A 57,671-nucleotide genomic window follows, 5' to 3' on the forward strand; every position below is an offset into this window, starting at 1 on the left:
GCTCCTTGCCGAGCCGCTCCCGCAGCCGGACCACCGAGCCGTCCGGGGCGGTCACCGGCACATCGGCGACCGGCGCCCCGAGCGCCGTGCCCACCGTGATCGAGCCCTCTGGCGGCGCCGCCGGGGCCAGCGGCGAACGGTCGTAGACCGGCGGCGCGCCCAGCGGACCGCGTCCGAGGTGACCGTCGGTGAGCAGCGCGTCGTGCCCGCGCGCCCCGCCGGGCCGCACGGTGCGTCGTACCGCGCGCCAGCCGCCGGCCGCCCGTACCAGGGGCAGCGCCTGGTCCGCCGCCCGCAGCCGGGCCCCGATGGCCCCGCGCCGCTCCGCCTGATAGCTGTCCAGCAGAGCCTCCGAGGCCCCGTGATGCCAGGCGAGGGACAGCTTCCAGGCGAGGTTGTCGACGTCCCGCAGCCCCTCCTCGAACCCCTGGGTGCCGAGCGCGCCCAGCAGATGGGCGGCGTCCCCGGCCAGGAAGGCGCGTCCGACGCGCCAGCGCAGCGCGAGCCGGTGGTGCACGGTGTGCACGCCGGTGTCCAGCAGCTCATAGCGGGGCTCGGGATCCTCGCACCACCCCGCGAGGGTGTCGCGCACCCGCACCAGCAGGGCATCGGGGGTGACGAGATCGCGGCCGGGCGGCAGCAGCCAGTCGATCCGCCACAGGCCGTGGGCCAGCGGCCGGGCGGTCACCTCCGCGTCGATGCTGCGCCATGGCGGGGAACGGTGCAGCACGGCCTCCCCGGGCCAGGGGAGTTCGGCGCGCAGCGCCGCCACGGCGTGCCGCTCGACCGCCGTACGGCCCGGGAAGCGCACGCCGAGGAGCTTGCGGACGGTGGACCGCGGTCCGTCGCAGCCCACCAGATAGCTGCCCCGCCACCAGGTGGCCTGGGCGCCCCGGGTGCGCACACCGACCCCGTGGTCGTCCTGCTCCAGGCTGTCGAGCCGGGTTCCGGAGACGATGCGGACGAGGTCCTCGTCGCCGATCGCGGCCAGCGAGCCCCGCAGCGCCCGGGTGAGCTCATGCTGGGGCAGATGCAGGGGTGAGGGCGTCGGCGCCGGTGCCGACTCGCCCTCCGGCCCGTCTCCCCCGGGGAGGTCCGTGGCCTCCGTAAGGCCGCCGCCCCAGCCGCCGCCGGTGCCGCGCTCGTCGCCGAAGAGGCTGCCGGGCGTGAGGGGCAGCTGCCGTACCAGTTGCCGACGCCGCATCGTGCGCCATCCGGTCCACGGCCGCGCACGGGCGGTGACCCGGCAGCCCAGCCGCTCCAGCAGGGCGGCGGTGTCCGGCCGCAGCACGACGGTGCGGGCGAGACGGCTCTCCTCGTCGCCCGTGGACTCGTCCAGCAGGATCACGGGCACCTCGAGGCGCGCGAGGGCGAGGGCCAGGGTGAGGCCGACCGGGCCCGCCCCGGCGACGATCACCGGGTCCACGGTGCGGTTCCGGTAGCCCTGTGGGTCGTACGTGACGTACGGAAACTGGCAGTTGAAACCCGGTGAGCGATCACAGAAAGCATGCAACCCACTGCCGCTGCCCGCGTCAAGCGACGAAGGGCGGTGGCGCGCACGCCACCGCCCTGGTAAGGGTCCCGTTCTTCCGCCCGGCTCCCGGGACGGCCCCTCAGTTCGCCTTGCCGGCGGACGCGTCGTCCGGCACGGAAGCCGCGGGCTGGTCGACGACGTCGAGCGCGTCGGCGGCCGCGAGCGGCTGGCCGGCGTCCGCCACCCGGATGCCGGTCTTGGCGCGCCGGCCGCGCCGCTCGATCCAGGTGGCGAGGGCGGAGAGGGCCAGGCACATCGCGATGTAGATGGCGCCGCCGACGATGATCACCGGAACGTAGGGGTTGTCGTCGTTGACGACGATGTTGCCGGCCAGCTGCTGGAGCTGGAACAGCAGTTCCTGGTAGGTGATCACATAGCCGAGCGAGGTGTCCTTCAGGGTGACCACCAACTGGCTGATGATGGTCGGCAGCATCGCCCGTACGGCCTGCGGCACCAGAACCGTCGTCATGACCTGGGTCTTGCGCATGCCCAGGGCGTACGCGGCCTCGCGCTGGCCCTTGGGCACCGCGTTGATGCCCGCCCGCAACACCTCGGCCTGGACCGAGCCGTTGTAGACGGTCAGCCCGATGACCAGGGCCCAGAAGCCGGTGTTGTCACCGCTGAGGCCCAGGTCCGACCGGTAGGTCAGGAAGAGCACCCACAGTACGTAGATGGTGATCAGCAGCGGGACGGCCCGGAACAGCTCGATGAAACCGGTCGCGAACCAGCGCACGGCCTTGTGGTCGGAGAGCCGGCCGACCGCGAGCAGCACCCCGAGGAGCAGCGAGAGGACCGCCGCGACCGCGAACACCTTCAGGGTGGTGAGCACACCGTCGCGGATGCTGGTCCGCACCCCCGCGTAGTTGAAGATGTCCCACATCTCGGGCGCGAACTGCCCCTTGGCGTTCAGCCGCACCACGGCGAAGACGATCAGCCCGAGGACGGCCAGGGCGCCGACGACGGAGAAGATGCGGTTGCGGACGCGGGCCTTGGGGCCGGGCGCGTCGTACAGGACGCTCGAGCTCATCGGGCCACCTCCAGGCGGCTCTCCAGCAGCCGGAAGAGACCGCTGATGGCGAAGGTGATGACCAGGTAGCACAGCGCGATCCACAGGAAGATCCAGCCGATCGCGAAGCCCTTGTCACTCAGCAGCTTCGAGACATTGAACAGTTCGGTGTTGCTGAACGCCCCGGCAATGGCCGAGTTCTTGGTGAGCGCGATGAAGATGCTGCTCATGGGCGGGATGACGGTCCGGGTGGCCTGGGGGAGGACGATCATCCGCAGGGTCTGGAAGAAGGTCATCCCCAGGCTGCGGGCGGCCTCCGCCTGGCCGAGCGGCACGGTGTTGATACCGGACCGCACGGCCTCGCAGACGAAGGACGACGTGTAGCAGCCCAGCGCTCCCGCCGCGAGAACGAAGGGGCTCGTTCCCGGGAAGAAGATCTGCGGGATCACGAAGAACGCGATCAGGAACAGCAGGGTCAGCGGAGTGTTGCGCAGCAGGGTGACCCAGGCCGTGCCGAATGCCCGCAGCGGCGGTATGGGGGACACCCGGAAGCCGGCTATGACAATGCCCAGGACGAGAGCGAGCGCCGCACTGGCCGCCGTGATGGAGAGGGTTCCCAGGAACCCCTCACGGAACTGGGGCAAATGATCGAGGAGTACGTTCATCGATTCTCCGCGGTAGCGGTCAGGTCAGCGGCGTGCGGAGCGCACCGGCTTCGAGGCGAACAGGCGAAACGGGCGAGCGGGGAGCCCTGCTCAGTAGCGGGGCAGGGGGGTCTTCGGCGCGACGTAGGAGGAGCCGGACTTGCCGAGCGTGCCTTCGTACGCCTTCTTGTAGTCGCCGTTCTTGATGTGCTTCTCGAGCGAGTCGGTGATCGCGTCGCGCAGCGCCTTGTCGTTCTTGTTCATGCCGATGCCGTAGGGCTCCTCGGTGAACGGCTTGCCGACCACGTGCAGCTTGCTCGGGCGCTGGGCGGCGTATCCCTTGAGGATCGCGTCGTCGGTGGTGACCGCGTCGACCTGACCGTCGAGCAGTTGCTTGACGCAGAGCGAGTACTTGCTCAGCTCGGTGGTCTCGGCGCCGTACTTCGACTTCTTGATCTCCTGGAGCGGGGTGGAGCCGACGATCGAGCAGACCTTCTTGCCCTTGACGCCATCAGGACCAGTGATCTTGTCCTTGTCCTCCTCGCGGACCAGCAGGTCGGCGCCTGCCTGGTAGTACGGGCCCGCGAAGCCGACCTGCTTCTTGCGCTCGTCGTTGATGGTGTAGGTACCGACGTAGTAGTCGACCTGGCCCTTGGAGATGGAGGTCTCGCGGACGTTGGAGTCCACCGTCTTGAAGCTGATCTGGTCCGCGGAGAAGCCGAGGTCGGCGGCGACCATCTTGGCGATCTCGATGTCGAAGCCGGAGCGCTTGCCCTCGGTGTCCTGGAATCCGAGGTAGGGCTGGTCGGCCTTGGCGCCGATGACGATCTTGCCGCGCTTCTGCGCCGCCTTCAGGGTCGGCGAGTCGATCTTCACGTCCTTCGCGACCGTGTAGTCGCCGCTGAAGACCTCGCCGCCCTTCGGCTTGTCCCCGGCGGTGCCCTTCTCGCCGCCACAGGCGGTCGCCGTCGCGGCCAGCGCGAGAACCACCGTGGCCGCCGCGGCCGTCTTACGAATCCTCATGGTGCCCATCCCTCTGTGTTCAGTACGTGGTTCACATACGCAGTGGCGTTCAGATACGCAGTGGCGAACGTGCCGGCGGTCTGCCGAGCCGGCGGGGCTCAGCGGGTTCAACGGACTCAGTGGTGAAGGATCTTCGACAGGAAGTCCTTGGCCCGGTCGCTGCGGGGGTTGTTGAAGAACTGCTCCGGCTCGGCCTCCTCGACGATCCGGCCGTCGGCCATGAAGACCACCCGGTTCGCGGCGGAGCGGGCGAAGCCCATCTCATGGGTGACGACGATCATCGTCATGCCGTCCCGGGCGAGCTGCTGCATGACCTCCAGCACCTCGTTGATCATCTCCGGGTCCAGCGCCGAGGTCGGCTCGTCGAAGAGCATCACCTTCGGGTCCATGGCCAGGGCGCGGGCGATCGCCACACGCTGCTGCTGGCCACCGGACAGCTGGGCGGGGTACTTGTCCGCCTGGGCGCCGACGCCCACCCGGTCGAGCAGCGTGCGGGCCTTCTCCTCGGCGGCCTTCTTGTCCGCCTTACGGACCTTGACCTGGCCCAGCATCACGTTCTCGAGCACCGTCTTGTGCGCGAAGAGGTTGAAGGACTGGAAGACCATGCCGACGTCGGCGCGCAGCCGGGCGAGCTCCTTGCCCTCCTGGGGCAGCGGCTTGCCGTCGATCGTGATGGACCCGGCGTCGATCGTCTCCAGCCGGTTGATCGTGCGGCACAACGTCGACTTCCCGGAACCGGACGGCCCGATGACGACGACCACTTCGCCCCGGCTGATGGTCAGGTCGATGTCCTGGAGCACATGCAGCGCGCCGAAGTGCTTGTTGACTCCTGACAACGCAACCAACGCGTTCGCCACCGGTGCGGCGTCCTTGGTCACCGATACTTCGCTCATCGGCGTCTCGCTCCGTCCTCCTCGGTTGGGAGGACATTAATGAGCGCCCAGGACCAGCGTCATTACATCTGAGCTGAAATTGAGGATAACGATATGGCTGCGGAGCGACACTCTACGTGAAGGGATCGACGCGCACCGTACCGGCTACATAACGGAAACCTGTGTGTGACTGAATGCGTCTTGACGGGTGCCCGCCGATCGGCGTGGATGCCGTGTGGCCATGTTCGTGGCCGCATTCGAAGCCATGGTGACGGGGGCGCGTACGGGGCGCGTCCTCCTCGGTACGGGAAGGTGGCGGAGGCGCCGGTGAGACTGCTGCTCGTCGAGGACGACAACCACGTCGCCGCGGCCCTGTCCGCCGTGCTCTCCCGGCATGGTTTCGAGGTCACCCACGCCCGCAGCGGTGAGGAGGCGCTCCAGGCGCTGCTGCCCGACTGCGGCGCCCCCTTCGGCGTCGTGCTCCTCGACCTCGGCCTGCCCGACCAGGACGGTTTCGAGGTGTGCGGCAAGATCCGCAAGCGCACCGCCACGCCCGTGATCATGGTGACGGCGCGGGCGGATGTGCGCTCCCGCATACACGGGCTCAACCTCGGCGCCGACGACTACGTGGTCAAGCCGTACGACACCATGGAACTGCTCGCCCGTATCCACGCCGTCAGCCGCCGCACCGCCGCCCACGACCCGGGCCACGGCGCCGACGAGGACCCGGACGTCCCCCATCCGCCGCTGCGGCTCGGTCCGGTGACCATCGAGCTGCCCACCCGTCAGGTCTCGGTCGACGGCACGACCGTCTCGCTCACCCGTAAGGAGTTCGATCTGCTCGCGCTGCTCGCCCAGCGCCCCGGGGTCGTCTTCCGCCGGGAACAGATCATCAGCGAGGTCTGGCGCACCAGTTGGGAGGGGACCGGGCGCACCCTGGAGGTCCACATCGCCTCCCTGCGCTCCAAACTGCGGATGCCCGCCCTGATCGAGACGGTGCGCGGGGTGGGCTACCGCCTCGTCGCGCCGGCCGGCTGAGCGACCGGGGCCCACTCGGTGCGCACCCGGCTCCTCCCGCTCCTCATCGTCCTCATGGCGGGCGTGCTGCTCGCGCTCGGCTTCCCGCTCGCCGGGAGCCTGGCCGCCCGGGAACAGCAGCGCGTGGTCGTCGACCGGATCGACGACACCGCGCGCTTCGCCGCCCTCGCCCAGTTCGTGACCGCCGGGCCGTCGGAGACGACCGGCGCCGAGGGACATAAGGGGGATGAAGGGGGCGAGGGAGACGAGGGGGACGAGCGGCTGGACACCCTGCGCGCCGAGCTCAAGCGCTACCACGACCTGTACGGCATCCGGGCCGGCGTCTTCTACCGGGACCGGCACGCACCGCCCATGGCGGAGGCGCCCGAGGGGTGGCGGGTGCCCGGCACGGGCGAGGGCGACCAGGCGTTCGACGAGGCCCTCGCCGGGCGCCGTAGCCACGATCCGCCCCAGGTGTGGCCCTGGGAGCAGGGCAGGCTCACCGTCGCCTCCCCCGTCGTCCGGGACGGGGACGTGGTGGCCGTCGTCGTCACCGACTCGCCCACCGGCCAGATGCGGTCGCGGACCCTGCACGGCTGGCTGGTCATCGGCGCGGGCGAATGCGCCGCGATGCTGCTGGCCGTGGGGGCCGCCTTCCGGCTCACCGGCTGGGTGCTGCGGCCCGTACGGGTCCTGGACTCCGCCACCCACGACATCGCGACCGGGCGGATGCAATCCCGTGTCGCGGCCGCCTCGGGCCCCCCGGAGCTGCGCCGGCTGGCGCGCTCGTTCAACGAGATGGCCGACAATGTCGAACAAGTCCTGGAACAGCAGCGGGCGTTCGTCGCCGACGCCTCCCACCAGCTGCGCAATCCGCTCTCCGCGCTGCTGCTGCGCATCGAACTGCTGGCGCTGGAACTGCCGGACGGCCATGAGGAGATCGCCTCGGTGCGCGCGGAGGGCAAACGCCTGGCCAGCGTCCTGGACGACCTGCTCGACCTCGCCCTGGCCGAGCACTCCGCCGCGGATCTGCGGCTCACCGACATCGCGGAGCTGGCTGCCGACCGGGTGGACGCCTGGCTTCCGGTGGCCGAACGGGAGGAGGTCGGGCTCGCCTACACCGGCCCCGCGGCCATCACCGGCTGGGCCGACCCGGTGGCCCTGTCCAGCGCGCTGGACGCCGTCGTCGACAACGCCCTGAAGTTCACGCCCGAGGGGGCGCATGTGGAGGTCTCGGCGCGGGTGGACGGCGACACCGTCGCGATCGTCGTCGCCGACGGAGGCCCCGGGCTCACCGAGGACGAACTTGCCCGGATCGGCGACCGCTTCTGGCGCAGCAGCCGCCACCAGAACGTCTCGGGCTCGGGCCTGGGCCTGTCCATCACCCGTGCGCTGCTCGCGGCGGGCGGCGGCGCGATCGACTACGCGCCCAACGAACCCCGCGGTCTGCGCGTGACCATCACCCTCCCGCGCACCGGACCCGGTGAGGACGCGAAGACCGTAAGGACGTGACGCCGGGGCCGCGAAGACCGTAAGGACGTAACCGGGTTATCGCTCGACCGTGGCCGGGTTACGGCTTGACCGAGCGGTAATAGCGCGCCGCGCCCTTGTGGAGGGCGAGCGGATCGGTGAAGACGGCCGTCCGCAGGTCCACCTTCTGTGCGGCGTGCACCTTCGCCCCGATGCGGTCCCGGTTCTCTATCACCGTGCGGGTGACACCCTCCGCCAGGTCGGGGTCCACCCGGTCCGTGGTGACCAGGATGTTCGGTACCGCGATCGTCTTGACGGCCTCCGGCTCGCGTATCTCCTCGTACGCGTCGGCGGGCACGGTGGCCGCCCGGTAGTAGCGCGTCACCCCGCCCTGCCGGTACAGCGGCCCGGTGAGATCGCCGAGCTGGACGAGCCGGATCGGATAGGCGCGGGCCAGGGTGCGCACCGCGCTGGTCGGCAGCCCGCCCGACCAGAAGAAGGCGTCGAGCTTCCCCTGCCGCAGCATCTTCGGCATGGTGTCGATACCGACCCGTTCCGCCCGGATGTCCCGGTCGAAGTCGAGCCCGGCGGCCTTGATCAGCGCCCGGGTGATCAGCTGTACGCCCGAGCCGTCGTCGCCCACACCCACCCGCAGATGCTTCAGATCGCGGGCCGACCGCACGGACGAGCCTCTCGGCACGACCAGCTGCATGTAGTCGTCGTACAGCCGCGCGCAGGCGCGCAGCCGCCCCGCCCCCTTGCCCTGGTAGGCGGCGACGGCGTCGGTGGCGGCGATGGCGAAGGTGGCCTCGCCCCGGGCCAGCCGCTCGACGTTGTCGGGGGAGCCTCTGGTCTGCTCCAGGCGTACGTCGACATCGGGGAGGTCGCGGGCGAGGTCCCGCTTGAGCATCCGGCCGTAGGTGTCGTAGACGCCGGTGGAGACCCCCGTCGCGAAGGTCACCCGGCCGCTGGGCGAGGGCCCTCCGCCCGTCGCCAGCAGCCACCACAGCAGCAGCCCGAGGGCGACGAGGCCCGCGGCGGCGGACTGTAGGGCACGGCGCCGGTCCAGGCGCGGAAGGGTGACGGCCATGGCGAGGATCCTGCCAGCCCCGCTTCCGGGAGGGGAGGGGCGATCGGCGGATCCCGGGGATGCGCGGTCCGCGGGCCGTCTCCGGCCGTTCTCCCGCCGTCTCCGGCTGTTCTCTCGCCGTCTCTCGCCGGAACGGAGGGGCAGGGCGGGGAGTCGAGCACGTACCCTGGTCGATTGAGATGAGTGCGAAGACTTACGAGGTGCGCACCTACGGGTGCCAGATGAACGTCCACGACTCCGAGCGGCTCTCGGGTCTTCTGGAAGACGCGGGCTATGTCCGCGCGCCCGAGGGATCCGGCGAGGGCGAGGCCGACATCGTCGTCTTCAACACCTGCGCGGTGCGGGAGAACGCCGACAACCGCCTGTACGGCAATCTCGGCCGGCTCGCACCGATCAAGGCGCGGCGGCCGGGCATGCAGATCGCCGTCGGCGGCTGCCTGGCCCAGAAGGACCGCGACACCATCGTCAAGAAGGCCCCCTGGGTCGACGTGGTCTTCGGTACTCACAACATCGGCAGCCTGCCGGTGCTGCTGGAGCGCGCCCGGGTCCAGGAGGAAGCCCAGGTCGAGATCGCCGAGTCCCTGGAAGCCTTCCCCTCAACCCTTCCGACGCGGCGCGAGTCCGCGTACGCCGCGTGGGTCTCCATCTCCGTCGGCTGCAACAACACCTGCACCTTCTGCATCGTCCCGGCGCTGCGCGGCAAGGAGAAGGACCGCCGTCCGGGCGACATCCTCGCCGAGGTGGAGGCCCTGGTCGCCGAGGGCGTCACCGAGATCACCCTGCTCGGCCAGAACGTGAACGCGTACGGCTCCGACATCGGTGACCGCGAGGCGTTCAGCAAGCTGCTGCGCGCCTGCGGGACCGTGGAGGGCCTGGAGCGGGTCCGGTTCACCTCGCCGCATCCGCGCGACTTCACCGACGACGTCATCGCCGCCATGGCGGAGACAAAGAACGTGATGCCGCAGCTCCACATGCCGCTGCAGTCCGGCTCGGACGCCGTGCTCAAGGCGATGCGCCGCTCGTACCGGCAGGAGCGCTACCTCGGCATCATCGAGAAGGTGCGCGCCGCGCTGCCGGACGCCGCCATCTCGACCGACATCATCGTCGGCTTCCCCGGTGAGACGGAGGAGGACTTCGAGCAGACGCTGCACGTGGTGCGCGAGGCGCGGTTCGCCCAGGCGTTCACCTTCCAGTACTCCAAGCGGCCCGGGACGCCCGCCGCCGAGATGGCCGGGCAGGTGCCCAAGGCGGTCGTCCAGCAGCGCTATGAGCGGCTGGTCGCCCTCCAGGAGGAGATCTCCTGGGAGGAGAACAAGAAGCAGGTCGGCCGGACGCTGGAGGTGCTGGTCGCCGAGGGCGAGGGCCGTAAGGACGACGCCACGCGGCGGCTGTCCGGCCGCGCCCCCGACAACCGCCTGGTGCACTTCGCACGGCCCGAGGAGCCGGTGCGCCCCGGTGATGTCGTCACCGTCGACATCACCTACGCCGCACCGCACCATCTGCTGGCCGAGGGGCCGGTCCGGGGCGTGCGGCGCACCCGTGCCGGTGACGCCTGGGAGCGGCGGAACGCACCGCAGGAGCAGAAGCCCGCGGGTGTGATGCTGGGCCTGCCCACGGTCGGCGCCCCGCCGCCGCTGCCGGCCGCACCCGCCGCGGGCTGTGGCTGCGACTGAGGGCTCACGGTCGGCGCCGGCGGGGACGGTACGGTCGGCGCCGGCGGCCGCGGCACCGGTCGGACGCTGACGGCCGCGGTACCGGTCGGCGCCGACGCGCGGCGGATCGTATTCCGATGAGGGACGACGGGGGGCGGGGGACGGCGTGATCACATGGTGGGGCCTGCTCATGGAGGACTACCTACAGATCATGGGGCCCGGGGCCAGGAACCACGCGGTCACTCCGCTGGGGCACTTCCGGGGCACCCGTGAGGAGGCGATGGAGGCGCTGCGGGAGCGGGTGCTGCGGTACCAGCCGAGGCATCCGAGCAGTCCGCAGCGCACGCTGGTGTACCGGGACGGCGATGTCTTCCTGATGGTCGTGGAGGGCGCGACGGGCAACTTCTGCTACCGCTTCCGGGTCGCCGAGCTGCTGTGGGACTCGGCGCCCCGGCCCGAACCCGCCGGTTAGGCTGGCGTTCATGCTGATCGCCGCCGCCGTGTGCCCGTGTCCGCCACTGCTGGTGCCCGAGGTCGCCGCCGGAGCCGCTCCCGAGCTGGACGGGCTGCGTGCCGCATGCGCCGGGGCCATCCGCGCCCTCGCGGCGGCGCGCCCGGAGCGCCTGATCGTGGTGGGGCCCGCCGAGCCCGCCCGGCGCGGTCCTCACGTCCAGGGCGCGGCCGGGTCGTTCCGTGGCTTCGGCGTGGAGCTGGATGTGCGGCTCGGCGCGCCGGTGACGGACGAGGCGTCCGGCGACGATGCCGCCGAGCGCGGGCCGTCGCCCTCGCTGCCGTCTTCGCTGGCGGTCGGCGCCTGGCTGCTGGAGCACGCGGGGTGGGACCCGGCGGTGGCCGTCGAGGGGCTGGGCGTGGGGGAACCTCTCGCGGGCGAGCGGTGTATTGAAGTCGGAAGGGAGCTCGCCGGACGGGCGGAGCGGGTCGCGCTGCTGGTGATGGGCGACGGCAGCGCATGCCGCACGCTGAAGGCGCCGGGCTATCTCGACGAGCGGGCGGCCGCGTTCGACGCCGAGGTGGCGCGGGCGCTGGCGGCCGCCGACACCGGGGCGCTGGCCGCGCTCGACGAGGAGTTGGCGTACGAGCTCAAGGCGGCGGGCCGCGCGCCGCTACAGGTGCTCGCGGGGGCGGGCGAGGGGGCGCGCCTGAAGGGGGAGTTGCGGTATGACCAAGCGCCATACGGCGTGGGGTATTTCGTGGCGAGCTGGTTGTCGTAGCCCGCTCGCGGCCGTGGAGCGTGCGCTCCACGGCCGCGTATGGGAAGGGCCGATGGGTCCGGGCCCGGCCTCGCCCGCCCCCGTCTTCTGCGTCTGTTTATGTGCCTGCCTATGCGTCGTCTCGGCCTGGTCGGCCTTATGTGTCGCGCTTGCTCGTCGGCTTGTGCTCGTCGTCCATGCGCGAGAGGCGGTTGAGGGCGTCCTTCGCCTTGCCCGTGCCAGTTTCGATCTTGGCGCTGTACTTGCCCTTGGTCCTGGTGTCGACCGTCTTGGCCGCCTTCTCCAGGCCCCGCTCGATCCTGGCCTCGTGCTGCTGCGCGAAGCCGCCGGCCTTGCCCTTCATCTGACCGGCCTTGGCCTTGAGATTGTCCATCAGCCCCATGTGCCACCTTCCCTCGTCGAATGCCTCTGCGCGGGCGCTGTCACCGGTCTCGCCGTCGGCCGCCTCGGTCGCGGACCGCTGCCCGGGGATTCCGGCGTCTTCTCCCGCCGGATTCCCCTTCCCGCTCCGCGCGGCCTCAGTCCCGTCGACGGTCCCGGACGAGGGGTCCGCCGGCACGGCGTCGGCCGTGGTCCGGGCGTCCCGCACGGGCGGCGCTTCCTTGGACGGATGGCGCGTCTCCTCCGACACGTGATGAAACCGGAAGGAAACGCCCACATCCACTCCATACCCTACTCGTGTGGGCGATATCCCGTGCTGCTAGGAGCGTCTCCTCGCGCCGCGCGTGAAGGCCGACTCCCCGAGCCGGTCCTCGGAGCCTCGCAACAGGCGGCGAACCCGGCGTTCGGTGTCCCGTCACCTCGCCCATTCGAGGAGGCCCCCGGGGGTTTGCAAGACTGGCCCGGTGAATACTGCAGGCCACCCGCCGCGAGTCATCGCCGTCGTCGGACCCACTGCGGCCGGAAAGTCCGATCTGGGCGTCGCGCTCGCCCGGCATCTCGACGGCGAGGTCGTCAACGCCGATTCCATGCAGCTGTACCGGGGCATGGACATCGGCACCGCCAAGCTGACGGAGGACGAGCGGCAGGGGGTGCCGCACCGGCTGCTGGACATCTGGGACGTCACCCAGACCGCGAGCGTCGCCGAATACCAGCGGCTGGCCCGTGCGGAGATGGACCGGCTGCTCGCCGAGGACCGCACCCCGGTCCTGGTCGGCGGTTCGGGCCTGTACATCCGCGGGGCCATCGACGCCCTCGAATTCCCGGGCACCGACCCCGCCGTCCGGGCCCGGCTCGAGGCCGAACTGGAGGCGCAGGGCTCCGGGGCCCTGCACGCCCGGCTCGCGGCCGCCGACCCCGAGGCGGCGCGCGCCATCCTGCCCAGCAATGGCCGCAGGGTGGTCCGGGCGCTGGAGGTCATCGAGATCACGGGCCGTCCCTTCACCGCCAATCTGCCGGGGCATGAGGCGGTCTACGACACGCTCCAGATCGGCGTCGACGTCGAGCGGCCCGAGTTGGACGAGCGGATCGCCCTGCGGGTGGACCGGATGTGGGATGCCGGGCTGGTCGAGGAGGTCCGCCGGCTGGAGGACGCCGGGCTGCGCTCCGGTCGCACCGCCTCCCGGGCGCTCGGCTATCAGCAAGTGCTCGCCGCGCTCGAGGGGAAGTGCACCGAGGCGGAGGCGAAGGCCGAGACCGTGCGCGCCACCAAGCGGTTCGCGCGCCGCCAGGACTCCTGGTTCCGCCGCGATCCCAGGGTCCACTGGCTCAGCGGAGCCGCCGACCGCCGAGAGGAACTCCTGGCGAGCGCTCTGGCGTTGGTTGAACGGACGGTCACAGCCTGATCACGTCATGGCATCGGGACGCTCCGCACGTCATGCGGGCGCCCGCGGGCATGCCATCATCAAGCTCCGATCGTGCCGTGGTGTCTGGAGTTGGGAGGGCGTGTGGCGATGGAGGCCGGCCCTCGCGACGCATCGCAGCAATCGCCGCACGGAGACGCGCGGCCCCTGCCCCTGACCCCGGACGGCCCCGATGAGACCGGAGCGCTGCACGAGCCCGGTGCACCGGTCCTCGAGGACGGCTCCGACGGTGCGGACGGCGCGGGATCCGTCTCCGGGGAGTCCTTCCGTGAGCTGCGCCCGCCGCGCAGGCTGCGGATCTGGCAGATCGCGCCGATCGTCGCCCTCGCCATCCTCGGCTCCCTGATGTTCGCCTTCCCGCTCGCCTTCGAGTTCGGCGACGGAGGGGCGGTCGTGGCCATGCTCGGCCTGCTGCTGAGCTGCTGTGCGGCGGGCTGGGGTCTGATGGCCGCCCGCCGGGTGGGCTACACCTGGCCGGGCCTGCCCCCCAGAGGCTCCGGACGCCGCCCGGACTGGCGCTTCGTCGCGCTCTACGTGGCGATCGTGGCCCTGCTGGCCGTCCTCACCTTCTGGCGGGTGGTCCGCCTCCGCTAGGGCCCCGGTGGCCCGCCCGGGGCCGACGGCCTGGGCGCCGGAGGGCGGGTGCGCGCGGCGCCCCGTAGGATCGAGGGATGAGCACCGCACCCCGGCTGTCCTTCCTCAAGGGGCACGGCACCGAGAACGACTTCGTCATCGTCCCCGACCTGGACGGACGACTGGAGCTGTCCGCGGCCGCCGTCGCCCGGATCTGCGACCGCCGTGCCGGTGTCGGCGGCGACGGGCTGATCCGCGTCGTACGGTCCTCTGCTCACCCCGAGGCGCGGGACATGGCCGACCGGGCCGAGTGGTTCATGGACTACCGCAACAGCGACGGCAGCATCGCCGAGATGTGCGGTAACGGAGTCCGCGTCTTCGCCCGCTATCTCCAGCGGGCCGGGCTCGCCGAGGTGGGCGATCTCGCGGTCGCCACCCGGGCCGGAGTGCGCCGGATCCACATCGCCAAGGACACCGGGGACGCCGCACGGCCGGGCGACGCCGCGGCGGGGACCGACGGCCCGATCACCGTGGAGATGGGCGAGGCCGCACTCCCCGAGTCCGGCCCCGACGGAGAGATAACGGTCACGGTCGGTGAGCGCAGCTGGTCCGCGCGCAATGTGAACATGGGCAACCCGCACGCGGTCGCCTTCGTCGACGACCTCGCCCAGGCCGGTGAGCTGCTCGCGGCCCCCGCCGTACACCCCGCCTCCGCCTACCCGCACGGCACCAACGTCGAATTCGTCGTCGACCGCGGCCCGCGTCATGTCGCGATGCGCGTGCACGAGCGTGGCTCCGGTGAGACCCGCTCCTGCGGCACCGGCGCCTGCGCCGTGATGGTGGCCACCGCGCGCCGTGACGGGTCCGATCCGGCGGTCACCGGCCACCCCGTCACCTACACCGTGGACGTTCCCGGAGGGCGCCTTGTGATCAGCGAACGGCCGGACGGTACGGTGGAGATGACAGGCCCTGCCGTGATCGTGGCCGAGGGGGAGCTGGACCCCGCTTGGCTCGGCACGGCCCTCGGCTGACACTTCCCTCGAATGGGTGATCCGTTTCACTCTGGGCGAGAGCCGGTCGGCCGTGCGTGATGGGCTCGATAGCATCAAGCACCGGCCCCGGGGGAGTACCCACGCCGGTTGACGCTCGACGCCGCCGGAGGTGCCCATGAGCGCAGAGGCCACCGACCAGGCCCCGTTCGGCCGCAGGCGCGGCCTCCCCCGCATCGACCTGCGCAATCTCCGCAGGTTCAGCCGGGCGGCACTGCTGGGACCGGCCTCCCGGGGCCGGCTTCCGGACGCGATCGAGCATGTGGCCAAGGTCCACCGCGCACACCATCCCGGAGCCGATCTGGACGTGCTCCGCAAGGCGTATGTGCTGGCCGAGTCCTCCCACCGCGGCCAGATGCGCAAGAGCGGTGAGCCGTACATCACCCATCCGCTGGCCGTCACGCTGATCCTCGCCGAACTGGGCGCCGAGACCACGACATTGACCGCCTCGCTGCTCCACGACACCGTCGAGGACACCGATGTGACCCTGGATCAGGTGGGGGAGCAGTTCGGTGAGGAGGTCCGCTATCTCGTCGACGGCGTCACCAAGTTGGAGAAGGTCGACTACGGGGCGGCGGCCGAGCCCGAGACCTTCCGCAAGATGCTCGTCGCCACGGGCAACGACGTCCGGGTGATGTCGATCAAACTCGCCGACCGGCTGCACAACATGCGCACCCTCGGCGTGATGCGCCCCGAGAAACAGGCCCGCATCGCCAAGGTCACCCGCGATGTGCTGATCCCGCTCGCCGAGCGGCTCGGGGTGCAGGCGCTCAAGACCGAGCTGGAGGACCTGGTCTTCGCCATCCTCCACCCCGAGGAGTACGCCCGCACCCGCGAGCTGCTCCAGGCCCACGCCGGGCGCCCCGACCCGCTGGCCCGCGCCGCGGAGGACGTACGGAAGGTGCTGCACGAGGCGGGCATCACCGCCGAAGTGCTGGTCCGGCCCCGCCACTCCGTCTCCGTCTACCGGGTCGGGCTCAAGCGCGGCGAGCTGACCGGCACCGACCTCGGCCGGCTTCTCGTGCTCGTCACCGACGACGCGGACTGCTACGCGGTCCTGGGCGAACTGCACACCTGCTTCACCCCGGTGATCTCGGAGTTCAAGGACTTCATCGCGGTCCCCAAGTTCAACCTCTACCAGTCGCTGCACACGGCCGTGGCCGGACGTGACGGCGAGGTCACCGAAGTCCTCATCCGCACCCACCAGATGCACCGGGTCGCCGAGGCCGGAGTGATCGCCCTCGGCAATCCGTACGCCCCCACGGACGGCGCCGACGCCCCCGAGGGCGAGCGGGCCGACCCCACCCGCCCCGGCTGGCTGTCCCGGCTGCTCGACTGGCAGAGCGCCACCCCCGACCCGGACATCTTCTGGACCTCGCTCCGCGACGACCTCGCCCAGGACCGGGAGATCACGGTCTTCCGCTCCGACGGCGGGACGCTCGGCCTGCCCGCGGGCGCGAGCTGCGTGGACGCCGCCTATGCCCTGTACGGCGAGGACGCGCACTCCTGTATCGGCGCCCGGGTCAACGGCCGGATCGCGACGCTGAGCACGGTGCTGCGCGACGGCGACACCCTGCAGCTGCTGATGGCGAGCGACGCCCGGGACGTCGCCTCCCACGGCCCGTCGCCGGAGTGGCTCGACCACGCCCGCACCCCGGCCGCCCGCATCGCCATCAACCGCTGGCTCGCCGCCCATCCGGCGCCGCAGCCGCCCCAGGACGAGCCCGGGGAGGCGGCCCGGGAGCCGGAGGTGTCCGCCGCCAGGCTCTCCGCGCAGGACGCGCCGGGCAGGCAGGCTCCCCCGGGCAGGCAGTCTCCCCAGAGCGGCGAGGCGGCTGCCCCCGCCGCTGGTGCGGGCCGGCCCGAGGCGGGCATCGTCGCCGACCTGCCCGGCGCGACCGTAAGGCTCGCCCGCTGCTGTACGCCCGTGCCGCCCGACGCGATCACCGGCTTCGCGGTCCGTGGCGGGGCCGTCACCGTGCACCGCGAGCAGTGCCCCGGAGTGGCGCGGATGACCGCGGCCGGGCGTACGGCCGTCGGAGTGCGCTGGGCGGACGGGAACGACGGCGACGGAGGCGGCGACTATCGCGTGACCCTCTTCGCGGAGGCGTTCAGCAGGCCACATCTGCTCGCGGATCTCACCGAGGCCATCGCCGCCGAGGGCGCGGAAGTGGTGGCGGCCGCCGTCGAACCGCCTCGTGAGCAGCGGGTCCGGCACACCTACACGCTTCAGCTGCCCGACGCGAGCCGGCTGCCGACACTCATGCGGGCCATGCGCAACGTTCCCGGGGTCTACGACGTGACGCGCGAGGGCCGCAGTATGGCCGCGGCACGCTCCTGAACGCAGGCGGGCCCACGGCGCTGCGTCACGCCTTCTGAACTCCTTCGGGTGGATCGGCGCCGGGAGCGACTGCGCCGGTGCCGGGGCGCTGGTAGCGGTAGGACATGACGTTTTCTTCGGGGCGCCGCCCCTGGCCGCTGATGCGCACCGGGCGCCGCCGGACCGCGCTGGTGGCCGCCGCCATGGCCGCCGTCTTCCTCGCGGTCGGCCCCTCCTCCGCCGCCGGACCGGTATCCCGTACGCATCCGGAGGCCCTGGGCATCGGTGACCCCCTCTTCCCGCAGCTCGGCAACCCCGGATACGACGTCACGGCGTACGACATCGCCCTCGACTACCACCGTCAGGACCGCCCGCTCGACGCCGTCACCACCATCGACGCCCGCGCCACCGAGGTCCTGCGCACCATCAACCTCGACTTCACCCAGGGGGTCGTGGCCGCGGTGCGGGTCGACGGAGTGCGGGCCCGGTTCGTGACGGTCGGTGAGGACCTGGTGATCACCCCGTCCGCCCCGGTCCCCCGGGGCTCCGGCTTCCGGATCACCGTCCGCCACACCAGTGATCCGCAGGGCGGCGCGAGCGGCGGCTGGGTCCGCACCGGCGACGGGCTGGTCATGGCCAACCAGGCCAACGCCGCCCACCGGGTCTTCCCGTGCAACGACCATCCCGCCGACAAGGCCCGTTTCACCTTCCGGATCACCGCCCCGAAGAGCCTTACGGTCGTCGCGGGCGGTCTGCCCGGACAGCGTGTCCGCAAGGGATCGCGGACCACCTGGACGTACCGCCTCGCCCACCCCATGGCCACCGAGCTGGCGCAGATCTCCATCGGCCGCTCCGCCGTGCCGCACCGCACCGGTCCCCACGGACTCCCGGTGCGCGACGTCGTACCCGTGGCGGACCGCGCAGGGCTGGAGAAGTGGCTCGCGCGCACTCCCGGACAGCTGGCCTGGCTGGAGAAGAAGGCCGGGCGCTATCCCTTCGAGAACTACGGAGTGCTGATCGCCCATGCCACCACCGGCTTCGAACTGGAGACACAGACGCTCTCCCTCTTCGAGCGCGACCTGTTCACCAGCGAGGACCTGCCGCGGTGGTACATCGAGTCGATCATGGTGCATGAGCTGGCCCACCAGTGGTTCGGCGACAGCGTCAGCCCGCGCCGCTGGTCCGATCTGTGGCTCAACGAGGGCCACGCCACTTGGTACGAGGCCCTGTACGCCGATGAGCACGGTAAGGCGAGCATGAAGCAGCGGATGCGCAAGGCGTACGGGCAGTCCGACGCCTGGCGGGCCGAGGCGGGACCGCCCGCGGCCCCCAAGCCCGCCGACCCCGGTCAGCAGATCGGCATCTTCCGCCCGGTCGTCTACGACGGCAGCGCGCTGGTGCTGTACGCGCTGCGGCAGCGGATCGGCCGGACCGCCTTCGAACGGCTGGAACGCCAATGGATCCTCCGCCATCGCGACGGTGTGGCCTCGACCGCCGACTTCATCCACCTGGCCTCCGAGGTGGCGGGGCGCGATCTGAGCGGATTCCTCCGGCCGTGGCTCTACGGAAAGAAGACGCCGCCGATGCCGGGCCACCCCGACTGGAAGCCGGCGGCGAGGGAGAGCACCAAGGGCGCCGCCCTGCCGGGCGCGCGGACGGGACGGCATGCGGTGGGCTACACCGTGCCATGGGCGGTGAAACCCGGGTGACGGCCAGGCCGCCGCGTGCGACCATCAATGAGTCGGCGTCGCGGCCGGCCCGCGGGGGAATCCCACGGGCTCCTCACGCGTTGTCGGCAGTGACGGTATTCCACGACGTAAGGATTCCTTTGACCCACTCCTCTTCCCTTCCGCAGGACCGGCAGCGACTCGCCGAGAGCCTTCGGGCCGACGCCCTGATGGAAGAGGACGTCGCCTGGAGTCACGAGATCGACGAGGAGCGTGACGGCGACCAGTACGACCGCTCCGACCGTGCCGCACTCCGGCGCGTGGCGGGGCTGTCCACCGAGCTTGAGGACGTCACCGAGGTCGAGTACCGCCAGCTGCGCCTGGAGCGCGTGGTGCTGGTCGGCGTCTGGACCTCCGGCACCGTGCAGGACGCGGAGAACTCCCTGGCGGAGCTCGCCGCGCTCGCCGAGACGGCCGGCGCCCTGGTGCTCGACGGCGTGATCCAGCGGCGCAACAAGCCGGACCCCGCCACCTACATCGGATCCGGTAAGGCCGAGGAACTGCGCGACATCGTGGTGGAATCCGGCGCCGACACCGTGGTCTGCGACGGTGAGCTGAGCCCCGGCCAGCTGATCCACCTCGAGGACGTCGTCAAGGTCAAGGTGGTCGACCGGACTGCCCTGATCCTCGACATCTTCGCCCAGCACGCCAAGTCCCGAGAGGGCAAGGCGCAGGTCTCGCTCGCTCAGATGCAGTACATGCTGCCGCGGCTGCGAGGCTGGGGTCAGTCGCTGTCCCGGCAGATGGGTGGCGGTGGTTCCGGATCCGCGGGCGGCGGTATGGCCACTCGTGGTCCTGGTGAGACCAAGATCGAGACGGATCGGCGCCGCATCCGCGAGAAGATGGCGAAGATGCGCCGTGAGATCGCCGAGATGAAGACCGGCCGCGACATCAAGCGGCAGGAGCGCCGGCGCCACAAGGTCCCCTCGGTCGCCATCGCCGGATACACCAACGCGGGCAAGTCCTCACTGCTCAACCGGCTCACCGGTGCGGGCGTGCTGGTGGAGAACGCGCTGTTCGCCACCCTGGACCCGACTGTGCGCCGGGCGGAGACCCCCAGTGGGCGGCTCTACACCCTGGCGGACACCGTCGGATTCGTCCGCCATCTGCCGCACCACCTGGTGGAGGCGTTCCGCTCCACCATGGAGGAGGTCGGCGACGCCGATCTGATCCTCCATGTGGTGGACGGCTCGCATCCGGCACCGGAGGAGCAGCTGGCCGCCGTGCGTGAGGTGATCCGCGATGTGGGCGCGGTCGACGTGCCCGAGATCGTCGTGATCAACAAGGCGGATCTGGCCGACCCCCTGGTGGTGCAGCGGTTGCTGCGCATGGAGCGGCGCGCCATGGCGGTGTCGGCGCGCAGCGGGCTGGGCATCGACGAGCTGCTCGCGGTCATCGACGAGGAGCTGCCCCGGCCCCAGGTCGAGATCGAGGTGCTGGTGCCGTACACCCACGGCAAGCTGGTCGCGCGTACGCACGCCGACGGCGAGGTGATCTCCGAGGAGCACACCCCGGAGGGCACCCTGCTCAAGGCGCGGGTCCACGAGGAGCTCGCCGCGGAGCTGCGGCGTTACGTACCGGCCGCGGCCGGCGGACAGCACTAGCCACGACAAGCACACGGCGAGGGCCCGCCCCCGGACATCCGGAGGCGGGCCCTCGCCGTATGACGCCTGACGGCTACCGGCTCAGCCAGTCGCCGTCAGGCGGCCGGTCACTGGTTCGCGAACTTCTTGCTGACCGCGTTGTAGACGCCCTTGGCCTCGGGACCCAGGTGCGGGCCCGCCAGCCAGGTCGCGTCGGACGGGCCGATCGAGGTGTTGGACACCAGCGCCGGCTGGCCGTCCGAGCCCTCGGCCACCCAGCCACCGCCGGAGGAGCCCGCGGTCATGGTGCAGCCGATGCGGTACATCGTCGGCTGCTCGGCGTCCAGCGAGAGCCGGCCCGGCTTGTCGGCGCACTGGTTCATCTTCTGGCCGTCGAACGGCGCGGCGGCCGGGTAGCCGGTGGCCGTGATCTCGTCGATGGACTTCACCGCCGGGGCGTCGAAGTCGACCGGCAGCGCGCCGCCCACCGTCTCCTCGAGCGACTTGCCGCCGCTGACCTCCGGCTTCACATGCATCACCGCGAAGTCGTACGGGGCGCCCTTTCCGCCCACGGCCGCACCGGTGTCGATCCACTGTGAGGAGGTCTGCGCCCAGTCGGCCCACCAGACGCCCTTGGGGGCCAGCTCCTCCTTGGTGGCGTTCTCCAGCTCCGCCTGCGACTTGCCCGAGTCGTTGTAGGAGGGGACGAACATCAGGTTCTTGTACCAGCCGCCGCCCTTGCCCGCGTGCACGCAGTGGCCCGCCGTCCACACCAGGTTGGACTTGCCGGGGTGCGCCGGGTCCTTGACCACGGTCGCGGAGCAGACCATCGAGCCCTCGGGGCCGTCGAAGAAGACCTTGCCCGCATAGGGGACGTTGGCGCTGTACGGGCTGGCGACCTCCTTGGCCTGGACCGGCTGCGGATCGGGATCGGTCACACCCTGGTCGTCCGCGATGTCGCTGTCGTCGACCGGCTTGTCGGGCTCCTGCGCCTCGCGCATCCGGTCCGGCTTCCACAGACCCTTGATGATCGGGTTGATGAAGTCACCGGCCTCCCGCAGCCAGTCGTTCTTGTCCCAGTTGTTCCAGGCACCGTCCTTCCACTGGTCCAGATCGATGCCGAGGTTCTTCAGCTTGTCGTTGAGATTGTCGGGCAGCTTGATGTCGTCCGCGCCCTGCTGTGCCGACGACTCGGCCGGCTTGGCATCGGTGTTGTCGTCCGAGTCGCACGCGGTGACGGTGAGCGCCAGCACCGAGGCTATGGCGGCTACGGCCAGCGCGGGTCGGCGTTTGGATGGCATGGGCGGAACTCCCCCTGAGGTTCTGAGCTGCTCTACGGCCTGTGTGGAATTGTCATGCACCGCCCCGGCAACCGGGGTGGCATCCCACTATGCCGGTGCCGCCTACGACGGCTGCGAGCGGGGCCTTGGTTCCCGGCCGCAAGGATCTTCGCTCAGCCCGTGATCCGGAGCCTGACGCGTCGTTGGTACGTACGGGGGACAGCCGGAGGGTGTTCAGCAGCAGGAGGACCGAGACTCGTGGCCGTGACCCAGCTCCCGTCGTTGGCCCTGTCCGCCGTCCGTGACGACGGTGGTGCCGCCCAGGGCATTCTGCGGCGCCAGGCGCTGCGTGAGTCGGCCGCCCGCACCTACGCCCGGACGCTGCCCATCGTTCCGGTGCGCGCTCGGGGGATGACGGTCGAAGGGGCCGACGGCCGCCGCTATCTCGACTGTCTCTCCGGCGCCGGAGCACTGGCCCTGGGGCACAACCACCCGGTGGTGCTGGACGCCGTCCGGGCCGTTCTGGACGCGGAAGCGCCCCTCCAGGTCCTGGACCTGGCCACACCGGTCAAGGACGCCTTCATGGACGAGCTGTTCGCCACCCTGCCGCCCGCGCTCGCCGCCCGCGCGCGGGTCCAGTTCTGCGGACCGGCGGGCACGGACGCGGTCGAGGCCGCGCTCAAGCTGGTGCGGACCGCCACCGGTCGCGACGGCCTGCTCGCCTTCTCCGGGGCGTATCACGGTATGACGGCCGGTGCGCTGGCCGCCTCCGGAGGCGGCCCGGCGGCCGGTGTGACCCGGTTGCCCTTCCCGTATGACTACCGCTGCCCGTTCGGGGTCGGGGGAGAGCGCGGTGCCGAACTCTCCGCGCGCTGGACCGAGCGGCTGCTCGACGACCCGAAGGGCGGGACACCCCGCCCGGCCGGGATGATCCTCGAACCCGTGCAGGGCGAGGGCGGAGTGATTCCGGCACCGGACGCCTGGTTGCGCCGGATGCGGGAGATCACCGAGGCCCGCTCCATCCCGCTCATCGCGGACGAGGTCCAGACCGGTGTCGGGCGCACCGGGGCCTTCTGGGCGGTCGACCACGCCGGTGTGGTGCCCGATGTGATGGTGCTCTCCAAGGCGATCGGCGGGGGCCTGCCATTGGCCGTCGTGGTCTACCGGGAGGACCTCGACGTCTGGCCGCCCGGAGCACACGCGGGCACCTTCCGGGGCAACCAGCTGGCGATGGCGGCGGGCGCGGCGACCCTCGCCCAGGTCCGGGAGAACAACCTCGCCGAGCGGGCGGCGACCGTCGGCGGCCGGATGCTGGAGCGGCTGCGCCGATACGCCGCCGGACGCCCGCAGATCGGGGAGGTACGCGGTCGCGGCCTGATGATCGGCCTGGAACTGGTCGCCCCGGAGGCCGACCCCGCCACGGAAGCCGACCGCGAGGGGCCCTCGGTCGAGCAAGCCCACCAGGCGGGTGCCGAGGGCAGGCGCGCGGACGGACCCCAGCCGAACGGGGCTTCGCGGGATGGAGCTCTGCCGGACGGGACTTCGCTGGACGGGGCCCTGCCGGATGGGATCCTGCGCGATGGAGACCCATCCACCGCATACGCCGATATCGCGCATACGGTGGCACCGCCCGCTGCCCCCGCACTCGCGGCGGCCGTCCAGCAGGAATGCCTGCGGCGCGGGCTCATCGTCGAGCTCGGCGGGCGCCACGGCGGGGTGATCCGCCTTCTCCCTCCACTGACCATCACCGACGAGCAGGCAGAGGCCGTCCTGGACCGGCTCGCCGACGCCCTGGACGCGGCGATCCGCACCGCTGGAACCCACTCCGGCGAAGTCCCGCCCACCGCTTCCCCGTTCGCCCAGCCGCTCACCGGAGACCACCGGTGACGTGCCCCGCACCGTACGACCGCAGCACCATCGCACCACCGAAGGAGGCAGGCGCCGGGCCCAGGACGTGAACGCCATGACGCCCGCGCCGCACCCACCATGCCGCACACCCCCGGGGGAGCCCCCTTGTCTCCCCAGCCGCAGCCCGTGCCCGGCGCCATGACCGACCCCGACGACTCCCCCCGCCCCGGCCCCCCTACGCCCCTCCCGCACGCGTCCCTTTCGACGGTCGGAGCACCGTCCCCGACCGTGACGGCCGCAGGAGCCCAGACAGCGCCCCCAGCGTCGCCCCAGCTCCCAGCGGTGGCCTCCTCTCCACCGGCGCCCCCGCCCCTGGCGGCGTCACCATCCCCAGCGGTACCGCAGCCCGTACCGGTGTCCCCGTCCCCGGCGGCGCCGCCCGCCACGGCACCGCCTGCGGCGTTGCCGTCTGCCGCGACGTTGCCTGCCGCGGCGCCACCCGTCGCGGCGCCGCTCGTGAGTGCGGCGGGAGCACCCCGCCCACCGGTCCCGGAGCGCCCCTCCGACGAGTCGTCCCCGCCGCGGCTGTCCCCCCAGGGGGCGCCCTTCGTCACGACGGCCGTTCCCCGGCAGGACCGCACTGGTCATGACGCACCCGATGACCGCACCCCCCAGGCAGGCGTGGATCCGCTGGACGACCCCGACCCGCAGACCGCGGCCGACGCGGCGGCCGTCGAGAACCTGCTGCGCTGCTGGGTACGGGAGAGCGGCCTCGCACGCCCCGAGGAGGGCACCCTGCGCATTCCCCTCGCCGCCAGCGGAACCGTCCTCCTCGTTCCGGTGCGCTACTGGTCGCCCACCGGCTGGCACCGCTTCGGCCCGCCGCTGCTGGAGCACGGCCCCCATGACGCACCCGCTGTCGGAGCGGTCACCCTCGCGGCCCTGCTCACCCGCGAGGCGACGTACAGCGCGCGGCGGGATGATCCCGACGCGGACGCCACCGAACTCGTCGGCCGTGTCGCGGACTCCGTACGACGCATCGCCTCCTTCCTCGCCCACCGCCGGGCCACGCCGGCCGATCCCGGAGCGAGCACCCTGTTCCTCAGCGCGGAACAGTCCCTCTTGTTCGGCCACCCCTTGCATCCCACGCCCAAGAGCCGGGAGGGCCTCTCGGACGCCGAATCCACCATCTGCTCACCGGAAACGCGTGGCTCCTTCCCCCTTCACTGGATCGCGGTCGACCGGTCCGTACTGGCCTGCGAGTCGGCCTGGACGGAGCGCGGCCGCACCGTGCCCGCCGAGCGACTCGCCCTCTCCCTGGCGGGCAGCGGTCTCCAACTGCCCACCGGGACCGTGCCCGTTCCACTTCATCCCTGGCAGGCTCGTGATATCCGGCTCCGGCCGGACGTCGCCGCGCTCTTCGACGCCGGCCTGTTGCACGACCTCGGGCCGTCCGGCGGGCACTGGCACCCCACCTCCTCGGTCCGCACCGTCTACCGGCCCGGCGCACCCGCCATGGTGAAACTCTCCCTCGGTCTGCGGATCACCAACTCCCGTCGTGAGAACCTCCGTAAGGAACTTCGCCGCGGTGTCGAGGTACACCGGCTGCTCCGCAGCGGACTGGCCGAGCAGTGGCGGGCGGCCTTCCCCGGATTCCCGGGCTTCGACATCGTCCGGGACCCGGCCTGGCTCGCCGTCGACGGACCGGACGGCGATCCCCTGACCGGCCTGGACGTCGTCATCCGGCACAACCCGTTCGGCCCCGGCGACGACGCCGTCTGCGTCGCCGGACTTGTCGCGCTACGCCCCTGGCCCGGCCAGCCGGTGATGCGTTCCCGGCTCGCCCACCTCGTCGCCCGGCTCGCCGCTCGCACCGGCCGTTCCACGGCGGCGGTCGGCGCGGAGTGGTTCCTGCGCTATCTGCACACGGTCGTACGCCCCGTGCTCTGGCTGGACGGAGAAGCCGGCATCGCGCTCGAGGCGCACCAGCAGAACACCCTGGTGCTGCTGGACCCTGACGGCTGGCCGATCGGCGGCCGCTACCGGGACAACCAGGGCTACTACTTCCGCGCGTCCCGGCACGCCGAACTCCAGCGCCGGCTGCCCGGTATCGGCGGCCGCAGCGACACCTTCGTCCCCGATGAGGTCGCCGATGAGCGGTTCGCCTACTACCTCGGCGTCAACAACGTCCTTGGGCTGATCGGTGCCTTCGGATCCCAGCGGCTCGTCGACGAGCGCGTCCTTGTGGCCGCGTTCCGCCGTTTTCTCACCGATGCCGCGTCCGGCCGCGGCAGGACCCGCTCATCTCTCCCCGCCCGGCTCCTGGAGTCCCCCACCCTGCGGTGCAAGGCCAATCTGCTCACGCGGCTGCGCGGCCTGGACGAACTCGTGGGACCGGTGGACACCCAGTCCGTCTATGTGACCATCGCCAACCCCCTCGCCATGTCTGACACCACTGCTGTCGCCCCCACGGCTTGACCCCGCGATCACGCCCCTCACCCTCACGTCTCTCAGGACGTGCCCAGACCCATGAGAGGAGAGCGTCGCCGTGCCGCACACCGACTCCACCACGAACTCCGACACCGACGACACCATCGACCTGCGGCTGCGCCAGGAAGAGGACGCCGCACGACTCATCGACCTGGACTCCACCGGGCCGGGGGTCGAGGACCGGCCGGATCTGCTGGACCACATCGCCGAATGGGGACCCGTCAGCACCTCGGCGGGTGCCTTCCAGCTCGTCCCGGTCCGCATCGGGCGCGATCTGCGGCTCATCGCTCGCTGGATGAACGACCCGTCCGTGGCCGCCTTCTGGGAGCTCGACGGTCCCGATGAGACCACCGCGAGCCACCTCGGCGGCCAGCTCCACGGTGACGGCCGCAGCGTGCCCTGCCTGGGCGTCCTGGACGGCGTCCCGATGAGCTATTGGGAGGTATACCGCGCAGATCTGGACCCGCTCGCGCGGTACTACCCGGCCCGGCCGCACGACACGGGTCTCCACTTGCTCATCGGCCGGGTCAGCGATCGTGGCCGTGGCCTGGGGACGACCCTGCTCCGCGCGGCGGCCGACCTCGTGCTCCGGCACCGTCCGTCCTGCACTCGCGTCGTGGCCGAACCGGACCTTCGCAACACCCCTTCCGTGGCGGCCTTCCTCGGCGCCGGCTTCCGCTTCTCGGCGGAGATCGAACTCCCTGGCAAACGCGCCGCGCTGATGCTGCGCGACCGCGCCCTGCGACATCTCCTGTGAACATCCGCGACCATCCGCGACCCCCGGTGATGAATCCGTTTCGATGCGAGACTCTGCTGTTGTTACACCGCTCGGCCGTTCGCGGTTCCCACGCAGCGGGGACCCGCCCGAACTCCGATCCCGCCGGAACCGTCCGTCACCGACCACTCCGAGGAGAGTGATGTCGGTGCCGCCCCGTAGGCTGGCAGCCCTATGACTGAATCGTCCTCGCCTCCACTCGCCGATCTGCTGCACGCCGCCGTCACCGCCGTCGGCGGCACCGAGCGCCCTGGCCAGGCCGCCATGGCCCAAGCCGTGGCGGAGGCGATCGACGACGGCTCCCATCTGCTGGTTCAGGCCGGCACCGGCACCGGGAAGTCCCTCGGCTATCTGGTCCCTGCCCTCGCCCACGGCGAGCGCGTCGTCGTCGCTACGGCGACCCTCGCCCTGCAGCGGCAGCTCGTCGAGCGCGACCTGCCCCGCACCGTGGAGGCACTGCATCCGCTGCTGCGCCGCCGCCCCGAGTTCGCGATGCTCAAGGGCCGCTCCAACTATCTGTGCCTGCACCGGCTCCACGAGGGCGTCCCGCAGGAGGACGCCGAGGAGTCCGGCCTGTTCGATCCCTTCGAGGCCGCCGCCCCCACCAGCAGGCTCGGCAAGGACTTGCTGCGGCTGCGCGATTGGTCGGACGAGACCGAGACGGGTGACCGGGACGATCTGACCCCCGGAGTCTCGGACCGCGCCTGGTCTCAGGTGTCGGTCACCTCCCGGGAATGCCTCGGTGCGTCCAAGTGCGCCTATGGCGCGGAGTGCTTCGCCGAGGCCGCCCGTGAGCGGGCCAAGCTCGCCGAGGTCGTCGTCACCAACCACGCGCTGCTCGCCATCGATGCCATCGAGGGCGCCCCCGTGCTGCCCAGCCATGAGGTGCTGATCGTCGACGAGGCCCATGAGCTGGTCTCCCGGGTCACCGGCGTCGCCAGCGGAGAGCTCACCCCCGGCCAAGTCAACCGCGCCGTGCGGCGTGCCGCGAAGCTGGTCAACGAACAGGCGGCGGACGCCCTCCAGACCGCCTCGGAGGGTTTCGAGCGGCTGATGGAGCTCGCCCTGCCCGGACGCCTGGAGAAGATCCCCGAGGAGCTCAGCCATGTGCTGATGGCGCTGCGCGACGCGGCCCGCACGGTGATCTCGGCGCTCGGTGCCACGCGGGACGCCTCGGTCAAGGACGAGGACGCGGTCCGCAAGCAGGCGCTGGGGGCCGTGGAGAACATCCACCAGGTGGCCGAGCGGATCGTTGAGGGGTCCGAGTACGACGTGGTCTGGTACGAGCGGCACGACCGCTTCGGTGCCTCGCTGCGTGTCGCCCCGCTCTCCGTGTCCGGGCTGCTGCGCGAGAAGCTGTTCGAGGACCGGTCCGTCGTCCTCACCTCCGCCACGCTCAAGCTCGGCGGGGACTTCAACGGAGTGGCCGCCTCCCTCGGTCTCGCCCCCGAGAGTCCGCAGGACCCGGAGGGCGGCGAGGACGCAGCGCCCCGCTGGCAGGGCCTCGACGTCGGCTCGCCCTTCGACTACTCCAAGCAGGGGATTCTCTACGTCGCCAAGCACCTCGCCCAGCCAGGCCGCGAGGGCAGCCGCGCCGATATGCTCGATGAGCTCGCCGAGCTGGTGGAGGCCGCGGGTGGCCGGACGCTCGGGCTGTTCTCCTCGATGCGCGCCGCCCAGGCGGCCGCAGAGGAACTGCGCGGGCGCCTTGACATGCCCATCCTCCTCCAGGGCGAGGAGACGCTGGGCGAGCTGATCCGCGCCTTCGCCGCCGACGCCAGGACCTGTCTGTTCGGCACGCTGTCCCTCTGGCAGGGCGTCGATGTGCCGGGGCCCAGCTGTCAGTTGGTGGTCATGGACCGGGTGCCCTTCCCCCGCCCCGACGACCCTCTGATGAGCGCTCGCCAGAAGGCGGTGGAGGAGGCCGGGGGCAATGGCTTCATGGCCGTCGCCGCGACCCATGCCGCCCTGCTCATGGCCCAGGGGGCGGGACGGCTCGTGCGGGCTTCGGGTGACCGCGGCATCGTCGCCGTCCTGGATCCGCGTGTCGAGCGGGCTCGGTACGGGTCGTTCCTGCGCAAGTCCATGCCGGACTTCTGGTATACGACCGACCGCAACCAGGCGCGCCGCTCGCTGGCCGCCATTGACGCGGCGGCCAAGGCTCAGGGGGCCTAGGGTCTGCCGTCAAAGAAAGCAGGGCTCCCCGTTTGTCGACGGGACCTGGCGAGGGGTGTCCCGCGTCGGCCCGCATACAGCAGGGCCCCGGAACCGGCGCAGTGGTTCCGGGGCCCGGTCGTGGGGCACGCTAGAGGCGCACCTCGATCCGGCGCGCTCAGACGCGCCGCAGCACCGCGACCACCTTGCCCAGAATGGTGGCCTCGTCGCCGGGGATCGGCTGGTAGGCGGCGTTGTGCGGAAGCAGCCACACATGGCCGTCCTCACGCTTGAAGCGCTTCACCGTGGCCTCGCCGTCGAGCATCGCGGCGACGATGTCACCGTTCTCGGCGACGGGCTGGCGGCGCACCGTCACCCAGTCACCGTCGCAGATGGCGGCTTCGATCATGGAGTCGCCGACCACCTTCAGCACAAAGAGCTCACCGTCGCCGACCAGCTGCCGGGGGAGCGGGAAGACATCCTCGACCGACTCCTCGGCGAGGATCGGGCCACCTGCCGCGATCCGGCCGACCAGCGGCACATAAGAGGCGGCGGGCTTGCCGGTGGTGTCCGCGGGCTGGGTGCTGGGCTGGTCGGAGCCGCGGACCTCGTAGGCCCGGGGCCGATGGGGATCGCGCCGCAGAAAGCCCTTTCGCTCCAGAGCCATCAGCTGATGGGCGACGGACGAGGTGCTGGAGAGGCCCACCGCCTGGCCGATCTCCCGCATGGACGGGGGGTAACCGCGCCGCTGCACAGAGTCGCGAATGACCTCGATGACGCGCCGCTGCCGGTCGGTCAGCCCTGAGCTGTCCGCCCGGATGCCTGGAGGTCGCCCTGGTAGCGAGCGCGTGGGCTTTTGGCCCTCCGGGGTCGTGGTGTCGTCGTTCATCGGGCGGGTCTGGTTCATCGCGTGTGTCTGTTCGAGTCGGCTCTGGGAGCGCTCTTGGGTGGTAAAGGTTGCGCTCTCTGCGGTGGTGGTCACGACGGCCCCTCTCGAGATGTTCTCCCTAGTTGGACAACGGTAGTTGCTTTCGAAAGGTTGCGCCAAACACACGTTCGAGTGAAATTTCGTAGATGAGCTGACGTGATCACAGGGTTAGGTGTATAGGCCGTTTGATCCGGCCGCTGTCGGGTGGCCCCAGTCTTGCATCCCGACCCCCGCGAATTCGGGACCGGCGGGGTTCGCGTAGTCTCGTGCCTGCTCCCGAGCCGTGACACGCCATCCGGGTCGGTTGAGTGCCGGACACCAGATCTAGTGGTTTGATGGATGCAAGCCACCCACAGGTTGTGGTCCCTGGTGATTCGAAGCCAAGGTTTTCGCCTATGCTTGTGGCCGCCTCGGCGGGCCTTCGCGGCCCGCTCGGGGCTTGTCAGCCATGCTCAGTCATGCGCCGTTCTTGAGGGTGAGGGAGGGATCGGAGCGATGCACTGCCCCTTCTGCAGGCACCCCGACAGCCGTGTGGTCGACAGCCGTACTACGGACGACGGCTGCTCGATTCGCCGGCGCCGCCAGTGCCCCGACTGCTCGCGTCGCTTCACGACCGTGGAGACCGCGTCACTGATGGTGATCAAGCGCAGTGGGGTCACCGAGCCCTTCAGCCGCGACAAGGTCATCTCCGGGGTGCGCAAGGCGTGCCAGGGCCGTCCGGTCACCGAGGACGCTCTCGCCAAGCTCGGTCAGCAGGTGGAGGAGGCGGTCCGGGCCACCGGCAGCGCCGAGCTGTCCACCCATGACGTCGGGCTCGCCATACTCGGCCCGCTCCAGAAGCTCGACCTCGTCGCTTATCTCCGCTTCGCCTCCGTCTACCGCGCCTTCGACTCCCTCGAGGACTTCGAGGCGGCCGTCGCGGAGCTGCGTGACCAGCAACGGCCTCCTGCGCACGACCGCGGGTCCGGCGCCGAAGGGGCCGCGGAGGCCCCCGCGCCGGCCATTGCCGCCGACTGACCGGCGGCCCACACACCTGCCCGGAGCGCTTGGCGTGTCCGGGTGAAAGACAGACACCGTGCCTCGGGAAGAAATGGGCACATCAGGGCGTTTTCGCCCGTACAGGGAGGCGGAATGACAGAGACGACGAGCGGCCCGGCACGAGGCTCCCGCTCCAAGGGAAGCAAGGCGAACAAGGGCCTGCGCATCGAGCGCATTCACACCACCCCCGGCGTGCATCCGTACGACGAGGTGGTCTGGGAGCGCCGTGACGTCGTCATGACCAACTGGCGCGACGGTTCGGTCAACTTCGAGCAGCGCGGCGTGGAGTTCCCCGACTTCTGGTCGGTGAACGCGGTCAACATCGTCACGAGCAAGTATTTCCGCGGTGCTGTGGGCTCCCCGGACCGCGAGGCGAGCCTGAAGCAGCTCATCGACCGCGTGGTGCGGACCTACCGCAAGGCCGGTGAGGACAATGGCTACTTCGCCTCGCCCGCGGACGCCGAGATCTTCGATCACGAGCTCACCCATGCGCTGCTGCACCAGGTCTTCAGCTTCAATTCGCCTGTCTGGTTCAACGTCGGCACCAAGCAGCCGCAGCAGGTCAGCGCCTGCTTCATCCTCTCCGTGGACGACTCCATGGAGTCGATCCTGGACTGGTACAAGGAAGAGGGGATGATCTTCAAGGGCGGTTCCGGCGCCGGCCTGAACCTCTCCCGCATCCGCTCCTCCAAGGAGCTCCTCTCCTCGGGCGGCAACGCCTCCGGCCCCGTCTCCTTCATGCGCGGCGCCGACGCCTCGGCCGGGACGATCAAGTCGGGCGGCGCCACCCGCCGGGCCGCCAAGATGGTCGTGCTCGACGTCGACCACCCGGACGTCGAGGCGTTCATCGAGACCAAGGTCAAGGAGGAGGAGAAGATCCGCGCCCTGCGCGACGCGGGCTTCGACATGGACCTGGGCGGCGATGACATCACGTCCGTCCAGTACCAGAACGCCAACAACTCCGTCCGCGTGAACGACACGTTCATGAAGGCGGTGGAGTCCGGCTCGAAGTTCGGACTGCGCAGCCGGATGACCGGTGAGCCCATCGAGGAGGTCGACGCCAAGGCGCTGTTCCGCAAGATGGCCGAGGCGGCCTGGGCCTGCGCCGACCCCGGCATCCAGTACGACGACACCATCAACCACTGGCACACCTCGCCGGAGACGGGCCGGATCACCGCCTCCAACCCGTGCAGCGAGTACATGCACCTGGACAACTCCTCGTGCAACCTCGCCTCGCTCAACCTGATGAAGTTCCTCCAGGACGACGACGCGGGCAACCAGCGCTTCGACGCCGAGCGCTTCGCCAAGGTCGTCGAGCTGGTCATCACCGCGATGGACATCTCCATCTGCTTCGCGGACTTCCCGACCGAGAAGATCGGTGAGACCACCCGAGCCTTCCGCCAGCTGGGCATCGGCTACGCCAACCTGGGCGCCCTGCTGATGGCCACCGGCCACGCCTACGACAGCGACGGCGGCCGGGCCCTGGCCGGAGCCATCACCTCCCTGATGACCGGCACCTCGTACAAGCGCTCCGCGGAGCTCGCTGCCGTGGTCGGCCCGTACGACGGCTATGCCCGCAACGCGGACGCCCACAAGCGCGTCATGAAGCAGCACTCGGACGCCAACGCCGCCGCCAAGCGCATGGACGACCTGGACACCCCGGTCTGGGCCGCGGCCACCGAGGCGTGGCAGGACGTGCTGCGCCTCGGTGAGAAGAACGGCTTCCGCAACGCCCAGGCCTCGGTGCTCGCGCCGACCGGCACCATCGGCCTGATGATGGACTGTGACACCACGGGCGTCGAGCCGGACCTGGCCCTGGTCAAGTTCAAGAAGCTGGTCGGCGGCGGCTCCATGCAGATCGTGAACAACACGGTCCCCAAGGCGCTCAAGCGGCTCGGCTACCAGGAGGAGCAGGTCGAGGCGATCGTCGCCCACATCGCCGACCACGGCAATGTGATCGACGCGCCGGGGCTGAAGCCCGAGCACTACGAGGTCTTCGACTGCGCGATGGGTGAGCGCTCCATCTCGCCGATGGGCCATGTGCGGATGATGGCGGCCGCCCAGCCGTTCCTGTCCGGTGCCATCTCCAAGACGGTCAACATGCCGGAGTCGGCCACCATCGAGGAGATCGAGGAGATCTACTTCGAGGGCTGGAAGCTCGGCCTCAAGGCGCTGGCGATCTACCGCGACAACTGCAAGGTCGGCCAGCCGCTCTCCGCCAAGAAGAAGGAGGAGAAGGAGCAGGCCGAGCCCGAGGTCGAGAAGGTCGTCGAGTACCGCCCGGTCCGCAAGCGCCTCCCCAAGGGCCGTCCCGGCATCACCACCTCCTTCACGGTGGGCGGCGCCGAGGGCTACATGACCGCCAACTCCTACCCGGACGACGGTCTCGGCGAGGTCTTCCTGAAGATGTCCAAGCAGGGCTCGACCCTGGCGGGCATGATGGACGCCTTCTCGATCGCCGTGTCGGTCGGTCTCCAGTACGGCGTGCCCCTGGAGACCTACGTCTCGAAGTTCACCAACATGCGCTTCGAGCCGGCCGGTATGACGGACGACCCGGACGTGCGGATGGCGCAGTCGATCGTCGACTACATCTTCCGCCGGCTGGCGCTGGACTTCCTGCCCTTCGAGACCCGCTCGGCGCTCGGCATCCACTCTGCCGAGGAGCGTCAGCGCCACCTGGAGACGGGGTCCTACGAGCCCGCCGAGGACGAGGTGGATGTCGAGGGCCTGGCCCAGTCGGCACCGCGCCATGTGGACGCCCCGAAGAACAGCACCTCCCAGCCGCGGACCACGCCCGGGGCGCAGCGGGAGGCCCACAGCTCGACCGAACTGGTCGAGATTCAGTTGGGGTTGAACGCGGACGCGCCGCTCTGCTTCTCCTGCGGCACCAAGATGCGCCGCGCGGGCAGCTGCTACCTGTGCGAGGGCTGCGGTTCGACAAGCGGCTGCAGCTGATCGCGGGCCCTTACGGATGACATCGATGCGATGACATCTGAGGCGGGGCGCGGGCCTTCGGGTCCGCGCCCCGCCGTCGTCTCCCGTCGCTCCCGTCGTCTCGTGGCGTCGTACGGTGCGCAGCCGGACCGGGGGCGGGGACGGACTCCCCGGTATGTGATGGGGGCCACCGTGCCGCCGTAGGATGGCTCGGTGCTGGTCAAGTGGATTCGCTGCACCGTGGTGGACCGCCCGGGTTTCGAGCGGGGGCAGCGGAAGTGGGCGGGGTTGCCCGGCGAACCGGGATTCCGGGGGCAGGGCGGTGGCTGGAGCCGAGGGCGTCCGAATGTGGCGCATGTCTTCGCGTTCTGGGAGAGCCGGGCGTTCTACGACTCCTTCATGGCGCGGTCGCACGACCGGCTCGCGGCCGCGCAGTCGGGCACCTATCGGGACATGCAAGTCCGGCTGTTCGAGCACCGGTTCGATGTGAAGGTCGGCTTCGAACCACGGTTCTCCGACGCGGACGTGGTGCGGGTCGCGCACTGCCGTGTGCGCCCCGACCGGGTCGATCACTTCACGCTGGTGCAGGAGAAGGTGTGGAACCCGGCGATGGCCGGGTCTCCCGGGATGCTGCGCGGAGTGTTCGGCGAGGCGCCGGGGAACGAGTTCCTGGTGCTGTCGATGTGGGACTCGGCGGCCGAGCACGGGAAGTACCGCGAGGAGCGGGTCGAGCGGCTCGGCCTGCGCGCGCAGATCGAAGCGGACGTGGCGGCGATCGCCGGCGATGTCGTACGGGTCGAGTCCGCCTGGACGGTGTGAGCGCGGAACCGAGCCCGCTGCCGCTCGGCGGGCAGTCCTGATCATCGGCGGGCAGGGAGATACACCCCGGCCCGGACGGCGACGGCGACGGCTGCCGCCGTCTGGTCGGCGAGCGGCGTGTCGATGGGCTCACGGGTGATGAGCGCCCGGAAGAACAGGGGCGCGGACACGGCTCGTACGACCGCCGCGGCGTCGGTGCCGGACGGGGCCTCATCGCGGTCGACCGCCCGCCGCACCACGGATTCGCAGCGGGCGAAACGCTCGGCGTAGAAGGCGCGCAGTGCCTCCGCCGCGCGCTCGGACTGGAACGCGGCCGCGATGAAGGCGGTCGGCGCGGCAGCGGTCGACGCGCTGCCGAAGGTCTCGGTCACCTCGCGGGCGAGGGCGCGCAGATCGCCCTCCAGGCTTCCGGTGTCGGGCGGCGTCCAGGCGTCCTCGCCCGCGAGGTCGAGCGCGTCCGCCACGAGCCCCTCGACACTGCCCCAGCGCCGGTAGACGGTCGTCTTGTGGACGCCGGAGCGCTCGGCGACGTACTCCACGGTCAGACCGGGATAGCCGTGCTCGGCGAGGCCGGTGAGCACGGCGTCGCGCACCGCTGAGCGGGTGCGCGCGGTCCGCCCGCCGGGGCGGACGGTGCCCGGTGTCGGGGCGGCACTCTCTGCCGACAAGTGCAACTCCAGTCGCGTTAGTGGTTTCCTCGTGTCATAGTGAGGGTAACGCTACTTCAGTAGCGTTTGTAGTGGCGCGGTCCGGAGGACCGGCCGTGCTCGTGTGCTTGGAGGTGCGCCCTTTGCCCACACAGATCTCGCTCCGCGGTGTCACGCTGTCCCGAGGCGACCGGCTGCTGCTCGACGAGGTGTCCTTCGCGGTGCGACCCGGTGAGCGGGTCGGCGTCGTGGGGGAGAACGGGGCCGGCAAGTCCACCCTGCTGCGGCTGCTGGCCGGGAGCGAATCACCGGACGACGGTGCCGTGGTGACGGTGGCCGACGGCGGCATGGGGCATCTCGGCCAGACGCCCGCGCTGCCCCCGGACCACACGGTGCGCGACGCGGTGGACGCCGCCCTCGCCGAGGTGCGCGCCATGGAGCGCGGGCTGCGCCGGCTCGAGGCGGAACTCGGTGGCGGTGCCCCCGACGCACTCGCCGCGTACGGCGATCTGCTCACCGCGTTCGAGGGCCGCGGCGGCTATGAGGCGGATGCCCGTGTGGAGAAGGCCCTGCACGGTCTGGGGCTGGGCGGTATCGGGTACGAGCGGCGGCTGGGCAGTCTGTCGGGCGGTGAGCAGGCCCGGCTCGGACTCGCCTGCCTGATCGCCGCCGCCCCCGAAGTGATGCTGCTGGACGAACCGACGAACCACCTCGACGGCGCCGCGCTCAGCTGGCTGGAGGAGGCGCTGCGGGAGCATCCGGGCACCGTCCTCGCGGTCTCCCACGACCGGGTCTTCCTGGAGCGGGTGGCGACCGCGATCGTCGAGGTGGACGCCGATCGGCACACCCTGGTGCGGTATGGCGGGGGGTATGGCGGATTCGTCGCCGAGCAGGCCGCCGCACGCCGCCGCTGGGAGCAGGCGTACCACGAATGGTGCGCGGAGACGGCCGCCCTGGCGGAGGCCGCCACGACCACCGCACGGAGGGTCGCCCCGGGTCGCGGCATGAAGGACGGCAACAAGATGGCTTACGACCGGGACAGGGGGCGGGTGCAGTCCTCGGTGTCCAGCAGGGTGCGGAACGCCCAGGAGAGGCTGCGCAGGCTCCAGGAGGACCCGGTGCCGCGCCCACCGGAACCGCTGCGGTTCTCGGCGCTTCCCCCGGCGGGCACGGCGGACGGTGTCCTCATCGATCTCCAGGATGTTCGCGTGGGGGAGCGGCTGGCGGTGGACCGGCTCACCGTGGCAGCCGGGGAGAGACTGCTCGTCCATGGGGTCAACGGCGCGGGGAAGTCCACGCTGCTGCGGGTCATGGCGGGGCTGGAGAAGCCGGGGGCGGGCCGGGCGGTCCGCCGGGGCGGGGTCGGCTATCTCGCTCAGGAGATACCGGTTGCCCGGCCTCGGGAGCGGCTGCTGTCGGCCTTCGGCCGCGGCCTGCCGGGGGCACCGCAGGAGCAGGCCGACCTTCTGCTGTCGTACGGGCTGTTCCGCCCGGATGATCTCCATGTTCCGGTGGGATCGCTCTCCGCGGGCCAGCGCCGCCGGCTGGCGCTCGCCCGGCTGCTGGCCCGCCCCGCCGATGTGCTGCTGCTGGACGAGCCGACCAACCATCTCGCCCTCGGCCTGGTGGAGCAGGTGGAAGAGGCGCTGGCCCAGTGGACCGGGGCGCTGGTGGTGGTCTCGCACGACCGGCTGCTGCGCAGCCGCTTCACCGGGCGCCGGTGCGAGATACGCGGCGGCCGGCTGATGGCCGGGGAGGGGAGTGAGGCACTGGCCAGGCCCTCGATCTAGGGTGGCGGCATGGCACGACCCCGGCGCATCGTCCTCATACGGCACGGAGAATCGGAGGGGAACGTCGATGACTCGGTGTACGAAAGGGTGCCCGACCATGCTCTGAGGCTGACCGAGACCGGCCGTGGGCAGGCGCGGGAGGCGGGTGAGCGGCTGCGCGCCACCTTCGGCGACGAACGGGTATCGGTCTATGTATCGCCGTACCGCCGTACCCACCAGACCCTGAGGCTGCTCGATCTCGACCCCTCCCGCACCCGGGTCAGGGAGGAGCCGCGGCTGCGGGAGCAGGACTGGGGAAACTGGCAGGACCGCGAGGACGTGCGGAAACAGAAGGCTTACCGAGATGCCTACGGACACTTCTTCTACCGCTTCGCACAGGGTGAGTCCGGCGCCGACGTCTACGACCGGGTGGACGCCTTCCTGGAGAGCCTGTGGCGCAGCTTCCAGGACCCGGCGCACCCGCCGAACGTCCTGCTGGTGACCCATGGGCTGACCATGCGGCTGTTCTGCATGCGGTGGCTGCACTGGAGCGTGGCCGAATTCGAGTCGCTCTCGAACCCCGGCAACGGCGAGACACGGACCCTGCTGCTCGGCTCCGACGGGCGCTACCACCTGGACCGGCCGTTCGAGCGCTGGTGTACCCCCGAACCCTACGGCCTCACCGGTTAGAGTGCGCAGCGATGACCGCTGACCGATTCCACCGGGCTCTGCGAAGCCTGCGCGGGCTGGCCGTGGGTGACGCCCTCGGCTCCCAGTTCTTCGTCCCCGCCAACTATCCGTTTCTGAAGCGCCGTGAGCTGCCGCCAGCCCCCTGGCAGTGGACCGATGACACCGAGATGGCCTGTTCGGTCCTGGCCCACCTGGTGGTCCACGGCCGGATCGACCAGGACCATCTCGTCCGATCCTTCGCCGACCACCATGACTTCGACCGGGGCTACGGCCCCGCCGTGAACCGGATGCTCCGCCTGATCAGGGAGGGCGGCGACTGGCGTGACCTGGCCGCCGGGCTGTTCCAGGGGCAGGGGTCGTGGGGCAACGGCGCCGCGATGCGGATCGCCCCGCTGGGCGCCTGGTACGCGGGTGACGCGGAGCAGGCCACGCACCAGGCGGAGATCTCGGCCTACACCACGCATCAGCACCGTGAAGCGGTGGCGGGAGCCATGGCGGTGGCCGCGGCCGCGGCGCTGGTGGCCGATCCGGCGGGCCGCGGCGGCCCGGAGGAGCTGCTGGACCGGGTGGTCGATCTGGTGCCGCGCAGCGCCGTCCAGGCGGGGCTGCGCCGCGCCCGCGACATGCTCGACTACGCGGACGCCGGCACGGTCGCCGCGGTTCTCGGCTGCGGCCGCCGCACCAGTGCTCATGACACCGTGCCGTTCGCCCTGTGGGCCGCCGCCCGCCACCTCGGTTCCTTCGAGGAGACGTTCTGGCAGACGGCCTCGGCCGGCGGAGACGTGGACACCACCTGCGCCATTGCCGGGGGAGTGGTCGCGGCCGAGGCCGCCGGTGCGCCGCCCGACACCTGGCAGGACCGCACCGAGCCGCTGCCGGAGTGGGTGCCGCTGTCGGCCGACTGACTGTTTCCAGGGGCGTGATGTGGCGGGTCGCCCGGTTTGCCCCGCTCGTCGAACCCGCTGCCCAGCACGCGGTGTTGAGCGGAAACGGTCACCTGATCCACCAGGGAGGGGACCGCCGGAGGTGGCCGGGGGCCACTGCCGAGGATCCGGCTACCGCACGCAGGTAAGAGCGGCGTAATGTTGTCCTCGCCATGGCCTATGAACCGCCCACTCACAGTGTCGAGCGCTCGCTCCGCGCCACGACAGGAGCCAAGATCGTCGTCGGTATCGACGAGGTCGGGCGCGGGGCATGGGCCGGTCCGGTGACGGTCTGCGCGGCGGTCACCGGTCTGCGCCGTCCGCCGACCGGACTCACCGACTCCAAGCTGCTGAGTCCCAAGAAGCGCACGGCCCTGGCCCAGGAGTTGGACTCGTGGGTCACCGCGCACGCCCTGGGTCACTCCTCGCCTGAGGAGATCGACGACCTGGGGATGACGGCCGCCCTCCGGCTCGCCGCCACGCGGGCGCTGGACGCGCTGCCGGTCCGGCCGGACGCGGTGATCCTGGACGGGAAGTACGACTACCTCGGCGCTCCCTGGACGGTTCGTACGGTCATCAAGGGCGATCAGTCCTGCGTGTCCGTCGCCGCCGCCTCGGTGATCGCCAAGGTGCGCCGGGATGCGATGATGGCCGAACTGGGAGCCCAGCACGTGGACTTCCGCTTCGAGGACAACGCCGGATATCCGTCCCCCGCGCACCGCGCCGCCCTGCGGGACCTGGGGCCCACGCCCCACCACCGGCTGTCCTGGGCCTATCTGGACGGGTTGCCCCGGTGGCGACACCTGAAGCGGGTCCGCAGCACACCCGAACCGGTCGGGCTGGAGGGCGAAGGCCAACTCGGCTTCGACTTCTGAGCAGACCAAGCGGTCCAAACCGCCACCCGCCGATGCGACTCGCACCGACGTTTGATAGACATCAGCCCATGCCTCTCATCCCCGAGGAGCCTCAGATTCACGAGAGTGTCCCGGGTCCCCGCGCGACACCGGCCGCAGGCCGCACCGCGCCGACCCCTCGTCCTGTCCCTGGTCCCGGCCCCCGGCCCGCACCGCGGCGGCCTGGAAGCCCCGGTCCCAACCGTGGCTCCGCCGGAACCTCGTCGGCTCAGTCGCAGCGCACCACGAGTGATGCGACGAAGCCCGTGCCGACCGCCCCGGCGGCTTCGGCTGCCAAGAACGCATCCGCCGCCGCGAAGTCCACTCCCCAGATCCAGCTGATCCCCGCCTCGGCGGACGGTGCGCTGGACGCGGCGGACGAGGCGGTCGACCTGCTGCTGGATTCCGGCCGGGCACCCGGTGACATCCTGGTGCTGACCACCGGGGAGCAGCATCCGTGGGCGGCGCATGAGTTGTCCTTCGGCGAGGCGTCCTACTGGGCGCAGCACGACGCCGGTGATGACGTCTTCTACGCCACCGCGGGGGCCGACCGCGTCAAGGGCCGCCCGGTCGTGGTCGTCGCGGTCAACGGCGGTGCGAATGACACCGTGGCCCGCGTACTGCCCGAGGCGATGAACCGCGCCGGAGCGCTGCTGATCGTCTGCGGCGACCCGAAGCGGATCAACACCGTCATCGGTTCGGGAGCCTGACGCCACCCGTCCCCGAACGCCCGGAGCCCGGCGGTTTCTGTCCCTCGCGGCGGAGCTGTCCGGCGTCCGGACGGCCGGTGGTCGTGCGCGTTGTCCGGCGACCGGTCAGACGGCGGCGGAGTGGCTCAGCGCCTGCCGCGCCCCGGAACGGGACCGCGGCAGCGCCTTCGCGTCGTCGTCGCCCTTGACGGCCACGCCCAGCGCGGTGCGCAGCGAAGCGGAGTGCGGCCGACGGCCGCCCCGCCCCTCGCCGAAGACCTGCCATCCGTCGCGGGTCAAGGTGATGTACGCGCCGCAGCGCAGGCCGTGCAGGGTGCAGGCGTCACGCAGCCCCCACATCCAAGCGCCGTCCTCCTCCGTCCACCGGCTCTCGCCCTCGCGGCAGTAGAGCAGCACGGCGGTGCGGATCGGTGTGCGGCGCCGCAGATCGTGCGGGATCACCCGGCGCAGCTGGGCCAGCAGCGCGTTCCGGAATTCCCAGCCGTCCGCGGCGGCAGCGCCGTGGCGGACGAACGAGGCGCTCGCCGTGAGCCGTTCGTCCGGATCGAGGACGGCGACGACGGCGGTCGACGGCGACGGCAGATGGCGACTGTGCAGCCCGGTGACCACCTCGCGCGGATTGCGCAGCAGTGGAATCCCCGCTGCCGCCCATTCGGAGGGCTGGAGTATCCGGCCGAGCCGGGAAGCGGGATCGGCGGCCGGTGACGGAGTGAAGCCGAAGGTCACGGTCCTCCCTTCGTCTGCGCCCACGGTCCGTGCGAAGGTCGGGCACGGGCGCAGGCCGCGACACAGCCCCGTCGGGACCACGGGCGGGCCGGGGGCGGGGAGCTGTTGTCAATTCTCGCGGTCGCGCCCGCATGCGGCAATGAGCAATTGGCGCCGCTGGTCGATTTGCCGGGATGTGCGGTCAATATTCCCGACCGGTTCGCGCTCGCCGCGGCCCCGGCCGCCCTCACCCCTGCACGGCGAGGACCAGCGGAAACACTCCGGCTGCTCCGGCCCGGCGAAGCAGCCGGGAAGCAACGGCCAGGGTCCAGCCGGTGTCCGCCATGTCGTCCACCAGCAGCACCGGCCCACCCGCCTCGGCAAGGGCCGCCGCCAGCGGGGGCGGCACGGTCAGCGCGCCGTGCAGCGCACGCAGCCGCTGAGCGCTGTTGGTGCGCGGCACCCGGGTGTCACTCTCGCCGGCGTGGTACGCGACGCTGCCGAGCAGGGGCAACCGGCCGATGGTGGCGATCCGTTCGCCGAGCGTCCGGATCAACTGCGGGCGGGTGCGTGAGGCGATCGTGACCACGCCCACCGGGCGGGCCGGGGCGTCCGGCGCGCCCGAGGCCCAGCCGCCGGGACCCTTGGCCCAGTCGGCGAGCACCGTCACCACCGCACCGGCCACATCGTCGGGCACCGGGGCGTCCGGGGTCTGCGGGGCCAGCAGCGGCCGCAGCCGGTTTCCCCAGCCGATGTCGGAGAGGCGGCCCAGGGCCCGGCCCGGGGCGGCCTGCTCATCCGCCGCGATGCGGCCCTTGAGGTCCACACCGACCGTCGGCAGGCCGGTCGGCCACATGCGGCGCGGCTCCACCTCGACACCGGGCCGCCCCAGCTCACCGCGCGCTGCGTCCAGCGAGGCCGCGGACACCTCGGCGGTGAACCGCGCCCCCGCGCAGTTGTCACACCGGCCACAGGGCGCCGCCTTCTCGTCGTCCAGCTGCCGCCGCAGGAACTCCATCCGGCAGTCGGCCGTCGCGGCGTACTCCCGCATGGCCTGCTGCTCGGCCTCCCGCTGGCGCGCCACCCACGCATACCGCTCCGCGTCGTACGCCCAGGGCTGACCGGTCGCGGTCCAGCCGCCGCGCACACGCCGCACCGCTCCGTCCACGTCGAGCACCTTGAGCATGGTCTCCAGACGTGACCGCCGCAGCTCGACCTGGGGCTCGAGCGCGGGCAGGGACACCGGCCGGTCCGGCCTCGCCAGCACCTCGAGCGTGCGGCGCACCTGCTCCTCGGGCGGGAAGGCGAGTGAGGCGAAGTACCGCCAGATCGCCTCGTCCTCACGGCCGGGCAGCAGCAGCACCTCGGCGTGCTCCACACCGCGTCCGGCACGGCCGACCTGCTGGTAGTAGGCGATGGGGGAGGACGGTGAACCGAGGTGCACCACGAAGCCGAGGTCCGGCTTGTCGAAGCCCATGCCCAGCGCGGAGGTGGCGATCAGCGCCTTGACCCGGTTGGCCAGCAGATCCTCCTCGGCCTGCTGACGATCCGCGTTCTCCGTCTTGCCGGTGTAGGAGGCGACCGTATGGCCGCGCTGCCGCAGAAACGCGGTCACTTCCTCGGCCGCGGCCACGGTGAGGGTGTAGACGATCCCGGAGCCCGGCAGCTCATCGAGGTGGTCGGCGAGCCAGGCGAGCCGATGGGCGGCGTCCGGCAGCGGCAGCACGGCCAGCCGCAGGCTTTCCCGGTCCAGCGGGCCGCGCAGCACCAGCGCCCGTGTGGACCCTTCGCCTGTGCCCAACTGCTCGGCCACATCCGCGGTGACCCGTGCGTTCGCGGTCGCGGTCGTGGCGAGCACGGGCACGCCCCGGGGCAGATCGGCGAGCATGGTGCGCAGTCTGCGGTAGTCGGGCCGGAAGTCATGCCCCCAGTCGGAGATGCAGTGTGCCTCGTCGACGACCAGCAGACCGGTGGCGGCGGCGAGCTGTGGCAGCACCTGGTCGCGGAAATCCGGGTTGTTGAGCCGCTCCGGACTCACCAGCAGCACATCCACCTCGCCCGCGGCCACCTCCGCCTGGATGGTGTCCCACTCCTCGGTGTTGGCGGAATTGATGGTGCGGGCGTGGATACCCGCGCGCGCGGCAGCCTCGACCTGGTTGCGCATCAGCGCGAGCAGCGGGGAGACGATCACGGTCGGACCGCTGCCGCGCTCGCGCAGCAGCGCGGTGGCGACGAAATACACCGCCGACTTTCCCCAGCCGGTGCGCTGCACGACCAGCGCCCGGCGGCGCTCGGCGACCAGCGCCTCGATCGCCCGCCATTGGTCCTCCCGGAGCCGGGCGGAACCGGTGGTGTCCCCGACGAGGCGGGCCAGGACGCGGTCGGCTGAAGTGCGCAGGTCTTCGTCGCTCATGCCCCCATGCAACCCGATCCCCCCGACATCGTGCCAACGACGCCGACAGCCTGTGGATAAGGTTATCCACAGGGGTGGCGGGGCCGACGGGGCTGAGGGACCGTCGGGACATGACTCGACACAACGAAGCGGCCGGCCTGTCCGGCGCAGAGCAGGTCACCCTCCGCAGCCCGGCCGAGCTCGCGGACGCCCTGCCCTATGTCCTGGGCTTCCAACCGGACGACAGCATCGTGATGATCGCGTTGCACGGCCCCCGCGGCCGGTTCGGCGGCAGGCTGAGGCTCGGCATTCCCCGTATTCCCGAGGAGTGGCCCGAGGCCTGCGACCAGCTTGCCGAGTGCCTGATCAGCGGCAGCGAGCGGCGTGCCGGGCGACCGGACGGGCTCATCCTGTTCCTGTGCCAGGAGCCGGCCGAGGGCGAGTCCGGGCAGGAGGCGATGGAGCGGCTGCGGCCCCTCGCCCAGTGCCTGCGCACCGCGTGCGGCAGGCTGGAGGTGCCGGTGTTCGAGGCACTGTGCATCTCCGACGGCCGGTTCTGGTCCTATGTCTGTCCCGACCGGCGCTGCTGCCCGCCGGAAGGCGTACCGCTCGCCCTGCCCGGCACCTCGGTCATGGCCGCGGCGGCGACGTTCGCGGGGGTCCAGGTGCGTGGCTCGCTGCGCGAGATGGAAGCCAGGCTCGCTCCGCTCGACGCACCCCGGGCCGAGGAACAGGAGCGGGCGCTGGACGCGGCCGGGGCCGAGCTCGTGCCGAGGATTCTGGACGGTGGTGGCTGCGCGGCGGTGTGCGCCGAGACCCTCGGTCTGCTGGGCCGGATGCTGGACCGGTTCCGGGCCGCGCCGCCGGTCGCCGACACCCGTTCGGCCGATCTCCGCGATGACGGGCTGCTCGACGACCAGGAGGCGGCCACGGCGATCATCGCGCTGCAGGACCGGCGGACACGGGACCGGGCAGCCGGATGGATGGAGGGAGTGGAAGCCGACGCGGCGCTGCAGCTGTGGCGCGCGCTGGCCCGTCGCTGCGTCGGCTCGTACGGGGAGCATGCGGCGGCGCCGCTCACTCTGGCGGGCTGGGCCGCCTGGTCGGCGGGTGACGAGCTCACGGCACGGGTGGCGCTCGGCCGTGCTCTGCGGGTCGACCCCGACTATCTCTTCGCCAGGCTGCTGCACCAGGCGTGCAACGAGGGGGTCAGCCTGGAGCTGTTGCGCCAATGCGTGCGCAGGGAGGGCGCGGATCGCGCCGTGCATGCGGCGGTGCACGAGGAGCTGGAGCGGCTCGGCGGCCTGGAGGCCGCCGAGCCGGTGGAAGTCCGCGAAGCGGCCGGAACAGCCGGCCCGGCCGATTCGGCTGAGCCGGCCGGGCCCGCCTCTGATGTCGAGCCCGCCGCTCACGCCAGGTCCTGCGACACAGGGGCGGCGGAGCAGCCGGCGGAGGGGAAAGGCGGGGGAGGCCAGGAGGAGCGGCGGCCGGAGCGAGGGCGGCCGGGCACCGCGAGCCCGGGTGGCGAAGGCGGCCCTGCGCAGGCGAGCGCCCCAGGTGGCAGGCGCCGTCCGGAAGGGCGGCCGCGTACCCGTCGCAGGAGTGGTGGACGGGGAGCGCGCAGCCGCGGCTGACCCGGACCGGCCGAGCATGTCCTCGGGCATCAGCGGTGGGCGCCACAGAGCGGGCCGATGCGGAGGCCCCGAGGTGGATGGGGGGCGGTCGGCGGGCGGGGCGGATGCTCTGGAGCGGTGGACAGTGGACAGTGGCCGGCCGCGTGGTGGTGAGCGGTGGGCCGGGGCGTGGGGTGGCTCGGGGGGACTCGGAAGGAGGTGCGGGAAACGTGCGGGCGAATGCTTGAGAGAGCGATTTCTCGAACATCAGTGATCATGCTCAAGCGCCTGATTATCGTCAGGCAGACGACTATGATCGCGTCATGCCCTACGACCCGTCGGCTTTTCCGGCTTTCGCCGTCTCCGTTGATCTGGTCGTGCTCACCGTGCGGCGGCATGCGCTGTGTGCGCTGGCCGTCCGCCGCGGGGAGCCACCCTTCAAAGGGCGGTGGGCGCTGCCCGGTGGTTTCGTTCGGCCCGATGAGGACCTCTCCGCCGCCGCTGCCAGGGAGCTGATCGAGGAGACCGGGCTGCTCGCACATGACCCCACGCTCCCGGCTCCTCCGAACGCCGCCCATCTCGAGCAGCTCGCCACGTACGGCGATCCAAAGCGGGACCCCAGGATGCGTGTGGTCAGCGTGGCGCACCTCGCGCTCGCCCCTGACCTGCCCGCGCCCCGGGCCGGAGGCGACGCGCACAGTGTGCGCTGGGCCCCGGTCGAAACATTGCTCGACCAGGACGGGGCCTTCGGCCGCGACAGTGATCTGGCCGCCCCGCTCGCCTTCGACCACGCCCGCATCCTCGCGGACGGGGTCGAGCGCGCCCGGTCCAAGATCGAGTACTCCTCGCTGGCCACCGCTTTCTGTCCTCAGGAGTTCACGGTCGGCGAGCTGCGCAGGGTGTACGAGGCGGTGTGGGGTGTGGCCCTGGATCCCCGTAACTTCCACCGCAAGGTCACCGGCACCCCGGGATTCCTGGTGCCCACGGGCGGTACGACGACTCGTCAGGGTGGCCGTCCCGCACAGCTGTTCCGGGCCGGAGGGGCGACGCTGCTCAACCCGCCCATGCTCCGTCCCGAGGTGTGACCCATGCTCCCTCCCGAGGTGTGACGAGCCATGACACGACGGTTCCGCAGGAGGTGTATCTACCGAAGAAATAGGACATAGCGGGTTAACGTGCTCCGGTACGCCACCAGTCCCCACGTGCCATCGAGCGGTTCCATGCCCCGCGGGAGAAGCCATGATCCAGGCCACCGGACTGACCAGCACCCCCCGCCGCAACCAACCGCCCGTCGTCGACGACCTCACCTTCGAGGCCCCGGCGGGCCGGGTCACCGCACTGCTCGGCGGCCCTGGCGCGGGCAAGACCACCGCGCTGCGGCTTCTGTTGCAGCTCGACCGGGGCCATGGCTCCGCCTTCTTCCGGGGCCGTCCCCTGCATCGCATCCGGCGCCCGGCTCATGAGATCGGCGTTCTCCTCGAGGACGTCCCCGGCCACCCGGGCCGCACCGTGCGGGGGCATCTGAGGATGCTCGGCGCCGCGGCCGGGGTTCCCGCCACGCGCGCCGATGTCGTGCTGGACGTGGTCGGCCTCACCGATCTGGCGGACGAGCGTCTCGGTGATCTGTCGACCGGTGCGGAGCGCCGCCTCGGTATCGCCGTCGCTCTGCTCGGAGACCCGCACACCCTGATCCTCGATGAGCCCGCACGGGGCCTCTCGGCCCGGGAGACCACCTGGCTCTACGGGCTGTTGCGCCAATTCGCCGCCCAGGGCGGCGCCGTCCTCGTCACCGCCGAGGACGCCGAGGGCGTCGTCCGCCTCGCGGACCAGGTGCTCACCCTGGAGTCGGGCCGGCTGGTGGCCGATCAGCCGGTCGACGAGTTCGCCCGCACCCGGCTGCGCCCCCGAGTCGTGGTCCACTCGCCGCTCGTCGGCCGGCTCGCCGCCATTCTGGAGGAGGAGGTCCACGCCGCCCGGCAGCTGGCCGAGGCCCAGGCGGCGGAGGAGGCGTCCCGGATGGCGGCCGAGCTCGAGAAGGCCGAGGCGGCCAAGGCCGACACCGCCCAGTCCGACGTCGCCGACGCGGGCGGCCTCGTCAAGCGCGAGGGCGCCGAGGTCAAGGTCAAGGTCAGGAAGAGGATCTGGCGCAGGGCCAGGAAGGCCAGGTCCGCCGCCCGGGGCGCCGCGGCCGGAACCGGAGAGAAGAAGGCCGCCGCGCAAGCCGCTGGGGTAGCGAAGGAAGACCAGGCTGCCACGGAAGACACGGTGACCAAGGCGGGCGAGGCCGCTCCCGTGTCCCCCTCCGTCCCCGCCCCCGCCGGTGCCGAAGGAGCCGAAGCAGCCGGAGTGGCCGGAGTGCGGACCCATGCCGAGGTCGAGGAGGACAAGGCGGTCGCCGCGCTCGCCGACCCGTTCTCCGTGGTGCGGGACGACGAGACCCACATCTCCGTCTACGGTCTGTCCCCCGCCTCCGTCGGGGAGACCGCCTACCGTCACGGCATCGTGGTCCACCGGCTGGTCGAGGAGTCCGCCGACCTCGGTCCCGGGACCTCCGCGGGCGCCCGCGCCCGCGACCCCGAGGCACCCCCGGCCCGCCTGCTCCCCAGGCTCCGATTCCCCGGCCCCGCCTGGCCGATGCGCTACGAGGTGCGCCGCGCCATCGGCGTACGGACCGGCTGGCTGATCGGTGTCGCCTCCATCGTCGCCTCCTTCATCGCCTCCGTCCTGCTCGCCCGCGCGGGTGGTGTCGGGGAGCTGCACCGGCTCACCGGCTGGCCCGCGGACCTCCCGCTGCCTCCGGTGGCCATCGCGGCCGGTCTGGTGGGGGCCCTCGCCTTCGGTGACGAGTTCCGCTATCCGGCGCTGGCCGCGACCCGGGACGCGGTGCCCCGCCGGCTCGGTCTGCTGGCCGCCAAGCTCGCGGTGTGTGCGGCCGGTGCGATCCTGCTGTCGCTCGGCGTCATCGTGCTCGACAGCGCGGCGCTCCTGACGCTCGTCGGCGGCAGCGCCGTACCGCTGCCGGGGGACTGGCCCGAGCTGATGGCCAGCGTCTTCGGGCTCGCCATCGGCTCGTCGTGGGCCGGGCTGCTCGCCGCCGGAGTCTTCCGGTCCACCGCGCTGGGGCTGGCCACTCTGCTCGCCGTGCCGATCCTCGCGGTGCCCGTCGTCCAGCATGCGGCGCAGGACCCGTCGCTGCGTTCGCTGGTCATGCTGTCGCACCGGCTGCGCGCGGCGACGCTGGACCGGCCGCCCTCCATGATCGACCGAGGGCTGGCGGTCGCGCTGCGGCTCGCGTCCCAGCCGGTCGGACAGGCCCTGATGCTGTCGGTCGCCGTCCTGCTGTGCGCCTATGCCCTCACCGGCCTGCGGGGCAGGAGCACCCGCCAGTAGCACCCGCCGACAGCACCCAACGGCAGCGCCCATGGACCGGGCCGGGCGGCCGGACCCGGTCCGCGGGCCGACCCGGCCCCAGCGGAGCCAGTGGATCACGCTCGAGGTCGGTTTCGCGCGCCCTCGCGCGAACTGCTCGCAACTCCCCGAAGAATGCATCTTTCTGTCCGATTGAGCGTCAATTATGAGGTAATGGGCGATCACCCTTTCGTGTGCTTTTCACCAAAGACCTCAAGGGCTTCCGAGGCGTCGCCGACAAAGGATGCGTGAGTACCCTTGCGCACACCACGATGACCGCGGCTCGCCCCGCCGACTCCGGCCTGGCCGGTTCGGGCGAGCTTGACCGCTACTCCTACGCCGAAGCCCCCGGCGCCGACCGCGGCAGCGCCCCCTCCTGGGACGGTGCTGAGGCGGAGATCGGCCGGGTGGGCCGGCGTGCGGCCAGCAACCGGGGCCGCGGGCTGCACGGCCAACTCGTTCAGCAGCTGGGCCAGATGATCGTCTCCGGCGACCTGGGTGCGGACCGCCCGCTCGTCCCCGAGGAGATCGGCCAGCGCTTCGAGGTCTCCCGCACCGTCGTCCGGGAATCGCTGCGCGTCCTCGAGGCCAAGGGCCTGGTCAGCGCCCGCCCCAATGTGGGCACCCGAGTCCGCCCGGTCAGCGACTGGAATCTGCTCGACCCGGACATCATCGAGTGGCGCGCCTTCGGTCCGCAGCGCGACGATCAGCGCCGCGAGCTGTGTGAGCTGCGCTGGACCATCGAGCCGCTGGCCGCCCGTCTCGCCGCCGGGCACGGTCGCGAGGAGGTGCAGCAGCGACTCGCGGACATGGTCGAGATCATGAGCCATGCGCTGACCCAGGGCGACACCCTCACCTTCTCCCGTGCCGACGCCGAGTTCCACGCGCTGCTGCTCCAGGTCGGGGGCAATCGGATGCTGGAGCACCTGGCGGGCATCGTCGCCGCCGCGCTCCACGTCTCCGGCGCCCCGGTCTCCGGCTGCGACCGCCTCAGCGAGGCGGGAGTCGCCCACCATCGCCGGATCGTCGAGGCGATCGGAGAGGGCGACGCCGCGGCGGCCGAGGCGGCGATGCGCCAGCTGCTGACCGTCCACCCGGATCTCGATCATGCCGAGGTCGGGGTGCCCGCGCCGCGCGAGCACTGATCCGCGGCGCGTCCGGTGCCCGGACCGCCGGGCGTCCGGAGCGTGCGGCGTGCGGCGTACGGCAAGGCGGCGGGCCAGTGGGCGGCCAAGGTCGGCCCCATGGATGCCGTACGGCGTACGAGAGGGCGTCGCCGGATCCCGCGCCGCGGGTTCGGCGGCGCGGCGCGATCGATGGGTCGCCACCGCGCGACTCACGTCGGTTCACGACTCGGTACACGACTCGGTCCATGACTCGATGCGCGACTCGGTTCACGGCTCGGTTCACCGCGCGATGCAGGGCACGATGCGGGACTCGATGCGCGACTCGGAGTTTTCTGTCCCGTTGGATGGGCAATTAGACCGTTATGGGGTGTGACTCGGGCCACGAGTATTGGGCGTAACGCTCTTTGGGGCAGCGCGATGATTAAAGAGGTGGCAGCCGCGGAGGGAATACGGATGTCGCTCGCAACGCTGTACTCCTCCGCACTCCGCCCGCGCCGTCGGTTCATCCCTGCCGGCGGTCGTCGGCTCCGGTCCCCAGCGGACTGAGCCGGAAGCCGTTTCCAACGTTCCGAGAGGTTGTTCGTGTCGGCCAGCACATCCCGTACGCTCCCGCCGGAGATCGCCGAGTCGGAGTCTGTCATGGCGCTCATCGAACGGGGAAAGGCTGAGGGGCAGATCGCCGGCGACGATGTGCGCCGGGCCTTCGAGGCTGACCAGATTCCGCCAACCCAGTGGAAGAACGTACTGCGCAGCCTCAACCAGATCCTCGACGAGGAGGGTGTGACGCTGATGGTCAGTGCCGCAGAGGCGCCCAAGCGCACCCGCAAGAGCGTCGCAGCGAAGAGCCCGGCAAAGCGCACCGCCACCAAGACCGTCGCGGCCAAGACGGTCACCACCAAGAAGGCCCCCGCCGCCCCGGCCGCTCCCGCGGCGGACGCCGGCGGTGCCTCGGTCGGTGAGGCCGCGGCCCCCGCGAAGAAGGCCGCCGCCAAGAGGGCCACGGCCAAGAAGACGGCCGCCAAGAAGGCCACCGCAGCCAAGAAGACGGTCGCGAAGAAGACCACCGCCAAGAAGGACGTCACCGACGAGCTCCTCGAGGCCGAGGACGTCATCGAGGAGGCACCGGGCAAGCCGGGCCCCGAGGGCGCCGAGGGCGAGCCGGAGAACGCCGGCTTCGTGCTGTCCGACGAGGACGAGGACGACGCCCCCGCGCAGCAGGTCGCCGCCGCCGGCGCCACGGCCGACCCGGTCAAGGACTACCTCAAGCAGATCGGCAAGGTCCCGCTGCTCAACGCCGAGCAGGAGGTCGAGCTCGCCAAGCGCATCGAGGCCGGTCTGTTCGCCGAGGACAAGCTCGCCAACTCCGACAAGCTCGCCCCCAAGCTCAAGCGCGAGCTGGAGATCATCGCCGAGGACGGCCGCCGCGCCAAGAACCACCTCCTGGAGGCCAACCTCCGTCTGGTGGTCTCCCTGGCCAAGCGCTACACGGGCCGCGGCATGCTCTTCCTGGACCTCATCCAGGAGGGCAACCTCGGTCTGATCCGCGCCGTCGAGAAGTTCGACTACACCAAGGGCTACAAGTTCTCCACGTACGCCACCTGGTGGATCCGCCAGGCGATCACCCGGGCCATGGCCGACCAGGCCCGCACCATCCGTATCCCGGTGCACATGGTCGAGGTCATCAACAAGCTCGCGCGTGTCCAGCGCCAGATGCTCCAGGATCTGGGCCGTGAGCCCACCCCGGAGGAGCTGGCCAAGGAGCTCGACATGACCCCCGAGAAGGTCATCGAGGTCCAGAAGTACGGCCGTGAGCCGATCTCGCTGCACACCCCGCTGGGCGAGGACGGCGACAGCGAGTTCGGTGACCTCATCGAGGACTCCGAGGCCGTTGTCCCGGCCGACGCGGTCAGCTTCACCCTGCTCCAGGAGCAGCTGCACTCCGTGCTCGACACGCTCAGCGAGCGCGAGGCGGGCGTGGTCTCGATGCGCTTCGGCCTCACCGACGGCCAGCCGAAGACCCTCGACGAGATCGGCAAGGTCTACGGCGTGACGCGTGAGCGCATCCGCCAGATCGAGTCCAAGACGATGTCGAAGCTGCGCCACCCGTCCCGTTCCCAGGTCCTCCGGGACTACCTGGACTGATACGCCACCGGCGACCGGCGGGTGACCGCCGCGTATCGGAAGCGGCACAGAGCGAAGGCCGGGCCCCATCGAGGGGCCCGGCCTTCGCGCTGCGCCGGCGCTCCGCTCCCCAGGTGGCCCGTCTCCCCACTTGGCCCACCCGGGATGCGGTTCTCGCCGGACCGGGTAACGCTGTGTGTGCGACATGCTCCGTACGGTCAGGAGGCTGCATGCGTACCTCGCCCCGCTCGCTCCTCGTCGTCCTGGCGGTACCGCTGGTCGTCGCGCTCGCGATGGTGCTCACCGCGCCCGCTCCGGCGACGGCCGACCGTGTCGTGATCGGCGGGCATCCGGCCCGTACGGTCGAGGCGCCCTGGACGGCGGCCGTGGCCAGCCGGGCGCTCTTCGGGGGGCAGCGGTCGGGCCAGTTCTGTGGCGGAGCGGTGGTGGCCCCCACGACGGTCGTCACGGCGGCCCACTGTCTGAGCCGTGGGGTGCTCGGCATGGACTGGCGCGAGGTGCGGGACCTCCGGGTGATCGTCGGCCGCAATGATCTACGGAAGGCCGACGGGCGGGAGTACCCACTGGCCAGAATCTGGGTGAATCCGGCCTACGAGAGCGACAACAGGGCCGGGGACATCGCGGTGCTCACCCTGGGGGTCGCGCTGCCGGCGGCCTACACCATCCCCATGGCGGGCAAGGGCGACCCGGCGTACCGGCCGGGCGGACGGGCCGCGATCTACGGCTGGGGCGATACGGGGGGCGATGGCAGCTATGCGGCGACGCTGCGCACCGCCGCGGTGCGCGTGCTGGCCGACACCGTCTGTGAGACCGCCTATCCGGGCAACGCCGAGGGGGACTACGACGCGCGGTCCATGGTCTGCGCGGGGCTGCCGGACGGCGGGCGGGACGCCTGCCAGGGGGACAGCGGAGGCCCGCTGGTCGTCCAGGGGCGGCTGGTGGGTCTGGTGTCCTGGGGGAGTGGCTGCGCGGTGGCGGGACGGCCCGGTGTCTATACGAGGATCTCGGCGGTGGCCGGTCTGGTGGCCGCCCATGGCTGACGCGGAGCGTCGGCTGACGCGGAGCGTCGGGGCAGTGGTGGAGGAGCCCCGGACGGAGGAGGAGCCCGGAGCGGGGTCCGGAGGGCCTGGGGGCCTTGCCGAGGGCCCACGATACGAGCATGGGCGGCCGCCCCACTGCGGGGGCAGACCGCCCTGGATCCGGCCCTGGGCCGGCGTCGCTCGTCGTCGTGGGTATGAGGCGTCAGCGTTCGTCGTCGGACGCGGACGCCGTAGTGGCGGTGAGCCGCTCGGTCTCGTCCTGTATTTCCGCGGCGATCTTCTTGAGTTCCGGCTCGAACTTGCGCCCGTGGTGGGCACAGAAGAGCAGTTCACCGCCGCTGATCAGCACGACGCGCAGGTATGCCTGGGCGCCGCAGCGGTCGCAGCGGTCAGCGGCCGTCAGCGGGCTCGCGGGGGTCAGAACAGTAGTCACGTCGCCTCTTCTCTAGCTCGACGAGCTGTCGTACCAGGGTCAACATCCAACCAGCCTGAAATCGTTCCCGCTCGTGGCTTTTTCTCAAAAATTGCTTCTGAGTAGGCCGGATGGTGACGTTTGGCGGCGAATGAGCCGTATTGCCTAGCTTTGCTGTTTCGCGTCGATTGTCTGATTTGCCCTCCCGGCCGGGTTGCCGGTTGTGAATGAGGACGTGCCCGGAGCCTAAATGGTTCATGCCTGAAAGGGAACGTGATTCGTGCGGCACCCCCTGTGAGGTATCGAACGTACGAGCGAGACGGTGGCCGGTGCGACTAGCATGGACGTTTCAACGGGTGGCGGCACAAAGGCTCTATCAAGCCTCGGTACGCTCTGACGGGCGACCATGCCACCATCGTGCCCACAGCCGGGCCAACCAGAAATTCAGCGAGGAGCGAACCGCGTGACCGCCGACACGTCCGTGCCGTCCACTGCGCTGCTGACCGGAGCAGACCGGGGCGGCTCCAACTACACCGCGCGGCACCTTCTCGTCCTCGAGGGGCTCGAGGCAGTGCGCAAGCGCCCTGGCATGTACATCGGCTCGACCGACAGCCGTGGCCTCATGCACTGCCTCTGGGAGATCATCGACAACTCCGTGGACGAGGCCCTCGGCGGCTTCTGTGACCGCATCGAGGTACTCCTCCACGACGACGGCTCCGTGGAGGTGCGGGACAACGGCCGGGGCATCCCGGTGGACGTCGAGCCCAAGACGGGGCTGTCCGGCGTCGAGGTCGTGATGACGAAGCTGCACGCCGGCGGAAAGTTCGGCGGCGGCTCGTACGCGGCCTCCGGCGGTCTGCACGGCGTCGGCGCCTCCGTGGTGAACGCGCTGTCCGCCCGTCTCGACGTGGAGGTGGACCGCGACGGCAAGACCCACGCGATCAGCTTCCGCCGCGGCGTTCCCGGGATCTTCACCGAATCCGGGCCGGACGCTCCGTTCGACCCGTCCAGCGGCCTCCTCAAGGGCAAGAGGGTCCCCAAGACCCGCACCGGCACCCGCATCCGCTACTGGGCGGACCGCCAGATCTTCCTCAAGGACGCCAAGCTCTCCCTGGAGACGCTGTACGCCCGCGCGCGGCAGACCGCGTTCCTGGTGCCGGGGCTGACCCTGGTCGTCCGGGACGAGCGGGCCCTGGAGGGGCGGGAGGGGCCGGTCGAGGAGACCTTCCGCTACGACGGGGGGATCAGCGAGTTCTGCGAGTACCTCGCCCAGGACAAGGCCGTCTGCGATGTGCTGCGGCTGTCCGGGCAGGGCACCTTCAAGGAGACCGTCCCGGTCCTCGACGAGCGCGGCCACATGACGCCGACCGAGGTCACCCGCGACCTGGGCGTCGACATCGCGCTGCGGTGGGGCACCGGCTACGACGCGACCCTGAAGTCGTTCGTCAACATCATCGCGACCCCCAAGGGCGGCACCCATGTCGCCGGTTTCGAGCGCGCGGTCACCAGGACGGTCAACGAGGCGCTGCGCACCACCAAGCTGCTGCGTGTCGCCGAGGACGACGTCGTCAAGGACGACGCCATGGAGGGCCTGACGGCGGTGGTGACCGTCCGGCTGGCGGAGCCGCAGTTCGAGGGCCAGACCAAGGAGGTGCTGGGCACCTCGGCGGCCTCCCGGATCGTGGCCAATGTGGTCTCCAAGGAGCTCAAGGCGTTCCTGACCTCCACCAAGCGGGACGCCAAGCAGCAGGCCCGCGCCGTTCTGGAGAAGGTCGTGGCCGCGGCCCGTACGCGCATCGCGGCCCGCCAGCACAAGGAGGCGCAGCGCCGTAAGACCGCGCTGGAGTCCTCCTCGCTGCCCGCGAAGCTGGCCGACTGCCGCAGTGACGACGTGGGCCGCAGCGAGCTGTTCATCGTCGAGGGGGACTCGGCGCTGGGCACGGCCAAGCTCGCCCGGAACTCCGAGTTCCAGGCGCTGCTGCCGATCCGCGGCAAGATCCTGAACGTGCAGAAGTCGTCGGTCTCCGACATGCTCAAGAACGCCGAGTGCGGCGCGATCATCCAGGTGATAGGGGCCGGATCGGGCCGGACCTTCGACATCGACCAGGCGCGCTACGGCAAGGTGATCTTCCTCGCCGACGCCGATGTCGACGGTGCGCACATCCGCTGTCTGCTGCTCACCCTCTTCCAGCGCTATATGCGGCCGATGGTCGAGCAGGGGCGGGTCTTCTCGGCGGTGCCACCGCTGCACCGGGTCGAGCTGGTGAACCCCAAGCGGGGGCAGGACAAGTACCTCTACACCTACTCCGACCAGGAGCTCCAGGAGACGCTGCTGGACCTCCAGCGCCGGGAGATCCGCTACAAGGACGGCATCCAGCGCTACAAGGGTCTCGGTGAGATGGACGCCGACCAGCTCGCGGAGACCACGATGGACCCGCGCCACCGCACCCTGCGGCGCATCAACATCAGCGACCTGGAGGCCGCCGAGCGCGCCTTCGACCTGCTCATGGGCAATGAGGTCGCGCCCCGTAAGGAGTTCATCTCCAACTCGGCGGCGACCCTGGACCGGTCGCGCATCGACGTCTGACGCGCGGCGGCCGGCCCGGCCGGTCCGGCGGGGGTCCCTCCACCCGGGGTGGGGAGACCCCCGTCGGCGTTTCCCCGCCGGCCCGCTCCTGACATGCCGGTTCCGGGCCGTTCATCACCTGACTCACCTGATGGGGTGAACGTCCGGTATTGAGGAGTTCTGGATCTTTCTGATCTGCCCATCCTTGGGCACGCGGCGAAGGCGGCAGTGAACGAGGAGTGTTCGGGTGGACATGCACAACGCGCGCGACACGGGAGCCGCGCGGCTGGACGATCCGTGGTACGACACGCTCGCGTCCGGCTGGGCCGAGCCGGACGACACGGACAGCGGACCCCGGCGCACGCGTCCGCCCGCCGCCGGAGAGACCGGTCCGGCCGAAGACGTTCATACGGCCGCGGAGGTCTATACGAAGGTGCACGACAGCGCAGCCTTCCAGGAGGTGCGCCGGCGCCACCGCCGGTTCGTGTTCCCGGCGGTCGCCGCGTTCCTCATCTGGTACCTCGCGTATGTCGTCGCGGCGACCACCGCCCCCGGCCTGATGGCCCGCCCCGTCGTGGGCACCCTCAACGTCGCGATGCTCGCCGGGCTCGCGCAGTTCGCCACCACCTTCCTCCTGGCCTGGGCCTACGCGCGGCACGCACGGCTGCGCCGGGACCGGGTCGCGCTCGAACTCCGCTGGGTGACGCAGGAGATGATGCGGGGACACCGGCGGTGACCGGGAATCACCAGAGCCTGGCGCTGCTGCTCTTCGGCGCCTTCGTGGCGGCCACCTTGGGGATCACCACCTGGGCGGGGCGCAGACGGTACGGCTCCCCGGAGGAGTTCTACGCGGGCGGGCGGCTGTTCTCCCCGGTGGAGAACGGTTTCGCCATCGCGGGTGACCACCTGTCCGCCGCCTCCTTCCTCGGGACCTCCGGCCTCATCGCGCTCTTCGGCTATGACGGGGTGCTGTACTGCGTGGGCTTCTTCGTGGCCTGGCTGGTGGTGCTGCTGCTCGCCGAACTGGTCCGCAACTGCGGCCGGTTCACCCTGGCCGATGTGGTGGCCGCCCGGACGCGGGAACGCCCGGTCCGGATCGCCGCGGGCGTCTCCTCGGTCACGGTCTGTGTGCTCCACCTCGTCGCCCAGATGGTCGGCGCGGGCAGTCTGATCGCCCTGCTGATCGGGGAGACGGGCGGCCGCGCCCGCGCCTGGACGGTGATCGGCGTGGGCACCCTGATGGTGATCTTCGTGGCGCTGGGCGGGATGCGCGCCACGACCTGGATCCAGATCGTGAAGGCCGTCCTGCTGATGGCCGGGGCGATCGCGCTGACCGCCCTGGTCCTGATCCGCTTCCACGGCGATCTCGACGCGCTGCTCGGCACCGCGGCGCGGAACAGCGGACACGGCGCGGACTTCCTCGCCCCTGGGCTCCATTACGGCGGTGACTCGACCGCCCGGCTGGACTTCGTCAGCCTCGGCCTGGCCCTGGTGCTGGGCACCGCCGGGCTGCCGCACATCCTTACGCGCTTGTCCACCGTGCCCACCGCCCGTGCCGCCCGCCGGTCGGTGATCTGGTCCATCGGACTGATCGGCGGCTTCTCCCTGATGACGATCGTGCTCGGCTTCGGCGCGGCCGCCGTGCTGGGCACCGATGCCGTACGGACCTCCGACGCGGCCGGGAACACGGCCGTTCCGCTGCTCGCGCTCGACCTCGGCGGGGGCGCCGGATCGACCGGGGGCACGGTGCTGTTCGCGGTCGTCGCCGCCGTCG

General features: G+C 71.2%; 45 protein-coding genes (2 of these 45 cut by a window edge). 32 read left to right on the forward strand and 13 right to left on the reverse strand.

The window, feature by feature from the left end; genetic code table 11:
- From N6H00_RS29135 to N6H00_RS29155, 5 genes are all read right to left on the reverse strand, one after another.
- On the reverse strand, nucleotides 1–1,426 hold the 5' portion of the coding sequence (locus tag N6H00_RS29135) for an FAD-dependent monooxygenase (RefSeq protein WP_268974795.1). 299 nt of this gene lie to the left of the window's left edge; only the first 1,426 of its 1,725 coding nucleotides appear in the window; it begins with the start codon at nucleotides 1,424–1,426; its stop codon lies off the left edge, out of view.
- A 187-nt stretch (nucleotides 1,427–1,613) separates the two neighbouring features.
- On the reverse strand, nucleotides 1,614–2,561 hold the full coding sequence (locus N6H00_RS29140) for an amino acid ABC transporter permease (RefSeq protein WP_268974796.1): 948 nt from the start codon (nucleotides 2,559–2,561) through the stop codon (nucleotides 1,614–1,616).
- The gene (locus N6H00_RS29145) at nucleotides 2,558–3,205 is read right to left on the reverse strand and encodes an amino acid ABC transporter permease (protein ID WP_268974797.1); all 648 of its coding nucleotides are present in this window, start codon (nucleotides 3,203–3,205) and stop codon (nucleotides 2,558–2,560) included. The genes N6H00_RS29140 and N6H00_RS29145 overlap by 4 nt, the downstream gene beginning before the upstream one ends.
- 90 nt (nucleotides 3,206–3,295) lie before the next feature.
- On the reverse strand, nucleotides 3,296–4,207 hold the full coding sequence (locus N6H00_RS29150) for a glutamate ABC transporter substrate-binding protein (RefSeq protein ID WP_268974798.1): 912 nt from the start codon (nucleotides 4,205–4,207) through the stop codon (nucleotides 3,296–3,298).
- 116 nt (nucleotides 4,208–4,323) lie between these two features.
- Complete coding sequence (locus tag N6H00_RS29155; RefSeq protein ID WP_268974799.1) at nucleotides 4,324–5,100, reverse strand: amino acid ABC transporter ATP-binding protein; 777 nt, start codon at nucleotides 5,098–5,100, stop codon at nucleotides 4,324–4,326.
- A gap of 306 nt (nucleotides 5,101–5,406) precedes the next feature.
- On the opposite strand from N6H00_RS29155, the gene N6H00_RS29160 reads away from it, so the two are divergent.
- Nucleotides 5,407–6,117: a response regulator transcription factor gene (locus N6H00_RS29160; protein ID WP_268974800.1), complete on the forward strand. Its 711-nt coding sequence runs from the start codon at nucleotides 5,407–5,409 to the stop codon at nucleotides 6,115–6,117.
- Nucleotides 6,118–6,135: 18 nt separating this feature from the next.
- The gene (locus N6H00_RS29165) at nucleotides 6,136–7,608 is read left to right on the forward strand and encodes a sensor histidine kinase (RefSeq protein WP_268974801.1); all 1,473 of its coding nucleotides are present in this window, start codon (nucleotides 6,136–6,138) and stop codon (nucleotides 7,606–7,608) included.
- A gap of 58 nt (nucleotides 7,609–7,666) precedes the next feature.
- Here the strand turns inward: N6H00_RS29165 and N6H00_RS29170 are convergent, their stop codons facing one another.
- On the reverse strand, nucleotides 7,667–8,656 hold the full coding sequence (locus N6H00_RS29170; RefSeq protein WP_268974802.1) for a TAXI family TRAP transporter solute-binding subunit: 990 nt from the start codon (nucleotides 8,654–8,656) through the stop codon (nucleotides 7,667–7,669).
- Nucleotides 8,657–8,835: 179 nt separating this feature from the next.
- Between N6H00_RS29170 and miaB the strand changes: the two genes are divergently transcribed.
- From miaB to N6H00_RS29185, 3 genes are all read left to right on the forward strand, one after another.
- Nucleotides 8,836–10,329 (forward strand): tRNA (N6-isopentenyl adenosine(37)-C2)-methylthiotransferase MiaB, encoded by a 1,494-nt coding sequence (miaB, locus tag N6H00_RS29175; protein ID WP_268974803.1) that lies wholly within the window; start codon nucleotides 8,836–8,838, stop codon nucleotides 10,327–10,329.
- Nucleotides 10,330–10,474: 145 nt separating this feature from the next.
- Entirely contained in the window at nucleotides 10,475–10,780 is a 306-nt protein-coding gene (locus N6H00_RS29180) for a hypothetical protein (protein ID WP_268974804.1), read from the forward strand.
- Between the two features lie 10 nt (nucleotides 10,781–10,790).
- Entirely contained in the window at nucleotides 10,791–11,540 is a 750-nt protein-coding gene (locus N6H00_RS29185) for a class III extradiol dioxygenase subunit B-like domain-containing protein (protein WP_268974805.1), read from the forward strand.
- A gap of 136 nt (nucleotides 11,541–11,676) precedes the next feature.
- Here N6H00_RS29185 and N6H00_RS29190 read toward each other — a convergent pair whose 3' ends face one another.
- Nucleotides 11,677–11,922 (reverse strand): antitoxin, encoded by a 246-nt coding sequence (locus N6H00_RS29190; protein WP_268977150.1) that lies wholly within the window; start codon nucleotides 11,920–11,922, stop codon nucleotides 11,677–11,679.
- A 463-nt stretch (nucleotides 11,923–12,385) separates the two neighbouring features.
- Between N6H00_RS29190 and miaA the strand changes: the two genes are divergently transcribed.
- The 6 genes from miaA to hflX all read left to right on the forward strand — a co-directional run bounded on the left by miaA (nucleotide 12,386) and on the right by hflX (nucleotide 20,615).
- Nucleotides 12,386–13,324, forward strand: a complete 939-nt coding sequence (gene miaA / locus N6H00_RS29195) for a tRNA (adenosine(37)-N6)-dimethylallyltransferase MiaA (RefSeq protein WP_268974806.1) — start codon at nucleotides 12,386–12,388, stop codon at nucleotides 13,322–13,324.
- Between the two features lie 108 nt (nucleotides 13,325–13,432).
- On the forward strand, nucleotides 13,433–13,936 hold the full coding sequence (locus N6H00_RS29200) for a hypothetical protein (protein ID WP_268974807.1): 504 nt from the start codon (nucleotides 13,433–13,435) through the stop codon (nucleotides 13,934–13,936).
- A gap of 77 nt (nucleotides 13,937–14,013) precedes the next feature.
- Entirely contained in the window at nucleotides 14,014–14,946 is a 933-nt protein-coding gene (gene dapF / locus N6H00_RS29205) for a diaminopimelate epimerase (RefSeq protein WP_268974808.1), read from the forward strand.
- A 136-nt stretch (nucleotides 14,947–15,082) separates the two neighbouring features.
- On the forward strand, nucleotides 15,083–17,305 hold the full coding sequence (locus tag N6H00_RS29210) for a RelA/SpoT family protein (protein ID WP_268974809.1): 2,223 nt from the start codon (nucleotides 15,083–15,085) through the stop codon (nucleotides 17,303–17,305).
- A gap of 104 nt (nucleotides 17,306–17,409) precedes the next feature.
- Nucleotides 17,410–18,993: a M1 family metallopeptidase gene (locus N6H00_RS29215; RefSeq protein WP_268974810.1), complete on the forward strand. Its 1,584-nt coding sequence runs from the start codon at nucleotides 17,410–17,412 to the stop codon at nucleotides 18,991–18,993.
- 119 nt (nucleotides 18,994–19,112) lie between these two features.
- Nucleotides 19,113–20,615, forward strand: coding sequence for a GTPase HflX (hflX, locus tag N6H00_RS29220; RefSeq protein WP_268974811.1), 1,503 nt, complete (start codon nucleotides 19,113–19,115; stop codon nucleotides 20,613–20,615).
- Between the two features lie 107 nt (nucleotides 20,616–20,722).
- Here the strand turns inward: hflX and N6H00_RS29225 are convergent, their stop codons facing one another.
- Complete coding sequence (locus N6H00_RS29225) at nucleotides 20,723–21,895, reverse strand: trypsin-like serine peptidase (protein WP_268974812.1); 1,173 nt, start codon at nucleotides 21,893–21,895, stop codon at nucleotides 20,723–20,725.
- A gap of 237 nt (nucleotides 21,896–22,132) precedes the next feature.
- Here N6H00_RS29225 and N6H00_RS29230 point away from each other — a divergent pair, with 237 nt between their 5' ends.
- From N6H00_RS29230 to N6H00_RS29245, 4 genes are all read left to right on the forward strand, one after another.
- Nucleotides 22,133–23,761, forward strand: coding sequence for a diaminobutyrate--2-oxoglutarate transaminase family protein (locus tag N6H00_RS29230; RefSeq protein ID WP_443073072.1), 1,629 nt, complete (start codon nucleotides 22,133–22,135; stop codon nucleotides 23,759–23,761).
- A gap of 477 nt (nucleotides 23,762–24,238) precedes the next feature.
- Nucleotides 24,239–26,200, forward strand: coding sequence for an IucA/IucC family protein (locus N6H00_RS29235; protein WP_268974813.1), 1,962 nt, complete (start codon nucleotides 24,239–24,241; stop codon nucleotides 26,198–26,200).
- A 70-nt stretch (nucleotides 26,201–26,270) separates the two neighbouring features.
- The gene (locus N6H00_RS29240) at nucleotides 26,271–26,969 is read left to right on the forward strand and encodes a GNAT family N-acetyltransferase (RefSeq protein ID WP_268974814.1); all 699 of its coding nucleotides are present in this window, start codon (nucleotides 26,271–26,273) and stop codon (nucleotides 26,967–26,969) included.
- A gap of 192 nt (nucleotides 26,970–27,161) precedes the next feature.
- Complete coding sequence (locus N6H00_RS29245; RefSeq protein WP_268974815.1) at nucleotides 27,162–29,162, forward strand: ATP-dependent DNA helicase; 2,001 nt, start codon at nucleotides 27,162–27,164, stop codon at nucleotides 29,160–29,162.
- Between the two features lie 157 nt (nucleotides 29,163–29,319).
- Here N6H00_RS29245 and lexA read toward each other — a convergent pair whose 3' ends face one another.
- On the reverse strand, nucleotides 29,320–30,123 hold the full coding sequence (gene lexA / locus N6H00_RS29250) for a transcriptional repressor LexA (RefSeq protein WP_268974816.1): 804 nt from the start codon (nucleotides 30,121–30,123) through the stop codon (nucleotides 29,320–29,322).
- 441 nt (nucleotides 30,124–30,564) lie between these two features.
- Here lexA and nrdR point away from each other — a divergent pair, with 441 nt between their 5' ends.
- From nrdR to N6H00_RS29265, 3 genes are all read left to right on the forward strand, one after another.
- Nucleotides 30,565–31,086 (forward strand): transcriptional regulator NrdR, encoded by a 522-nt coding sequence (nrdR, locus tag N6H00_RS29255; protein WP_030842751.1) that lies wholly within the window; start codon nucleotides 30,565–30,567, stop codon nucleotides 31,084–31,086.
- 114 nt (nucleotides 31,087–31,200) lie between these two features.
- Entirely contained in the window at nucleotides 31,201–34,062 is a 2,862-nt protein-coding gene (locus N6H00_RS29260) for a vitamin B12-dependent ribonucleotide reductase (protein ID WP_268974818.1), read from the forward strand.
- A 192-nt stretch (nucleotides 34,063–34,254) separates the two neighbouring features.
- Nucleotides 34,255–34,860 carry a YdbC family protein gene (locus tag N6H00_RS29265; RefSeq protein ID WP_268974819.1) on the forward strand — a complete coding sequence of 202 codons (606 nt, stop codon included), beginning with the start codon at nucleotides 34,255–34,257 and terminating at the stop codon, nucleotides 34,858–34,860.
- 41 nt (nucleotides 34,861–34,901) lie between these two features.
- On the opposite strand, the gene N6H00_RS29270 is transcribed toward N6H00_RS29265, so the two are convergent.
- Nucleotides 34,902–35,528, reverse strand: a complete 627-nt coding sequence (locus N6H00_RS29270) for a TetR/AcrR family transcriptional regulator (protein WP_268974820.1) — start codon at nucleotides 35,526–35,528, stop codon at nucleotides 34,902–34,904.
- Nucleotides 35,529–35,650: 122 nt separating this feature from the next.
- On the opposite strand from N6H00_RS29270, the gene N6H00_RS29275 reads away from it, so the two are divergent.
- The 5 genes from N6H00_RS29275 to N6H00_RS29295 all read left to right on the forward strand — a co-directional run bounded on the left by N6H00_RS29275 (nucleotide 35,651) and on the right by N6H00_RS29295 (nucleotide 40,492).
- The gene (locus N6H00_RS29275) at nucleotides 35,651–37,297 is read left to right on the forward strand and encodes an ABC-F family ATP-binding cassette domain-containing protein (protein ID WP_268974821.1); all 1,647 of its coding nucleotides are present in this window, start codon (nucleotides 35,651–35,653) and stop codon (nucleotides 37,295–37,297) included.
- A 9-nt stretch (nucleotides 37,298–37,306) separates the two neighbouring features.
- Nucleotides 37,307–37,966 carry a histidine phosphatase family protein gene (locus tag N6H00_RS29280; RefSeq protein ID WP_268974822.1) on the forward strand — a complete coding sequence of 220 codons (660 nt, stop codon included), beginning with the start codon at nucleotides 37,307–37,309 and terminating at the stop codon, nucleotides 37,964–37,966.
- An 11-nt stretch (nucleotides 37,967–37,977) separates the two neighbouring features.
- On the forward strand, nucleotides 37,978–38,871 hold the full coding sequence (locus N6H00_RS29285) for an ADP-ribosylglycohydrolase family protein (protein WP_268974823.1): 894 nt from the start codon (nucleotides 37,978–37,980) through the stop codon (nucleotides 38,869–38,871).
- Between the two features lie 191 nt (nucleotides 38,872–39,062).
- Nucleotides 39,063–39,764 carry a ribonuclease HII gene (locus N6H00_RS29290; protein ID WP_268974824.1) on the forward strand — a complete coding sequence of 234 codons (702 nt, stop codon included), beginning with the start codon at nucleotides 39,063–39,065 and terminating at the stop codon, nucleotides 39,762–39,764.
- Nucleotides 39,765–39,832: 68 nt separating this feature from the next.
- The gene (locus N6H00_RS29295) at nucleotides 39,833–40,492 is read left to right on the forward strand and encodes a hypothetical protein (RefSeq protein WP_268974825.1); all 660 of its coding nucleotides are present in this window, start codon (nucleotides 39,833–39,835) and stop codon (nucleotides 40,490–40,492) included.
- A 105-nt stretch (nucleotides 40,493–40,597) separates the two neighbouring features.
- Here the strand turns inward: N6H00_RS29295 and N6H00_RS29300 are convergent, their stop codons facing one another.
- Both N6H00_RS29300 and N6H00_RS29305 read right to left on the reverse strand, forming a co-directional pair.
- A complete protein-coding gene (locus tag N6H00_RS29300; protein WP_268974826.1) occupies nucleotides 40,598–41,218 on the reverse strand; it encodes a hypothetical protein in 621 nt (206 codons plus the stop codon).
- A gap of 226 nt (nucleotides 41,219–41,444) precedes the next feature.
- Nucleotides 41,445–43,610 (reverse strand): RecQ family ATP-dependent DNA helicase, encoded by a 2,166-nt coding sequence (locus N6H00_RS29305; protein WP_268974827.1) that lies wholly within the window; start codon nucleotides 43,608–43,610, stop codon nucleotides 41,445–41,447.
- A 110-nt stretch (nucleotides 43,611–43,720) separates the two neighbouring features.
- Between N6H00_RS29305 and N6H00_RS29310 the strand changes: the two genes are divergently transcribed.
- The 6 genes from N6H00_RS29310 to N6H00_RS29335 all read left to right on the forward strand — a co-directional run bounded on the left by N6H00_RS29310 (nucleotide 43,721) and on the right by N6H00_RS29335 (nucleotide 52,919).
- Nucleotides 43,721–45,223: a DUF4192 domain-containing protein gene (locus N6H00_RS29310; RefSeq protein ID WP_268974828.1), complete on the forward strand. Its 1,503-nt coding sequence runs from the start codon at nucleotides 43,721–43,723 to the stop codon at nucleotides 45,221–45,223.
- A 302-nt stretch (nucleotides 45,224–45,525) separates the two neighbouring features.
- Complete coding sequence (locus N6H00_RS29315; protein WP_268974829.1) at nucleotides 45,526–46,287, forward strand: NUDIX hydrolase; 762 nt, start codon at nucleotides 45,526–45,528, stop codon at nucleotides 46,285–46,287.
- Nucleotides 46,288–46,441: 154 nt separating this feature from the next.
- Nucleotides 46,442–48,592: an ABC transporter ATP-binding protein gene (locus N6H00_RS29320; protein ID WP_268974830.1), complete on the forward strand. Its 2,151-nt coding sequence runs from the start codon at nucleotides 46,442–46,444 to the stop codon at nucleotides 48,590–48,592.
- Nucleotides 48,593–48,804: 212 nt separating this feature from the next.
- The gene (locus N6H00_RS29325; RefSeq protein ID WP_329618567.1) at nucleotides 48,805–49,755 is read left to right on the forward strand and encodes a FadR/GntR family transcriptional regulator; all 951 of its coding nucleotides are present in this window, start codon (nucleotides 48,805–48,807) and stop codon (nucleotides 49,753–49,755) included.
- A gap of 558 nt (nucleotides 49,756–50,313) precedes the next feature.
- Nucleotides 50,314–51,879, forward strand: coding sequence for an RNA polymerase sigma factor (locus tag N6H00_RS29330; protein WP_268974832.1), 1,566 nt, complete (start codon nucleotides 50,314–50,316; stop codon nucleotides 51,877–51,879).
- A 209-nt stretch (nucleotides 51,880–52,088) separates the two neighbouring features.
- Complete coding sequence (locus N6H00_RS29335) at nucleotides 52,089–52,919, forward strand: S1 family peptidase (RefSeq protein WP_268974833.1); 831 nt, start codon at nucleotides 52,089–52,091, stop codon at nucleotides 52,917–52,919.
- A 202-nt stretch (nucleotides 52,920–53,121) separates the two neighbouring features.
- Here N6H00_RS29335 and N6H00_RS29340 read toward each other — a convergent pair whose 3' ends face one another.
- The gene (locus N6H00_RS29340) at nucleotides 53,122–53,352 is read right to left on the reverse strand and encodes a DUF7455 domain-containing protein (protein WP_268974834.1); all 231 of its coding nucleotides are present in this window, start codon (nucleotides 53,350–53,352) and stop codon (nucleotides 53,122–53,124) included.
- A 442-nt stretch (nucleotides 53,353–53,794) separates the two neighbouring features.
- Between N6H00_RS29340 and N6H00_RS29345 the strand changes: the two genes are divergently transcribed.
- The 3 genes from N6H00_RS29345 to N6H00_RS29355 all read left to right on the forward strand — a co-directional run.
- Nucleotides 53,795–55,918, forward strand: coding sequence for a DNA gyrase/topoisomerase IV subunit B (locus N6H00_RS29345; protein WP_268974835.1), 2,124 nt, complete (start codon nucleotides 53,795–53,797; stop codon nucleotides 55,916–55,918).
- A gap of 226 nt (nucleotides 55,919–56,144) precedes the next feature.
- Entirely contained in the window at nucleotides 56,145–56,633 is a 489-nt protein-coding gene (locus N6H00_RS29350; RefSeq protein ID WP_443073074.1) for a DUF485 domain-containing protein, read from the forward strand.
- A protein-coding gene (locus tag N6H00_RS29355; RefSeq protein WP_268974836.1) for a solute symporter family protein crosses the window boundary here: on the forward strand, nucleotides 56,630–57,671 show its 5' portion. Its footprint extends 557 nt past the window's final position; only the first 1,042 of its 1,599 coding nucleotides appear in the window; the start codon lies at nucleotides 56,630–56,632; its stop codon lies off the right edge, out of view. Before N6H00_RS29350 ends, N6H00_RS29355 begins: the two co-directional genes overlap by 4 nt.

Origin of the sequence: Streptomyces sp. S465 (genome assembly GCF_026898115.1) — a bacterium.
In the GTDB taxonomy this organism is placed as follows: Bacteria; Actinomycetota; Actinomycetes; order Streptomycetales; family Streptomycetaceae; genus Streptomyces; species Streptomyces luomodiensis.

What these genes read in the sequence shown, in the direction of transcription:
- N6H00_RS29140 (WP_268974796.1), bottom strand. Translation starts at nt 2,561, where the DNA reads ATGAGCTCGAGCGTCCTGTACGACGCGCCCGGCCCCAAGGCCCGCGTC.
- N6H00_RS29145 (WP_268974797.1), bottom strand. Translation starts at nt 3,205, where the DNA reads ATGAACGTACTCCTCGATCATTTGCCCCAGTTCCGTGAGGGGTTCCTG.
- N6H00_RS29150 (WP_268974798.1), bottom strand. Translation starts at nt 4,207, where the DNA reads ATGAGGATTCGTAAGACGGCCGCGGCGGCCACGGTGGTTCTCGCGCTG.
- N6H00_RS29155 (WP_268974799.1), bottom strand. Translation starts at nt 5,100, where the DNA reads ATGAGCGAAGTATCGGTGACCAAGGACGCCGCACCGGTGGCGAACGCG.
- N6H00_RS29170 (WP_268974802.1), bottom strand. Translation starts at nt 8,656, where the DNA reads ATGGCCGTCACCCTTCCGCGCCTGGACCGGCGCCGTGCCCTACAGTCC.
- miaB (WP_268974803.1), top strand. Translation starts at nt 8,836, where the DNA reads ATGAGTGCGAAGACTTACGAGGTGCGCACCTACGGGTGCCAGATGAAC.
- N6H00_RS29185 (WP_268974805.1), top strand. Translation starts at nt 10,791, where the DNA reads ATGCTGATCGCCGCCGCCGTGTGCCCGTGTCCGCCACTGCTGGTGCCC.
- N6H00_RS29190 (WP_268977150.1), bottom strand. Translation starts at nt 11,922, where the DNA reads ATGGGGCTGATGGACAATCTCAAGGCCAAGGCCGGTCAGATGAAGGGC.
- N6H00_RS29200 (WP_268974807.1), top strand. Translation starts at nt 13,433, where the DNA reads ATGGAGGCCGGCCCTCGCGACGCATCGCAGCAATCGCCGCACGGAGAC.
- dapF (WP_268974808.1), top strand. Translation starts at nt 14,014, where the DNA reads ATGAGCACCGCACCCCGGCTGTCCTTCCTCAAGGGGCACGGCACCGAG.
- N6H00_RS29210 (WP_268974809.1), top strand. Translation starts at nt 15,083, where the DNA reads ATGAGCGCAGAGGCCACCGACCAGGCCCCGTTCGGCCGCAGGCGCGGC.
- N6H00_RS29215 (WP_268974810.1), top strand. Translation starts at nt 17,410, where the DNA reads ATGACGTTTTCTTCGGGGCGCCGCCCCTGGCCGCTGATGCGCACCGGG.
- N6H00_RS29225 (WP_268974812.1), bottom strand. Translation starts at nt 21,895, where the DNA reads ATGCCATCCAAACGCCGACCCGCGCTGGCCGTAGCCGCCATAGCCTCG.
- N6H00_RS29245 (WP_268974815.1), top strand. Translation starts at nt 27,162, where the DNA reads ATGACTGAATCGTCCTCGCCTCCACTCGCCGATCTGCTGCACGCCGCC.
- nrdR (WP_030842751.1), top strand. Translation starts at nt 30,565, where the DNA reads ATGCACTGCCCCTTCTGCAGGCACCCCGACAGCCGTGTGGTCGACAGC.
- N6H00_RS29260 (WP_268974818.1), top strand. Translation starts at nt 31,201, where the DNA reads ATGACAGAGACGACGAGCGGCCCGGCACGAGGCTCCCGCTCCAAGGGA.
- N6H00_RS29280 (WP_268974822.1), top strand. Translation starts at nt 37,307, where the DNA reads ATGGCACGACCCCGGCGCATCGTCCTCATACGGCACGGAGAATCGGAG.
- N6H00_RS29285 (WP_268974823.1), top strand. Translation starts at nt 37,978, where the DNA reads ATGACCGCTGACCGATTCCACCGGGCTCTGCGAAGCCTGCGCGGGCTG.
- N6H00_RS29290 (WP_268974824.1), top strand. Translation starts at nt 39,063, where the DNA reads ATGGCCTATGAACCGCCCACTCACAGTGTCGAGCGCTCGCTCCGCGCC.
- N6H00_RS29295 (WP_268974825.1), top strand. Translation starts at nt 39,833, where the DNA reads ATGCCTCTCATCCCCGAGGAGCCTCAGATTCACGAGAGTGTCCCGGGT.
- N6H00_RS29305 (WP_268974827.1), bottom strand. Translation starts at nt 43,610, where the DNA reads ATGAGCGACGAAGACCTGCGCACTTCAGCCGACCGCGTCCTGGCCCGC.
- N6H00_RS29310 (WP_268974828.1), top strand. Translation starts at nt 43,721, where the DNA reads ATGACTCGACACAACGAAGCGGCCGGCCTGTCCGGCGCAGAGCAGGTC.
- N6H00_RS29315 (WP_268974829.1), top strand. Translation starts at nt 45,526, where the DNA reads ATGCCCTACGACCCGTCGGCTTTTCCGGCTTTCGCCGTCTCCGTTGAT.
- N6H00_RS29320 (WP_268974830.1), top strand. Translation starts at nt 46,442, where the DNA reads ATGATCCAGGCCACCGGACTGACCAGCACCCCCCGCCGCAACCAACCG.
- N6H00_RS29335 (WP_268974833.1), top strand. Translation starts at nt 52,089, where the DNA reads ATGCGTACCTCGCCCCGCTCGCTCCTCGTCGTCCTGGCGGTACCGCTG.